A 57,671-nucleotide genomic window follows, 5' to 3' on the forward strand; every position below is an offset into this window, starting at 1 on the left:
CTCAAATATGATTGAGCATCATCACTGATGTTATAACCCTTCATGTATGGTAACAAGAAGTCTAAGGTCTGCGCGATGTCTCCAATCAATTCCGTCTCTGGTTGGAAGTTATGATCAAGTTCCGCGCGCATGGCGTCAATCACCACGATGCGGGCCTTACCTTCTGCATTCCAGTTACGTGGTTCATATTCGATTGGGTCATAACCCACCGCAATGACCAAGTCAGACTTCTTCAATAACATGTCCCCTGGTTGGTTCCGGAATAACCCGACCCGACCAAAGAAATGGTTGGCTTCCAAATCACGTGAAATCACACCGGCTGCTTGGAACGTTTCGACAACTGGTAAGTTTGCGGCCGTCACGAGGTTGCGAATCGCTTTAGTGACTTCTGGTGAGGAAGCACGCATCCCAACTAATAAGACGGGTAACTTGGCTGCTTTGATCTTTTGTGCCAGTAACGTGGCTTCAACTGGACTAGCAGGTCCTAATTTTGGTGCTTGAATCGGTGTGATGACTGGCGTCCGAACGATTGAGTCCGTCACGTCTTGTGGCACACTGACGAAGCTAGCACCCTGCTTAGCCGCCGTGGCTTCCTGATAGGCATTTGCTAACACTTCAGAAATGTTTTCAGGTTCTTGGACTTCAGCACTGTACTTAGTGATTGGCTTGAACAGCGCCGCGTTATTCATACTCTGGTGAGTCAAACGTAACAAGTCGGCCCGTTGAACTTGCCCAGAAATCGCGAGGACCGGGTCCCCTTCAGCGGTGGCAGTCACTAAGCCGGTTGCTAAATTACTAGCACCAGGACCAGAAGTGGTCATAACGACCCCGGGTTTACCCGTGATTCGGCCAATTCCAGCCGCAATAAAAGCAGCGTTTTGTTCGTGGCGTGTTACGATCAACCGCGGACTCTTAGGGTTAACGGGATGTTCTAAGCGTTCAAACACCCGGTCGATCTTGGCACCGGGAATCCCAAATACATACTTAACATCGTGGTTTACAAGGCTATCGACGATTGCGTCGGCCCCATAGTACTTTTTATCAGCCATGTTGATCTCCTCTATCTTGTGAAATTCATTGTTAGAATACCATAATTAATGCCTTAATAACAGTAATTTCCGCCTTGTGAAATAAAGTATATCTGATCGAAAATCAAATCCAAATACTAAAAGCGCGTCAACATTGATTTACCGAGGGAAACCGCTCTCAAAATTTCTTAAGTTTGTAGGATGGCTCACTTGTTCGTTCGCATCCGCGCTAACAATCCGTTTAATTGCGCCATTTTGTCATCAGAATAGTTGGTCCAATCTAGGACCGGTATCTGCTGGACGGCTAACAATTCCTTGATGAGCGTTGCCAATTTTTGTTGGGCCAAAAAGTTCAGCCATAACTGGTCAGCTTGCGAAAAGATTTGATTAACGACCTTAGTCCCTTCATGGGCGACTGGTTCCACGTCCTTGAAAACTTGGTCAAAATAGCCGTAGTTCGGAAAGGTCTGCAGCGTCCCCTCGATGGCCGCGACCACGTCAGTAATTGAAATCTCTTCAGCTGGTCGTGCCAGGTGGACACCCCCGTTGTTACCACTAGTTGAGGTAACTAGTCCAGCAACGACCAATTTGCGAATGATTTTGCGAATATACGACGCAGAACCGCCGATTCGTTCGTGAAGCACGTCCGCTGTTAACGGAATCTCCGGCTGCTGTGTCGCTAGTAGTACGAGCACACAAGCCGCCTGTTCAAATGATTTTGCGAGTTGCATCTACCCATCTCCTAAACGTTTAATGCGACACAGTCATAAAATAATTCAGTCTGTCCAGGGCCAAACGGGGCGTACTCCGGATGTCGAACCGAATCATACTGGCGAAAATTAGCATGCAACAGAATTTGTTTGGATGCCGGATTATTGGCTAAACAACTGGCGGTAATGCGCCGCAACTGTAACGTTTCAAATCCGTATTTCAAGATGCGTGCTACCGCGGCGGTCATGATGCCCCGCTGCCAATACTGCGCGTTTAGCATGTACCCTAAATCCATTTCCTTAGCGGCTGGCTCACCAGTATTGGTCATCCGTTCATATAGCCCAACACTTCCAATGACGTGCTGGGTCGCCTCTAGTTCAATTGCAAAGATCTGTGGGAGCTTTGCTTGTTGCTTTAACAAAAATTCGGCCTCCGTTAGACTGTGCGCCGGTGCAAAGCCCGCCGACGCCGCAATCCGCGGGTCACGAACCAATTCATAGTAATCCGCGGTATCTGCTAACGTAAATGGTCGTAGCGTGAGTGCTTCGCCTCGTGCCGTAACCGTAACCATGCCCATATCTGTTCCACCTGACTTGCGTTATAATAGTTATGTTAACCATATCAAATTGAGGTGATTGCATGCAAGTTATAACACAAAAATTAACCGCATCGAGCGCGCAATTGACCGGTTATTTGCATCAACCGGATGCTAACGCGCACCAAACGACCTTACCAGCAATCATTATTGTTCCGGGTGGGTCTTACACGCATATTCCAACAGCCCAGGCCGAAAGTCTCGCGATGGCGTTTGCGGGTCACGGCTATCAGGCCTTTTACTTAGAATACACCCTCCTCGGTGATCAACAACCGTTGGAATTGGCTCCCGTTCTCGACTTAGGACGCGCGATGGCCTTACTGCGCGCACACGCGGACGAATGGCACATCGATCCTGACCAGATCACACCGGCCGGCTTTAGTGTCGGCGGCCACATCGTCGCGCTCTACAACGATTATTGGCGGACCAAGGTGGCAACGGCCCTCGATATTGAGTCTGCAATGCTCAAACCCAAGTCCGTTATTTTAGGCTATCCTGTGATTAGTCCGAAACTCGGTTTTCCTAAAGATGACGCCACGATTGCAACATGGACGGCTACTCCAGATGACTTAGCAGCGGAACAACACGTCACGGCTGACAACCAGCCGACCTTCATTTGGGTGACGGCCGATGATCCAATCGTGCCCGCCGCAAATGCCTTGGCCTACACGACAGCCTTAGCCACTGCCGAAATTCCATACGAATTGCACGTCTTTAAGCATGGCCCCCACGGTTTGGCACTCGCAAATGCGCAAACTGCTTGGAAACCAGATGCAGACCAGCCGCACGTCGCCCACTGGTTGACGTTAGCTCTCGAGTGGTTGGCGGATAATCGTTGCTGATCAGGCAGTCGGTCGCATTCTTATTTTAACGACAATCTAGAGATAAAAAAACGTTTGTCAAGATTTCAACTCGATTTCACAGTTGAAACGGACAAACGTTTTTTAGTTGATTAACGTAACGATTTCGATTGGCGACTACTAACAAATCAAAAAATTAAATTCGTTAACACACCTTATAAATAGGAGCGATAAAATAACGGCCACTTGAGTAAGCCCGGCGCCCAAAAGACGTAAAACCACTGCATTACCTGGCTCCAGCTCCATGCCAACAAGACCGCACCGATCGTATCAGTCGGGTAATGGGCGTTGAGATAGATCCGCGAGAAAATGACCAGTAACAGCCACACCACGCTACCCCATTTGACAATCATCGCGGCCCGATAACTTGGTAATTCCGGCACAACGAGCATGATAATGACGCTTACGAGAACAAACGTCCCCAGCACGTGGCCACTCGGAAAACTATAACCGGTATCTTGTGCCAGATGGCTGATGGGCCGGTCACGACCAACGAGGTGCTTAACGATAAACCCCAGAATCATCGCCCCCGCCATGTACGCCAGCGCCCAAAATGCTTGAATTTTGTACTTAAACCCATACATCAGGAAGGCCAGAATCAATATCCACAGCACATCCATTCCCGGTGACGCCAGCCAAGCAATGAGCTTGTAAAATACAGTCCAGATCCCACTATTACTGATTTGAACAAGCGACGTCAGGGCCACATCTAATAAATCAATTCCAATCGCGCCGTCACTAATAAAATAGCTCAGATAGGCAAATAGAATTACCCCAATGACAAACTTGACCGGCCGACTACGCGACTTATCGATCATCAAAACAAGAACCCCCATTTAATATATAAATTACCAAAATTATACCATAGTCTATTAATCGACTGAACGAATCCTTAATATCCACGGCTGAGCCTTAAAAAAAAAGAAAGAAGTCGCAATTTCATCACGTTTTGTTAACAAAAAGGTTATGATTAATTTGATAATTCATCGGATTGCATCCTAATTCTTATGTGGATTCGGTATCCGACCGGTGAAAAAAATGCTAAACTATGAATAACTATTACCATTGGAGGAAGAGTTCATGGAAGACATGCCAAGTCGCTCAGAAATGCATCGTGACAAATCGCAGGGAAACAATTCACAGGGAAACGGCAAGGGACCGAAGAAAAAGCATCCTGTTCGTAATACGATTTTAATTATTATTGCCGTCCTATTAGTCGGAACCGGCGCGTTTGCTGCGCGGACCTACTTTAATGCTAAAAACGCGGCTAACACCGTATTCAAAAGCAGTGGGATCAAGAAATCTCGTAATACCAGTGCCGTTTTGAATGGTAAAAAACCCGTTTCGATTCTGTTACTCGGTACGGATACCGGGGCGCTTGGCCGGAACTATAAAGGTCGGACCGATACGATCATCCTAGCAACCATCAATCCGAAGACCAAGACGACGACCTTAATGAGTTTGCCGCGTGACTCCGAAGTTGCTGTTTCAGGATTTGAACAGGACTTCCCTACTAAGTTGAACGCTGCTTACGCATATGGTAGTGCTGGGACCACTATCAAGACGATTCAAAAATGGTTGAACGTGCCGATTGACTACTATGCCCTGATCAACATGGGTGGGATGAAGAAAGTCATCAATGAAATCGGTGGCGTGGACATCACCCCAATTCGGACATTCACTTACGAAGGCTACACCTTCACGAAAGGTCAAAAGGAACACATGAACGGGGCCAAAGCTTTAGCCTACTCACGGATGCGGTATGACGATCCGCTTGGTGACTACGGTCGTCAACAACGGCAACGGCAATTGATCACCGCTATTCTCGGTGAAAGTACCAGTGCTTCCAACTTGTTGAAACAAGACTTCCTCGATTCATTAGCTAAACAAACTCGGACTGACTTAACCTTCAGTAACCTGACCAGCATTGTTACCAACTACCGGAGCGCCACCAAGAACATCGTTTCCGACCACGCTCAAGGAACTGGTAAGATGATCGACGGCCAATCCTTCGAAGTTGTCTCACAATCTGAAAAGCAACGGGTCACCAACGTCCTGCGGAAATCACTTAACTTGAAAGCCGCTAAAACTGGTGAAAAGTTCGCCAACCAAAACTAATCACATCAACACTGATTATCGATTCAAAAAGCGCTACTCACATTTCTTTATAGAGATGTGAGTAGCGCTTTTTATTGTCTGGGTGATGATGTTTAAAGCCCAACCCGTTGATGATCTAACAAGATCGTATACAGATTGGGCTTTAATCATGATAAAAACGTGCCAGTTGGTTGGTTTGCTATTGGTCAGCCGGTGATCGTCTTAGTCCGACTTCCGGGGCCGGCTGACAATTGCTGGAACGTAAGCCGACATCGATTTGAACTCACGCAGAAAATCACTGCGCAATTTCAAATACGAGTCTTATTCTAAGCCGGAAGCAGCCCACTTCCGACTAAGAATAATTTGGCTACTGAGCATTGTCAGCCGGCCCCTCCAGTCGGGAAGCCGCTCGAATGGCGGATGAACGGCCACCTATCTTGGTATAATTGGCCATCGAATACTAGGAGACTGTCCCTTCATGTAAACTTAAAAATCAGCATCGATAATGATTTACTGAACTCAAAGACTTGTCCGATTTAAATACAGATACGACGGCCTCAAGATTATGCACTAATTACAGAGACATTATCCTTGAAATTGGTGCATCGAATTGGGCCTCGTTTGGTATCTCAGACTTTGTTATTTTAGGCAAATCGAGAAAATTGTGAAATTCAGTAATGCAGCTGACTCGTGTGATTAGAACGTGAGTATGATAGCTTTTACCCGAAACTAATCTTACAGTTCATTATCAAAATGACTGTTTACTAAGAAACAACGACTATTTCATTTAAAGTTAGGTCCGCACATGTCTGCCTTTTGAATACCAGCCCGGCTGGAAGGTATTCTGGGCAAGGCCCAGTGGTGAAATTTCACTTGGCAAGCGTCTTTTGCTTGGTTAGTGAAAGACCAGTATTTAAGACGTGGTTTGTCGGCTTAAATCTGTGTCCACCACGTTTCCGGCCATTGCACAGAATGCCTGGAAGCCGGCATAGGAAAACGCCACCACTGCAAATTTACGCTTACTCGCACTGTTTCCAGCGGGTCTCAGCTGGCCGCTTTTGAACTTAGAAACCAGCACGTTTTTATCATCTTTAATGCAGAATCGGATAACGGCCGCAAATACGCTGACAGTCTTATGATTCCAAATGCTGTAAGCGCCACTGCCGAATGCAAAACGCAATTAACCGGTTCAATAATTCTGCTAATAAGAAGCCTAATGCGATGGCACCCGTAATCATGATGACTTGTAGCGTAAAGGCAACGGCTTCACGGTAATTGCCCAACGCAAAGTTACGGACCATCTGATAGGCTTGGCTTCCGGGCACGAACGAGACCAGACTCGGAATGTTGAAAATAATGGCTGGCATCTTTTTGTAGCGAGCCGCTAAACTACTCAAGACGCCGATGCCAACGGAACCAATCAAGCTTCCAAGCACAACGCCACCATCAAATGCCTGCACGATCAGATAACTTCCCCACGTCAGGGTACCGATCCAACCAGCAACATTTAAGGCTTGATACGGAATATTAATAATTAGGCCAAAGCCTAGTACTGCAATGTATGCCAGCACTAATTGTCCAATTGTTCCCATCACTTACGACCTCCTACACGCAATCAAAATAACGTAATGACCACGGCAATGCCGAAGCCCAGGGCCGCCGCACTCAACATGGCTTCCACTCCACGGGCTGGGCCACTGACAAAGTTGCCAGCCAAGGTATCACGGACCGCGTTGGTCAATGGTACACCGGGCACTAATGGCATCAGTGAACCGATGATGATATCATTCACGTTGGTCCCCCACCCGAGTTGGCAGACCCATTCTGCGCCTAATCCAATCAGCAGTGCGGCCGTCAATTCGCTCAAAAATTTGATTTTCAGATAGCGATTTAATAAGTAAAAGACCAAGTAACCGACCGTTCCAATCAAAACGGTCGGCCACGTATTGATGGTTTCTTGTCGAAACATGATCATCAGTGGCCCACTAACTAGCGCGGCCCCAACGAGCTGCAGCCATAATGGAAACGAACGAGAGGCGGCATCTAACTGATTCAATCGGCGATACAGCGTTGGCAAATCAATCGTCGTAGCCGCAAATTCCCGCGATAATTGATTAACTTGTGCCACTTTCTCCAGGTCGATCGTCCGCTGGTTGACGGCTGCAATCTGCGTCGCATTGCGGCCTTGAATCGACATCATGACGCCGGTAATCGTCACGTACGTATTCGCCGCGACGACACCCGCATTTTGTGCGATTCGCATCATCGTATCATCGACCCGCGAGATTTCCGAACCATTTTCGACCATGATTTTACCGGCTTTGAGGCAAGTCGCAATAATCATTTCATCCGTTGTCATTTGAACACCCCCACACACCACATTTCAGATTTAGTAACTTAACTGTAGCCAAAGTCGCGCCGTTAGTAAAGGCTTATTTCGCAACGAATCTGTTTGCCATCCTGGTCGCTGATTGCACCGCCCTGGCGATGACTGGCAACGCTCAAATGAGTGCAAAAAAACCGGCGATGAGCATTTAATCTCATCACCGGCTTAAGCCATTTAAGCGTTAATTAGTCTTTAGTAACGTTAACTGCTTGTGGGCCACGATCGCTTTCTTCAACGTCGAAAGTTACGGCTTGGCCTTCTTCAAGGCTCTTGAAGCCGTCTTCTTGGATAGCTGAGAAATGTACGAATACATCGCTACCGTTTTCGCGAGTAATAAAACCAAAACCCTTATCGGCGTTGAACCATTTAACTGTTCCGTGTTCCATAATAAAAAATCCTCCTAGTGCATTTTGCACGTATAAATTAATGTAAATCATGATTCGGTACAAATGGGGATAGTTTATTGAAACGATCTGACCACAATTACCTAACCAAGCTACATGAGTAATTGTAGCATATTGTTTCTAAAAAAGGTAGTTAAACACTAGTTTTTCCACGAAATGTTTATGTGATGATAAATGGAACAGAATAACTAACTAATAATTAGTAATTTTGTTCGGAATATGACCACAAGTCTTATTTAACAAACACGTTGTGGGCCGCTTTGAAGCTAACCGGGATCTCTTCACCGGTGGCCTTAATGGAAACGGTCACAGGGCCTTCAAACGGATCATGCTTCAAAACCGTCACGTCCTGCCCAATTTTCAGTGGCGTATCATGTAAGTAAACTAACAAATCATGGTTATCGATAAAGCGTTCAATGGTTACGGATTCACCATCCGCCGTATCCGCCAAACTCGTATGACTATCTTCTTGATAGTGGCCGTCCTTATCGGGAATGGCGCCACCGTGTGGGCAGTGCGTTGGGTGCCCTAAAAAGGCTTCCAAAGAATCGACTAGGCGCTCACTGGTAACATGTTCCAGTACTTCGGCTTCAGTATGCACATCAGGTAAGTCATAATCGAGCTTATCGACTAAGAAATCTTCCCAAATTCGATGTTTGCGCACCAAAGTCTCGGCGTACCGAATGCCCTTTTTCGTCAGTGAAATTCCCGCGTACGGGGTATGTTTGGCGAGGCCTTCCTGCACTAATTTGCCGACCATTTCCGTTACGGAACCAGCCGCGATGTCCAAACTTAACGCAATCTGCTTGTTAGACACCTTTTTCTTCGTACCACCAAGCTCGAAAATAATTTTTAAGTAATCTTCCTTCATGGGGGTCATGAATATTCTTCACCTCAACTAAATAGTTACTGCTTTTGATTAATCTATCGTATGACAAATCTCTTTTAAGATAATTCTACCATCTTACTACAATTAAGACACCAGTTCTAGCCCTAATCAACGACAAAGCTTTGAAATAATGGCCTAATCGTGACATAATTAATTGTAGCGCAAAATAACCCATTTGGTTACTAATTTAGAAACGTGCTTGTTCAACTAAGGAGGAACCGCATCGTGAATGATGATGCTCAATTATCAATTACGCAATTGGATGACGCTTTGCAACATAAAGCTGTCGAAGATTTTGCTAAATTCTACGTCCCGCTGTTTGACGCTAACAACCTTGAAGTGATGTCAAATTTTGACGTTGCTGCGTACATGACGGATATCAATGAACACCTTACTTATGGTCGCTATATGACCAAAGCACAGCGTTTGAGTGATACGGTCAGCTTTTCGTTTACCGCTTACCTTAACCTGATCGACCGTCTCGACCAGAAATACTACACTAGCGGCAACCCGGCCCAACCATGGGACGAATGGCTCGCCACCCAATTTGCTCAAATCGCAAATTCATAGGGCACCCGCAGTTTTATCTCACACTAGAGGATTGAGTTGACCCCAATCCTCTTTTTTGATGTCCATTTTTTGACCGCCCAACACTGTCACAGCAACTCACTGGCAAGATTGCCACCGCTGCGGCCCCTCGTCGAGGCTAAGTATCAAAAAAGCCCCAAGCTTTCCCGCAGCACTTGGGACCTCTGGCAAGTATCATCACCGGGCGATTGAAGACTACTACTAGTTTCAATTACACGTTGTTTTATGCACGATTACTACCTAGCCGAGCTAGGCATCTCTCAGCGCTTATTCGCGCTCCGTTGTAAATCCCTTTGCAAAGTTAAACTTCAAAACACGACCAACATGACAACGGTCAACCCAGCCATAAGATCGGTTGACGAACGGGAAACTTAAATGCCCAAATGACTTACCGATACTTGCCAACTTAAATTTAACATTAATTAACCGGTTACACAAGCTGAAGGTCGCTAACCTTCCGATTTTGCCGGATACAGTCGATAATGTGGCTTACCATCTAAAATATAGCAGTACAATTGTTGGGTCTGGTCCTCATCAAAGTAACCGAGCTTGACCATGTGATGCCCATCGCGTTCCTCAATCCCTTGAAGGGCCGTCATCATGAAGACGCGCATCATCTCCATCTGATTGCCATAGCCATTGGCCCGTTCGACCGCGGCCGCCAGCGTGAACCCTTCATCTAACATCATCTTCACAAAATGCACGCGCATTAACGTGCCATACGAATAGCGGTGGGTCGTGTTCTTCTCACCTGTCTGCAAACTATGAATATAATTTTTCTGTTCCCAGTAGCGTAATTGGGTCTGGGAGACCCCCGTCATTTTCGCTAAATCAGTGATGCCAATCGTAAACTGGTGTTTATGCAACTGTTCTTTGAATTTTTTGAAAAATACGCCATCTTCTTGATTATCCACGGGTCAACCTCTTTTCTAACATTTTCAATACTCAGTATATGGTTTTTAATATTAATGTCAAGTTTGTTGACAAAAGCAATAAATCCGATTATATTAGACAACGTACTTTTTTAGAGAGAAGGGATTTACTTGTCAACTCCTGTTGATACGCATGGGAAGCCGTATAATCGTGGCTTGCTCATTGCAGTTTTGTTAGTCGGTACCTTTTGTACCGTCCTTAATCAAACGATTTTAACCACTGCCTTCCCAACGTTGATGAAAGATTTTGATATTACAACGTCGACCGTTCAATGGTTAACAACCGGGTTTATGTTAGTCAACGGGATTATGATTCCCGTTAGTGCTTGGTTGAGTTCACGTATTTCTACCAAGTGGCTCTACCTGTCAGCGATGGGGATTTTCGAAATCGGAACCATCATTTGCTGGACCGCACCTAACTTCGGGACTTTACTTGCCGGACGTCTCATTCAAGCCGTCGGTGTTGGGGTCACGATGCCGTTACTTCAAACCATCATGTTATCGATCTTCCCCGCTAGCAAGCGTGGTGCTGCCATGGGGACTGCCGGAATCGTTGTCGGCTTAGCCCCAGCGATCGGCCCAACGTTGTCTGGGTGGGTCATTGATAACTTATCATGGCGTGATTTATTCGGTTTGATCGTCCCAATCGTGGCAATCGTCTTGATTGCCGGCCTGTTCTTCATGGCGAACGTGCTTGAAACGTCCAAACCAAAATTAGACTTTGCCTCACTTGTTTTATCGACGATTGGGTTTGGGAGCCTGCTCTATGGTTTTTCATCCGTTGGTGACAACGGTTGGACTTCCACAGTCGTCCTCTCAACCTTGATCATCGGGGTTATCTTTATTATTGGATTCATCTGGCGTCAATTAACGATGGAAAATCCATTCCTACAATTACGCGTCTTCAAACACGCTGAATTTACGATTGCCGCTGTTTTAAGTTCCGTTGCCAACATGGCGATGGTTGGGGCCGAAATGGTTATTCCGCTTTACTTGCAAATCATTCACGGCTTCTCAGCATTTGAATCCGGGCTGTCACTCTTAGCTGGTGCCCTAATGATGGGGATTATGAGCCCAATTACTGGCCGGGCCTTTGACCGTTTTGGTGCCAAACGTTTGGCCATCTTAGGGATGTTCCTATTAACCATCGGGACGTTACCATTCGCCTTCATTACGCGGAACACGGCCACCGTTTATATCGTGGTCTTGTACGCCGTGCGGATGTTCGGGATCGCCATGGTCATGATGCCATCAACCACTGCCGGGATGAACGCCCTACCTGTCGAATTGATGGGTCATGGGACTGCCGTTAACAACACGACCCGTCAAATTGCTAGTTCAATTGGGACCGCCATTTTGACTTCTGTGTTGTCTAACGTGACGGATGCCACCAAACCAACGCACAGCCTGATCAAGAGTAACCCACTCGGCTACCAAGATAGCTATTACAACGCTACGTTGAATGGTTACCACGCCGCATTCTGGGTTGCCGTGGGCTTCTCAGTCGTTGGTTTGATCGTTGCCTTCTTCATGAAGAACAAGCAACACTCCGTTAAACCAGTCATGAACAACACTAAGGAGGTGAACGACTAATGATTCTCGTCTTACTCGTTGCCAGCGCAGTTGCGCTCTTCCTATCATTTATCTACGTTCACCGAACCAGTTTGCGAATTAGTTTATCGGTCGTTTTCGGAATTTTGCTCGTAGGCTCGATCTTCTTCATTTCATTGAATGACGGTCAGCACTACGGGATGGTCAAAACGACCACGACGACCACTAAGCCCTTGAAATCAGCTGGTAGTAGTAAGCAATTAGACTTACTGCTCTACCAAAGCGTCGGGACTGCCGATAAGCACCGGGTCTACATTTACAAGAACACCACGAACCAGAAAAAAGTGAGTCATACGACTGCGAGCGTCAAAACTGCTAACCAAGTCAAAACGACGACCGCAACACCAAAACTGGTCACTAAGACCACGCGGTGGACGTATCAAAGTAACGCGATGAAGTTCTGGTTCGGCTTAGCCAACAATGATAAACAGTTGATCAAGCGCACCAATTACTTCTACATCAACAAGAGCTGGGTCGTCTTAAGCACCACTCAAGCCAAGCAATTCAGCAAGTTGATGAAGCAACAACAAGCGACCTTAAAAGCACGTGCGAAAGTCTACGTCGCTAACCAAGTCAAAGCCGCAATGGCTAAGAACCCGTCAATGACTAAGGCCCAATTGGCCAAAGTTCAAAAGGCCGCTGCTGCCCAGTACCGAGCCAACGCAATCCAAAGCATGGTTAAAACGGTCAAGGCTAGCAAATAAGGTTCATTAATAGTTGCATATCGACACAAAAGCCCCGGTAAGTCCGGGGCTTTTGTTGTCTCTCGAATGATTTGGGAGTGTGAGCTCCAGACGGGTTGGGACTGAGGATTAGCCTAGCTAGAGCGTTAAGCGGTGAATTTCCGCTTGGCGTTCTGGCGTAGCTAACCGGAAGTCCCAGTCTGGCCCGAACACGTTTCATCCATACTGCAGCTAACGTGGAAGACCAGTATTTAAGACGTGGGCTTTCGGCTTAAATCTGTGTCCATCGCGTTCCAGCGTTGTCAGAAATGCCTGGAAGCCGGTGTAGGACGAACAACACGACAGCTTTACGCAAACTCGCTTTGTTTCCAGCGGTTCTCAGCTGGTAGCACTTGAACCTAAAAAATGGCACGCTTTAATCATGATTCATGACAAATCAACTAACACCATGCGTGCCATGACGAGCATTTACAAAACCTTCATACTTATTTTCCAAAACAATACACAATGTTTACCGAAAACCCGTTTTTGTTGGAATCCGCAAATGATAAGATGATGACACATCAAGTGGCTGGACCTAAGCAGTTACTGCACCACACTATCAAAATGACATGGTGCTTAATCTAGCTGGCATTTATACAATGCGCGTGCCTGCTAAGACTAATCGCCTCAAAGGAATGATTATGTGCCCAACTCAACGCCAGTGTGGCTTTGGCTTCTGATGACCACCATATTCTATGTCACACTTTATATCGCAGGTAAAAAATACGCTGATCGTTTTATCTTTAGACAGCTACGCCGCTTTGGTTGGCTAATAGGCTTGGGTCTCCTAGCCTATTTTATTCTCAGACAAGTCCAATACCCGGCCGGCCTATTAGGAAACATGGTCATCATCTTGATGGGCATTCTGACAATTTGTCTGTTTCGACTCCGTACAAAGGGTAGCTGATAATCGCTAATCAGTACCAAATAAACACTGATTCAGTGAACGATTACAATTCTACTAACAAAACGAGCGCCAACGTTGGTCACTTCAGGCCAGCGTAGGTGCTCGTTTTTAGATTGGCTATGATTGTTTGGTCTCAAACTCACTACTATAATTAAACGATTTACGCAAACGATTGGTCCGTTATTGCTGGTTCAGCTGGTACTGGATTAATGAGGCCCTGGACGTCGTCGTAATCTTCGTCGTCATCACCATCGTCATCGTCTTCATAATCAGTGTCATCATCAGACTCAGTGTCGGAATCGTAATCGTCATCGTCTGACGCAGCGCCATCATTAGCGTAATCATCGTCAGTTTCAGATTCTTCATCACTATCATCCTCGTACTCGGAATCACTAGTGTCGTCTCCGTAATCATCATTTGAATCTTCATCGCTGTCTGACGCATCATCATCGGTATCACTGTAAGTATCCGAGTCACTGTCGTAATCCTCATTTGAATCAGTATCGTCATCGTCAGTGTCCGCAGTATCTTCATCAGAATCATCCGTGTCGTCATCGGAATCGTTCGTTTGCGTCTCAGGATCCGAATCGGCATCACTGTCGTCGTACTCGTCATCCAACCAGTCGACCGCATCATCGACATCACTATCGTCTGCAAAGAGTGCCAAAATGAACCAGTCTGGCACGTCGGCTAACGAATCCATGTCCCACTTATTTTTGGCAGCGGCAATCTTTTGGCGCAATGCCGCCGCTCGCTTCGCTTCAGCCGCACTAACTTTCAAGTTTGTCTTGGCCTTCTTGGCGGCAGCTAATAACTGCTTGACCTTAGGCTTCAGCGCTTTCAAATAGGGCTTTTTATGCCAGTTGATGGCTGCACAGCGTTTGAGCACGTCCGCTGAATACTTGCCGTTTTTGACCTTTAACTGAGCCTGAATATCATCCGATAATTGTTGATATTCCTGATAATCACTGGTGACGGTCGTTTTCAACCGTTTCAACTTGGTCTTCAAACTAGTGGCCCCGTTTGCGATGTTGACCCCCTTATCAACCGTCGTTAACGCTGCCTTGAGCTCCCCCGACTTCAACTTAGCTTTGGTCGTCAAATAGGCCTGGGTTTGATCGCGGTAGGCCTGCGCCTGAGCGTCTTTGGGCTTCTGCGTTAAAGCGTTATCAAAATACGTCAGCGCTTTTTGGTACTTATTCTCAGCGACCGCGTTTAGCCCATTCTCAATGGACCGTGAATAATCCTTATTACGGCAGCCAGCCAACCCGACCACCATCAAACATAACAGCATTAATAATGCGACTTTGTGCTTCCCCGTTTTCATCCCTGCTTCACTATCCTTTTGATTGATGATTATGCTCAAATAAGTATACCGTTAGTCACTGGATCCTGCTAGCTATTATTAATTTATTTGTATTCGATTTGAACCGCATTTTATCAACCAGTAACATTGCTGCGGATGAGACCTGCAGCTAAAACAACGGCGGACCCGTCAATTGCTGATGCGTCCGCCGTTTCTAGCTATTTCAATTTCCATAAAAAAACAATCACACCGATTCAAGCAAGCCTCGACGTGATTGTCATGAGTTCATTATTGTGCTGCACACTGTTCACAAAGTGGCATTAAATCTTTCAAATCCTCAACGGATGAGCCATTTTCTAAGAAGCAATTGACCATATCTAGCCAATATTCATCATCGGCACTAAAATGCGCGTTGACATCTTTGCAAGGTAATAACCCGGCCTTGGTGTAGGCGATGATTTTATCAGCAGCGACCCCACTATGGGCTGCTAATTGTTCCAGAGTCATTTCTCCCACCATTTGTCCTTTCAAAAAATCAATGTGATTATGTTACGCCCGCCACTATATAAATGCAAGCAAAAGTTTTATGGGCAATTAATTAAATTTTAGTGATAATTTTCTTCATTATTTTCACCAACTATAGTACACTGAAATTTAACCGTCCCTGCATCTGATGACATGGCCTGGTGAGGACTCGTGACCACCAGCAACTGGGTAATTACCAGACCCCACTGGCTATTCGCTAAACATGCTACATCATAGTGCCCAACTTATCAGGCTGTTTAACAACCGACGCGCACGCTAATCTAATTAACGTTACTCGGACAGTCTAATTGAATGATCGACTAGCCGCTTTCCCGAAAATCAGCGTCGAATGCCACTAGCCACATGGTGATACATAGGATTGCAGCCGACCGCGCGCAAATCAATAGCAAATTAATCATTAAAATTGGAGGTCAACGTGTATGGATTCTAGTTTATCTTTTCGTTCCGGCGTCAAGGACGTCATCCCCACCGTCTTTGGTTATATCGGCGTCGGCCTTGCGATGGGAATCGTCGCCAATACCAGCCACCTATCCGTGTGGGCGGTTTTGTTGATGTCGCTGATTGTCTACGCCGGTTCAGCGCAATTTATTATTGTCAGCATGCTCCTCGCTGGCAGCCCTATCTCAGCCATTGTCCTGTCGACTTTTTTAATCAACTCGCGAATGATTCTGATGAGTATGTCGGTCGCCCAGTATTTCAAAAAAGATTCCTTATTGCAAAACGTCGGCCTTGGATCACTCCTGACTGACGAGACGTTTGCACTCAGTATGAACAAACTCAACCAGACGGATCAACAGCTTAAGCCGCACTGGTTGCACGCCGCCAATCTAGTCGCTTATTTGGTCTGGGCTGCCGCCACCGTGGTCGGGTGTTTGCTGGGCAACCTGATCAGCGACCCCGACCAATTTGGGCTGGACTTCGCCGTTGTCGGCATGTTCATTGGCTTACTTTACTTACAAATCATTACCGACCGCAGCAAATCACTGCCGACGCAGCTGTGGGTCGTGTTATTCGTGGCACTTGCGATGTATTTTTTGATGCGCTGGATGCCTGGTAATCTGGCCCTGATTTTTGCGACCCTCCTCGGTTGCGGCTTTGGAATGGTGGTGAGTCAAGATGAGTAGCTACATTTTAATCATGATTTTACTTTGTGGCCTCGTCACCTGGCTCTCACGGATCGTCCCGTTTGCCATCATTAAAAATCTGACGGTGCCCCACTGGTTGATCAACTTTCTATCCTTTGTTCCGGTCGCCATTATGACCGCCATTTTTGTGGAAAGCCTACTCGTTTATCACGCTGGACACTGGCCAGGCTTCAACTTACCTAATATTTACGCATCGATTCCGGCCGTGCTGGCGGGCGTGCTGACAAAAAGCTTGCTGGCAGTCGTCATTACCGGCATCGTCGCTATGGCCGCCCTACGCTTCGTCGGTTGGGGTTAATCAACATAATTAATGCCATCACAGCCTTTGGGGGTGTGGTGGCATTTTTAGGTTAACCGGGTCTTAATCTGGATAAACACTAAGATTTTAGTGAATGAAAGCGTTCACTGCATCGTCATCGCTTTAACTTATGAATTAAAGCAAGTATAATGGTGAAAGTGTACTTTGCGATTGTCAAGTTTTGCCGACCTTAGCATTGGTAAGAATCCGTTACAATTGGCCAGATTGCTTTACTTTCGCCATTAAAACGGGTAAATTAACAACGAATCATCTGTACACAAGTTGAAGAGAACTGTCTAAATTTTAAAGAATGAGAGATGAACAGACATGTGCGGTTTTGCTGGTTGCTTAACAGATCGGACCAAAGCGGATAACGCTGCATACGATCAAACCATCCACGAAATGACTAAAATGATTGTCCATCGGGGACCCGATGATGACGGTTATTTTGCTGACGACAACATTACCATGGGGTTTCGGCGCCTGAGTATCATTGACTTAGCCGGTGGTCACCAACCTTTATCTTATGATAATGAACGTTACTGGATGACATTTAACGGTGAAATTTATAACTACGTTGAATTACGTGAACAACTCAAACAAGAAGGCTACGAATTCAAGACGAGTTCTGACTCCGAAGTTATTCTTGCGATGTACGCTAAATATCATGCCGACGCTACCAAGTACTTACGGGGAATGTTTGCATTCGTTATCTGGGATAAGCAAGAAAAAACGTTATTTGCTGCCCGCGACCAGTTCGGTATCAAACCGTTCTACTACGCCATCAGTGGCGATGACTTCTACTATGCTTCTGAAAGTAAAGCCATCTACAAAATCTTGAAGGACAAGACGTTTGACGAGAATGCCTTGCAAGATTACATGACGTTCCAGTTCGTTCCAGAACCTGAAACTTTAACCAAAGAAATTAAAATGTTGGCTCCTGGCTGCTCGTTAACGAAGCAACTCGGTTCAGCACCTCGAATCGAACGTTACTACCACCGGGAATTCCACCCAGTCCAACGTTCTGAAGAAGATTATGCTCAAAAAATCAAGGACGCCTTGATCGACTCAGTCAAGATTCACATGCGCTCCGATGTGCCCGTCGGCTCCTTCCTCTCTGGTGGGATCGACTCGTCAATCATCGTGGCGATTGCGAAGAACTTTAACCCGCATCTCGAAACGATTTCTGTCGGTTTCGAACGTGAAGGTTATAGCGAATTAGACGTCGCCCAAGAAACGGCTGAAAAACTAGACGTGAAGAACTACAGCATGACGATCACACCAGAAGCCTTTATGAAGGCCTTCCCTCACTTTGTTTGGAGCATGGATGATCCGTTGGCTGACCCGGCCGCTGTGCCGCAGTACTTCTTAGCCAAAGAAGCGGTCAAACACGTCAAAGTTTGCTTGACCGGTGAAGGCGCGGACGAACTCTTCGGTGGTTACACGATCTATCACGAACCTGAATCATTGAAGCCATTCCGTTATACGAAACCGATCAACGGCGCTCTCAAGCAGATCGCATTGATGATGCCTGAAGGGATGCGCGGTCGTTCGTTCTTAATGCGTGGGACCACACCACTTGAAAACCGTTACGTTGGGAATGCCTTTATTTTTGGCGAACAAGAAAAACAAAAGTTCTTCAAGAATTACAATCAGAACCATCCGTTCCAGTCCATCACCCAACCATTCTATGATGAATCGGTCGACTATGATCCAATCAGTCGGATGCAATTCATCGATATGCACACTTGGTTGAACGGTGACTTGTTACACAATGCGGACCGGACCACGATGGCGCACAGTTTGGAACTCCGGACCCCATTTGTTGACCGTGAAGTCTACAACCTGGCTGCGGAAATTCCTGCTGATTTGCGTATCAGTCACGGTACGACCAAGTATATCTTGCGTAAAGCCGTTGAAGACATCGTGCCAGCCCACGTTTTGCACCGTAAGAAGCTTGGGTTCCCAGTGCCAATTCGGTTCTGGCTCAAAGATGAAATGTACGATTGGGCTAAGCAAATCATCACCGACTCGCAGACGGACCAATACTTCAACAAGGACTACTTCTTGAAGCTCTTGGATGACCATCGTGCCGGTGTTCGCGATAACTCACGGAAACTTTGGACCGTCTTGACCTTCATGATGTGGCACAAGTTATACGTGGAATCCGACCATTTGATGGATAGTCCTGAAGCCAATGCAGTGGCCGAAAAAGTCGAGGAGTTTTAGTCCAATGGAAATTATTGTTCAAAAATTTGGTGGCACTTCCGTCAAGGATGAGGCCGCTCGTCTGCAAGCCCTCAAGCACGTTCAATACGCGGTCGACCAAGGCGATAAAGTCATCGTCGTCGTCTCCGCGATTGGCCGTAAAGGCGCGCCATACGCAACCGATTCACTCTTAGGATTAGTTGGGGCTGAACATTCCCGCCTGACGAATCGGGAGTTGGATATGTTAGTCTCCGTTGGTGAAACGATCTCAACGGCCGTTTTCACGGAACTCGCCCGCAAACAAGGCTTGAACGTGACGGCGATGACGGGTCAAGATGCCGGCATTGTCACCAATGATGATTTTCAAAATGCCAAAATCTTGCGCGTTGATCCAAAACCAATCACCGATGCGTTTATTGACGCTGACGTGGTGGTCGTCACTGGTTTTCAAGGTGCGACTGAATCTGGTCACATTACGACAATTGGTCGCGGGGGTTCTGATACGTCCGCAGCCATCTTAGGGGCAGCCCTCAAGGCCAAACGCGTCGACATTTTTACCGACGTCAATGGGATGATGACCGCTGATCCACGGCTCGTGACACATGCGCGGTTCATCAAGGCGATCAGCTACGAAGAACTCGCCAACATGGCTCACGAAGGCGCCAAGGTCATTCATCCGCGGGCCGTTGAAATTGCCGAACAGGCTCACGTGCCAATGCGGATTCGCTCGACGTACCAGGAACCTGATGAATTAGGTACCCTGGTCACTGACCGGACGACGACGCAAATCGAGCACTATCGGACCGTCACTGGCATTGCGCATCAGACCAATCTGACTCAATTCACAGTGCCAACTGACACGTTGAGTTCTAGTGAAATCTTTCAATTGATGGCCCAGCATGGCCTCAGTGTTGACTTCATCAACATCACGACCCACCAAGTCGTCTTTAACCTGGTGAACGGTGATGCGGATGTCGCGAAAAAGCTGTTGACGGATGCCCACGTGAACTGCCAGGCGATCGCCGATTGTGCGAAAGTCTCAGTTGTCGGTGCCGGAATCACTGGGACTCCCGGTGTGACCGCACGCATCGTCACGGCACTGGCTGCTCAGCATATTGATATTTTGCAGTCAACGGATAGTTACACCACGATTTGGGTGCTGGTCAAGCAAGCCGATTTAAAAGCTGCGATGAACGCACTCCATGATGAATTCTTAGGGATTGAATAACTAAGTTTCGAATAAACAGGCGTCGCCACAAGGATTAATATTAATTCTTGTGGCGACGTTTTTGTTTACTGTCAATCCAAGCTGACCTTCTGCAGTCGGCAATCTGTTGCGCTAGTTTCAGTTGTGTATTCAGTGGGACTGTTCAGCGTTTAAGTTTAATTTCATTTACACCAGTTTGGACTTCATTCTCTGAAACCGCTGTTTAAATCGACATTTCACGAAACTGCTGTTTGAACTCTCATTTCCGGAAACCAGCCGTCAAACCCGATTAATGTTGCGTTCAGTTATCACCAGTTACGAGTCATTCGGATGGATTTCTGCCCTCATTTAGGGTGACAATTGCTGCATTTGCATGTATTCTAGAAACAGTAACTTTATTGAAAAGGACGCTAATACTATGCAAGCAAGTCAATTAATTAATAGTTTAAAATTTAAGCAGGTTCGCCCCGCCCTAACCACGGATTTTGACGTGACCATGCTGACACAGGATACGCGCGAAGTTCAGCCAGGTGCAATGTTCATCGCCGTTGTCGGCTACCACGTTGACGGCCACGATTTGGTCGGCCAAGCCATCGAAAAGGGGGCCAAAATCATTGTCGCCTCTAAGCCACTCGATGTCGACGTGCCCGTGATCTACGTCGAAAACACTGAACGGGCGATGGCGATTTTAGCTGACGTCTTCTACGGCGCACCTAGTCAAAAGATGCGGATGATTGGTGTGACCGGGACTAACGGGAAGACCACCGTCACCCATTTGATTGAACAGATTTACCGCGACCAACAACAAGCTACCGGCCTGATTGGAACGATGTATCGAAAGATCAAAGATGAAAAGCTCCCGACTGCCAACACGACTCCCGATTCGATTACGACGCAACGAACCCTGGCCGCCATGCGCGATGCCGGCGTTGAAACGGTCGCCATGGAAGTTTCCTCAATCGCGCTGGTCCTCGGTCGGGTCTGGGGCATCGATTACGACATCGCCGTCTTCACTAATTTGACCCAGGACCATTTGGATTTCCACAAGACGATGGCGAAATACACGGAAGCCAAAGCCATGTTATTCGCCCAACTTGGCAACAAGTACAACGCGGATGGCACCAACAAGGTCGCCGTATTAAATACCGATGACCCTGTTGGTCGGGAGTTTGAACAGTATACCGCTGCCCACGTTTTGACGTTCGGGCTCAAACCCGACGCCATGATCAACGCCCAAAACGTCGAAATCAAGAGCCACGGCACTGAATTCGACCTTTCCGTGTTCGGTCATGTGACCCACGTCACCATGCAGTTGATTGGCCAGTTCAACGTTTACAACATGCTGGCTGCCTTTGCCGCAGCCTATGCGAGTGGTATTCCGGAAGACCAAATCATCAAGTCACTGGAAAAGGTTACTGGTGTGAAAGGTCGTTTCCAATCCGTTCCTTCACACACCGGCGTCAGCGTGATCGTGGATTACTCACACACGCCGGATGGTTTATTAAACGCTCTTGAAACGATTCAAGACTTTGCGACTAAGGATATCTACTGTGTTGTCGGTTGTGGTGGTGACCGTGATAAGACCAAACGACCGAAGATGGCCAAAATTGCCGTGGAACACAGCACGAAGCCAATCTTCACTTCAGATAATCCGCGAACGGAAGACCCAACCATGATTCTCAACGACATGGTCGCAGGCGTTCCAGATGCAAACGTGCCCGTCTACGAAGACCGCCACGAAGCGATTGCCAAGGCGATTGACGCTGCACAACCTGGCGACGTCGTTTTAATCGCTGGTAAGGGCCACGAAGATTACCAAATCATCGGTCGGACCAAGCACCACTTTGATGACAGTGAAGAAGCGGCTAAAGCCCTCGCATTGAAACCAACGATTGACTAAAACTATGATTATTTAAAAGAGACACCATCAGAATTGTTAGTTCTGATGGTGTCTCTTTTTGCATGTCGTTCGTCATCAACTGCGCGTGTTCGTCCGACTTTTAGGGCTGGCTGGCAACGTGGCCGGCTCCTAGTTAAGACGCGGATTGGTGTTCCCATCGTCTTCCAGCATTGTCATCGATGCCTGAGCCAGCTCACCACTGCTGACTGACGCTAACTCATCTGCTTTAAGCGAACACCTCTACTGGCTGCTTTTGTCCCGAACCCAAGCCTCCCTCCCCCTAAAAAACGGTCCAGAATCCGCATTGCACTCGCTTCGGTTATTGACTGGTCAAACCATCACCTTTCTTTGACAATTAACCTAATTGGGAAATATAATTGTGATGATAAAAGGGGTTAATTATCATTACAAATGTGTGTTATCATTTCAATGCACAAGCTTCTTTGTCGGTTTAGGTTTAATTTGTTTGTTGGGGTTTAAAACAGTTTGGGGGGATTATTATGTCGATTTTTCAAACTTGGAAACGGCGAATTGCATACGGTTCCACAGATATGGCCGGAAATATTATCTGGCAAATGGTCAGCACTTACTTACTATTCTACTATACGACGGTTGCGGGCATTTCTGCGGCGTTTGCGGGGACGTTGTTCTTCGTAGTTCGTTTCATTGACGCCTTTGATGCCTTGATTTATGGCTACTTGATCGACCATACGCATACTAAATATGGGCAGTCACGGCCATACTTTGTTTGGTTCGGGATTCCATTAGGCTTACTGGCGATGTCGCTATTCATGATTCCATCGTTTGGTGGCAGTACCACGATGCGGCTCGTCTACATTTCAATCACTTACACCTTCTTTAGCTTGATTTACTCAGGGGCTAACACCCCGATTACGTCGATTCTGCCTAGTTTGACGGATGACAGTGTTGAACGGACGAAACTTGCGAGTGCCCGGATGGTCATGACGACGATTGGGACCAGCGCGGTTGCGGCAATTACCTTACCAATGGTTAAAATGCTTGGTAACGGCAACCAGTCCAAAGGGTTCACCTTATGGGCCGTTATTTTAGGATTAGTGATCATGGGCCTCTTCGTCTTCGCTTTCTTCAACCTTAAGGAAACTAACGGTGCCGAGAATCCGAACAACACGGGTGAAAAGCCGGAATCACTGTCCATCTGGCAAAGTTTGAAAGGTGCCGCGCGCAACAAACCATGGCTCCTACTGGCATGTTCATTTATTTTACTACAAACTTTCTGGATGCTCCGGGGGAACTCCGCCATCTTCTTCATCAAGTATGTCTATGGCAAACCAGAACTGGCACCCATCTTCCTCGGAATTGGGTTCGTCTCCGTTATCGGGAACCTCTCCGTGCCATTTCTCTCACAACACTTTAAGAACCGCAACGTTTTGCAGTTCTCGCTGATTTTGGGCGTAGTCGGGCAACTCTTTTTACCGGTTGCCGAAAAGATGCAGAGTGTCAGCTTGTTGATTGCCGGCTCTGTTATCTTCTTGATCGCGATGGGGATTACCTTTACGATCGTCTTCGCGATGCTGTCCGATACGGTTGACTATTCGACAAAGGTGCTGGGCTTAAATGAAACCGGATTCTTGTCCGCCGTACCAATGATTGGGGCCAAACTCGGGATGGGGATCGGTGGCTTCCTCGCCGGTCAATTCCTGGCATGGGGCCAATTCAACGCCAAAGCAGCCGTTCAATCTGGCCGCACGATCACTTTTATCAACCTGGCCTTCATTTGGATGCCAATCATCTTACTAGCCGCCATGATCTTCATGATGCAATTCTACCGGCTGGATGAAAAGCAGCTACAAGCTAATGATGAATCCGCGACGGTGACGACTGAAAAGGAGGAAGTTGAATATGATGCCAACAATTAATTCAGTCAAAACCACGGTCAATGGCGTGACTAAAATCGTCAAACCATTCAATAATGAAGTTAGTGGCGAACAATTCGATCCACTAGTGCTCAAAACCCTGACCGCGTTTGAAAAACCAGCGATATTGGAAAACAACCTGGACGACTTGCGCACTGGGAGCTTAACACCCGCAATCGCTGATCCAGTTGGACAGGCGGTCACCGTTAAAAATCGGAACATCACCGCGTTAAATCGGACGGTTAGCGTGGAATGGCTCACCCCACAAAATGTGTTGAGTCATCACGTGCTCGTTTATTTCCACGGTGGTGCCTTCTACGGCGGCGTCCCAGGCAATAATACCGTGTTGCTCAAAATGGTCGCGGCGCAAAGTCACTGCGAGGTATTAAACGTCGATTACAGTCTCGCACCCGAAGCGCCCGCACCCGCCGGAATTCTGGATGGCCTCGCCGTCTTCCAGTACTTGGAACAGCGCGATGCGGAAACGATGATCACCGTGGCTGGTGATTCGGCTGGCGCTAATGTCATCATGGCGGCAACCAATCTGAATCAGCAGCTGGGCAGCAATCGAATCAATCAGCAACTGCTGCTGTATCCGGTCACTGCGCCCAATGCTGACCACGCTGGACCGTTATGGGACCTCGCCGCATTTCCAATTATCGACTCACAGCGGACGATTTTAGCCAACTATCACGACCTCTTCCGACAACTTGATAGCATCATGACGGCTTATTACGTCCCAGACAACTTTGACTCGCATTCACCATTGATTTCACCACTACGTCAAGATAACTTTACGCTCACGCCACCAACCACGATTATAGTCGGTGAATTCGACCCCTTCCGGCCGCAAGCATGGGCGTACGCGCAACGGCTGGCCGCGGCAGACACCGCGACGACCTTCATTCAATATCAAGGTTTGAACCATGCCTTTGCGCCACTCGTTGATCAATACTGGCAGAGCTGCGATGTGGCGGATGTGATGGCCAAAGCGCTCGTTTAAATTTTTCAGGAACTTTTAGCAGATTTCACTCCGCATGACCAATTAAAACTAGTGACTGGCAGGTACGATGCCGGCGCTAGTTTTTTTGTCACGCAATAATTTGAAACACTTGTGAGGTTGTCCAGCCTGGCAGACGCCGAACCCGCAATACTGTGCTATACTGCTCGCAGAGGGAGGCGTCACACATGAACAACCATGAAAAAGCACAACGGCTGATGGCGCAAATCGACACGGCCTACAATGATCCTGAAGTAAAACAAGATGAACAGGTGCGCGCGGAACTGCTACGCTATGCTATCGAGCTGGATAAGAACGGCAACTATTTATTAATCGCCACCAAGGTCAACGGTATGGCTGCCCGTGTGATTCGTGAGCACATGCAACAGCCACTCGCTGCGATCAGTACGCTCTACCAACAGACGGCTCGGACTTCCGAATATTATTGGGGTGTCGCCGCTGCTAGTATCCTTAGTGGCTTGTGGTAAGTTGCGTCATCCGTTACGGTATTAATTTATTGCAGATTAAAAAGGACGTTGTCAATTGTGGCAACGTCCTTTTTGTGGCGCCAGCTGGATGGGGCTGGAATCTAATTCAGTGGCTCGGTGGCTAATTGAATGTTCCGAACAATTGAGAAAAAGTCGCTTCATCTGCCAATACTAAAATATTCAAGTATTTTAGTACCCGATACTATCTCCTTTATACTTGCCACCCTATTCCAAATACGTCGTCTCATTCCAACGGGTCAATTCAAACTGGCGGTTATCAGGGGTTGATAATACCGTCAGACTGTCATTATCGACGATACCATGGCCGACCGTTTTCATCTCCTGACCATTGATGATAAACGGTGCTCGTAATTTGGCCAACGGCACGCCCATCAACGCCTTGACTGTCATCGTGGTGACCAGTCCGTGTGAAACGACCAATAGTGGCTTGGCGTTAGACACACCGACCTGATCGACTAGTCGATGGATTGTGCCTGTGATTCGGGACACAAATGTCGCATAGTCCTCACCACCACCTGCTAATTCGGGCTGATACTCGGCGGGATTCGTGAAAATCATTGGTGCGTAAGATTGTGGCTGAACCTCGTCTTCTTTCAAGCCATCCCAATCACCAAAATCGAACTCACGAAGACCGTCGTCGACCTGGATCTCAGGTTGCCAATGATTGGCCGCGACGATGTATTTGGCCGTATCCAACGCCCGTTGTTGCGGACTGCTATACACGGCTGAAAATTCAACGTTTTGTAGATAAGTCCCCGCTGCTTTAGCGCCGGCAATACCACTTTCGACCAGTGGCGAGTCCGCCCGGCCGCCTTGAAACCGGTGTTCCAAGTTATACTGCGTTCGGCCGTGACGAATAAAATAAATCTGCATGACACGTTCACCTTCCTAATTTGCTCATAATCTAAGTTTAACCGTCTGACCTCAAATATTCAAAGAATGCTGGGCCTAATCAGGTCAAAAAAATACCGTGGTCGATAACTAACAACCACGGTTTTAGTCATTTTTATAGTGATTTTACTAGGTGCTGATACGGATGAGTGCCAATCATGAGCTGCCCATCCGCCGTAAACCCGTAGCGGTGGTATAACTTTGCCGCCCGCGGATTACCATCATCAACATTCAGACTCAGCTTGTGCGCCCCCAGCTCACCCACTAATTGTGGGAGTGCGTCCAACAATGCACTGCCAACGCCGTGTCCCTGAGCTTTAGGGTCAACCGCTAACATGCTCAGGTACCATTCGCCCGGTCGCGTCTCCCCGCCTAGTTCCAAGGGCGCTTCAAAACCAGCGTGCTGACCAGATGTCTGCCGCAACAAGTCATTAACGGCCACTTCATTTTGTGCGAGATGCCCAAAGGCCACGCCCACGACTTGATCATCAATCACAGCCACAAACGTCTGTGCTAACCCGTCCAAGTTGGCAGACTGCTGGTACAACGTCGTCAACATCGCATTTAAATCAGCATCACTGACCCGTTTGAGCACTGGCATCTCCATATCTCGATAAATCATCGCAATCAACGGTGCAATCTGCCCCGCGTCTTGCGGTGTCGCAATTCGAATTTCCATAAGAACAACGCTCCCACTTGTTTTCTTAACCCTAGCAAATCTACTGGCAAGCGTCAATCGTTATGTTTAGCCTGCTGCCGATGCTGAACCGTCATCACCCACGTCGTAACGGGCACAACCAGGATGACGCCAATCAGTGAAAATAAAACCATCAGGACTTCGGCGACAAATATTTTATTATTGATGACACTGCCAAATGAGTAGTGTAACCCCGAGAACCAAATAAACAGGGCTAGAAAGCCACCAAAGAAGCCAAAGAAAAGCGTATTAAACGTCGTCCCGATAATCTGCTTACCAATACTGATACCATCAATGTAGAGCCGTTTGGTCGGTAGCTGTGGATGCTGTGCTAAAATTTCACTCAGCCCCGCCGCAATCGCAATAGCCGCCTCCGCAATCGCACCCAACGTACTCAAAATCGCTTCGGTGACTGCGACGCCAATAAACGAGACCCCGATTGCCAACGACATACCTTCCAGGTCCTCACTGTCTTCCAGACTAAATCCTTGGGCCATAATCCAATTTTCGACCGGAAAAATAATCAGGACTAAAATCACCATGACGATCAACGCCGCCATATAAGCCGGTTTGGCCGCAACCTCATTTGCCTCACCGAAGAAAATCGTGAAGGCTAAAATAATCGTCCCAATCACGAGTGAGACCCCCATCGCGGGAAAGCCCCACGAGATCAATACGACGGCCAAAAATAGTAAGCCAAAGTTAAATAGTAAGCTTAGAAAGGCGGTCGCACCAGTCTTGCCGCCAATCAACGTCATCAGTCCGAATAGAATCAACCCAAGCACGGTAATCGTGTTCATGCGACCACCTCCTTAGGCATCAACCGACTCGCCAACCAACTGGCGACCGGAATCGCGAGGACGATCCCAATTCCTGAAATCAGGCTTTGAACCATCCCGAGCGACATGTTCATCGTGAAGGTGTAACCCCAGCTATTGCCGTTGCGCAAGTACAATAAGGTCATCGCAAACGTATCGGCCATAAAAATCAGAAAGAGCACATTAATCAGTGGTCCCATAATTGAGCGGCCAATCTGAATGCCCGACTTAAAGACTTGTCGTGGGGCAATATCTGGTCGTTCCGTCTTCAGCTGAAAGAGTGACGCCACAATATCCGTGGATTCGTCCATGACGGCTCCCAGCGAGCCCAGAACCGTTTCCACCAAAAAGAGCGGCCGCGGGACCTGGGTCACATATTGCATCGATTCGTAGGTCACCCCACGTTCATGGGTCACCGCAAAGACAATCAGACTGATAATCACAGCTAACCCGGTCCCGGCCATGGTCGCCCCCAACGTCACGACCATCTGGCGGCTGAACCCCAAGACCAGCCACAGTGTCAGAACGGCAAACAGCACCGCTAACACCCCGAATAGCAAGTAAATGTGACCCCCGTTAGTTGCGAGGTCGATTTGAATCGCCGCATAAAATAAAACGGCGTTTAGTGCCACGCTTAAAAACGCCATCAGCCCACTGAAACGCATGATCAATAACAGTAACGCAAGCGCTAACCACGCCACGAATGCGAGCGCGGTATCACGTTTGAGCCCCTGAATCGTGACTGCATTGTGCTGACTACTAGGAATACGCAAGAAGACTTGGTCGCCGACACGGTAGGGTTGATCCATCGCGCCAGACCGCGTGTAAGTATTCTTGATGCGATAAGTCCGACCCCGGTGCGCTTTGTTGAGGACGCGAACTGTTACCATTTGGACCAGCGTCTTATCCTTATTCTCAAACTCATCTGTCGTCGTACTGCGGTCGGTGGTCTGAACATGAGTGACCTGCGCGATCGTCTGATGATAAAGTCCGGCGTTGACGCGGGTCAGCCCCACTCCAATCAATCCGAGGACAATCACCACGAGCGTCAACCACCAACCCCATCGCTGTTTGATTCGCTGTTTCACATTTTCACCTTTTTTCACTTCAATGGTTCTCAGTATAGCACGCGCCTAGTTGACGGACCGCTTTGAATCGCAATCTTTACCAGAACCTAAGCTTCTACCTGGTAAAGTCAACCGACAACTGGGACTGCCTGGAGTTCATCCCAAATCTGGCTTTAGCAAGCGTCATCACCGTTAAAATCGGCTTTCAGTCTGCTTGCGCCTCGACTTGGACTCGGAGCGCTTTGAGCAACGCCACTTCGTCTTCATCGTGCAGACGTTGCGCTAGTTTGAGACCCTTTTCAATCAGTGTCAACGCCGCTGCTGGCTGTTGGTGGACGCGCCATTCGTACACGGCAGTTAATTTATAGTGTGCTAACGGCTGATGACGACGTAAAATCTGTTGGACGCCATCGTCCTGATACCAGGCAATAATTTGTGGTTCACGATGATTCGTGAGTAAATTCCAATACAACGTCGCATCTAAGTACCGCGCTAAATCAGCCGGTGGCAACGTGTTAAAACTCGGCTCCAGCCGCGCCAATCCTGCCAATAATTCAGGGGTGTCGAGACCATGTTGAACGCCCCATGCCAAAATCAGCCAAGCTTGACGGACGACCAAATAGTTACGATTGCCGCCGTCTCTGGGCATCACGATCATACTGGCATCCAAATCACGCACACTCCCCGTCTGCACTTTGATGGCTGCTGCGACCGCAGTCACATAGGCCGCCGTCATCGCAGCGGTTGACGCACGCGCCTGCCGAAACTCCTGACCTGCCGTCGGATAGCCGTGCAAGTTCATTGGCAGTAGTTGAGCGGCCTTCAACGTATTGACCCAGATCCAGATGATAAAGGCAAACAACCATAAGTCGAAGCTAAACTTGAATTGGTTCAGGGTAATCAAGCTCAACATGACCGTTAATAAGTTCAATAAGCCACCGCTAAAACAGTAAATCGCGTGATTGAAGCGTTTGGCATCCGCTGGCGGCATCGCCACTAGGTGCGGATGGCGCGTTAAGGGGCGTTCCAGCTTCCAATGGCCTTGAAAATGACTGAGTTGCAGTCGAAAGCCCGCGATACGTACGATTCGCGCCCCAATCAGGCGAAACCCAATCCACTGGCCGAGCCAATAAATCAAGGTAGCACCAAACTCACTGGCGATCAACGCCAGTCCGAGCCATCCGACCGTTTCAATAAATTGTCCCACTGCTTGCATAGGTTACCTCCTCGTAAATATTTCTAAATTTATATGTGGCGTACTCGTTTGATTCAGCAATCATTAGCTGGCCATGATGCCTGCCGCAACGTCATCGTGTCGGCGGCTGACCATTGATTGCTGGCGAGTCTGCTCCTAATTTGACCATAATACCAATTTCAATTATACGCGTTGTTCCGCAATTGAGATACTAGCTTTCCAGGCGCCAAATCAGACGATAAGTGTTCTCATTATAGCAAAACAAGCGACTGCCAGACGATGATAACGCCCGGAGTCGCTTGTTCAGTGAAGCTATGATAATTTTATTTATGTCGATAAATAATGACAGTGAATCGTGAACTGCACCAGTCCAAGTAACAATCTGACTTTTGTCTAACGCCGCCGATGTTTAACGACCGTAAAGAAGTGCAGAATCATCGCTAATAAAACGTAGAAGACGACGACAAAGACGCCGTAGTACGCCCAGAAGTTATTCAACGGAATAAATTGCTGAATCCCAGCCTCAATCCCCATTGTCAGTAATGCCATGACGGCAATCATAAAGAATAATTGAATATAACGTTTCACTGTACTGTCATCCCTTTCCTTCTTATGCGCAGCGCGTGCGCCCACTCGTTCACATTCGGCTTGCTTAGCGGCACTAATCGTCTGCATGCCCCAAGTATTCGTCACCACAATTTCGCGTAGTTTAATTAAGCCACCCATTGTTAAAAACTTATCGAGCGTCTTAAACGCCGCATCGGTAACACCGGTGAGATAATTTTCAATGCCACCCGCGTAGCAGTCCGTAATCGTCACATAGTGCTTGTTCTTAAACCGGTCTGGCACGGCATCACCAACCGAGTTAAACCGCGCGATTCGTCCCCGAAAGCAGTCACAAAAATTCTTCATGACCCCGGATAAGCTGCCCAGATAAGTTGGTGCTGCCAGGACCCAGACGTCTGCGGCTAGCAGTTTAGCTTCCAATTTGTCCAAACTTGGATTTGATTGGTTATCATAATCTGGGCGTAATTGGTAGTCATTGAGGTCGACAAGTTCGGTCTCAGCACTGGCCGATGCCCCCTTTAACACCGCTTTCAATAATTGAGCAGTCACCCCATCTGATCGATGAGCGCCCAATATTCCAATAACTTTCACCACAACCACTCCTTTTTGAATATCAAATATACTTATATTTTAACGCATTTCAACATAAAAATATGGTTATCAAACGAACAATAATCATTAAACCCGCTAATCGTATTCACTTTTAACAAAAAGGTTTGACAATCGATTAATGACTTGCTTTAATTATACATAAGTACGAACGTGCAAATAATACCTAGTCTACCTGACAACTTGTAGGCTTTCAATGTCTTGTATTTTCCAAGGCCGGGCAAATCGCCCACGATTAAAGTTGTCACACCAACACTTAACACCTATTTTAGCGTACTGCCGATGGGGGAAATTGGCTCTTAAGTGTAAATTGAATTTGAAAGGACGCAGTCACCATGGCTAATTTTCAACAATCCGAAACGGCACTCACTGAAAGTGCCACATTAATCAATATTTTTGCCGAAAAGATTCGGCGTCAAATTATCATTGCATTGGGGAACAGTGATAACGGACTCAACGTGACGGATATTACTGCCCTGGTCAATATTTCGCGGCCAGCCGTGTCACACCACTTGCGTTTGATGCGTGAAGCCGGCGTGATCGATATGCGGAGTAACGGGGTCGAACACATCTATTTTCTGACCTTAACTGCGCCATTGCAGCAGTTGCAGTCGACCATTGCCACGTTAACAGCGGACAATGCCACACTGGGAAATGCTTAAAGGCGCCATCTACTAAAAAAGACCTGCACACTAGGAATTTACCTAGGTGTGCAGGCCTTTTTTAGTCCGGGTCAGTCAGCTTAGCTTGACCGAACCCGATTTTTATATTCATTAAGTCGTTACCACACTTACTGCAGTCGCCATCGACCGTGATTAAACACAGCTCATTATTTGTTCAACGCTTGCAAGTCTGCCGGTAATGGTGCCTCGAACCGCCGGGTCTGTTCGGCAAACGGGTCATAAAATTGCAAACTGGCCGCATGCAGCGCCTGGCGCTTGATCCAGGTCTGATTACCGTCATACAGAGCGTCGCCGAGCAAGGGATGTCCGAGCGCCGACAAGTGTACGCGAATCTGATGCGTCCGCCCCGTCACCAACTGGAGTCGAACCCGGCTAACGGCGTGCGCTAACGTCGCAGTCTCAACTTGATAGGTCGTGATGGCCCGCTGTCCACTCGCCGTGACGCCACGTCTCGGACTATCATCTAGTCGGCCAATCGGTTGGTCGATCGTCCCACTGGCTGGCGTTAAAGTGCCTTCAATCCAGGCCAAATAAGTTTTGACTAATTGGTCAGCCAACTTGGGGTCAGTTAAAATCCCCTGTGCCACGTGATGCTTGGCCACCAAAACTAACCCACTCGTGTCGCGGTCCAAGCGCGTGATCAGATGGGGGCGTTGATTAGGTGCCTGGGTCGCAACCAAATAACCCTTGATGCGATTGACCAAGGTATCCTCCCGATTGCTGGGGCCCGGCACACTCGTTAGTCCAGCAGGTTTGTCGACCACCAACCAATTGGCGTCCTCATATTGGACTTGGAGCGGTTGATGGCTGACAGCGACCGTTTCATCCGCGGCCTCATCCGGTAACCGGATACCAGCGACATCGCCGGTATTAATGGTGATAACACCCGTTTTGGCCTGGTCGTTGACCAAAAAATCGCCTGCGCCGTGTTTGATGGCTTTAATGGTCCGCATACTGATGCCATGCTGCGTCAAAAAACGCTTCATCGCTAGTGGTTCCCCGTGGTGGGTCCAAGTAAATTGCATCGTTATGTCACCCTTCTCTTCAAATTACACGCCAACCGTTAGTCCGTCGCAGGTGCTTCAGCTTTCGTTTCTGTTGCCGCTTCAGCGTGCGCTGCTGCACGAATCGTCGCCATAAAGGTCTCACCATATTTTTCAAGCTTGCTAGCACCGACCCCTTTGACGGTGAGAAAGGCCTGATCATCTTCTGGCATGACTTCACACATCGAATGCAGCGTTTTGTCAGAGAAAATCACGAACGGTGGAACGCCCTGTTCTTCTGCCAATTGTCGCCGCAATGTCCGCAACTGTTCGAACAACGCACTGTTTTCAGGAACCGTCTGTTGAACGGTTTGCGCCGTTTTCCGGTGGACCGTCGTGTTACCTTTTAGCACGTCGACGCCACTCGCCGTCACCGTTAACGTCAAATATTGCCCGCCAACCGCTTGTAAATACCCGCTAGCAGTCAAAAAGTCGATCAGTTCAACGACGGCTTTTTGGCGCTGACCGGACATTAAACCGTACGTTGACAGGCCTTCAAGATGCGATTCGCGGATACGCTGATTATTGGCACCCGTCAAGACTTGCGCCACGACGCCTTTACCGAATCGCGAGTGCAGTCGCACGACACACGACAGGACTTGTTGGGCTGCCGTCGTGATGTCTTTAGCTTCCCGTTTATCCGTACAATTGCTACAACGCCCGCACGGTTCCGAGTCTTCACCGAAATATTTCAAAATAAACTGCTGCAGACAGCCCTGCGTATTCGCATAACGCGTCATCACTTGGAGCTTGCGATAGGCCAAATGGCGGTGTTCCGTGTCCATTTCTGATTCGTCGATAAAGTAATGTTGCAGCTGAATGTCGTTGGGCCGAAACAATAAAATTGCCTCACTCGGCAGGCCATCCCGTCCAGCACGCCCAGCCTCTTGATAGTAAGCCTCCAGCGTTCCAGGCACCTGCGCGTGAATCACGAACCGAACGTTACTTTTGTCGATGCCCATCCCAAATGCGTTGGTCGCAACCATCACGTCGACACGGTCATATAAGAAATCTTCCTGATTATGCCGCCGGACTTCAGGGTCCAACCCAGCATGATAAGGGGTCGCATTGATGCGGTGTTTTTGGAGCAGGCTCGTGAGTCGCATGACTTCCTTGCGGGTGCTGGCGTAGATGATGCCGGCTTCCCCATGGTTCACCTTTAAATAATCCAGGATATAGCGGTCCGTATCCTGATCCTTGACCACGGTCAAATCGAGATTATCACGCGCAAACCCGGTATTGACCTCATGTTGCGGATCAATGGCTAACCGACCGCAGATGTCAGCCGCAACTTGTTCGGTCGCAGTTGCGGTCAGTGCGAGCACTTGCGGATGAGTCGGCAACTGCTCGATCGCCGTACTCAACGCTAAGTAACTCGGCCGAAAATCGTGTCCCCATTGGGAAATACAGTGGGCTTCGTCGATTGCCAATAGTTGAATCGGTAGCCGCCCGAGCGCCTGAATGAAGTATTCCGAGTCCAACCGTTCTGGTGCGACGTAAAGCAAAGTATAGTCACCAGCGCGCAGTTCTTGTAGCCGCTCATTGATGGCTTGAAAATCAAGTGAGCTATTGATAAACGTCGCGGCAATGCCGTTGTCATTTAACGCGTCAACTTGGTCCTTCATCAAGGAAATCAAAGGTGACACGACGACCGTGATGCCTTGAAATAGTAAGGCCGGAATCTGATAACAGAGTGATTTACCCCCACCAGTCGGCATGATGGCCAGCGTGTTTTCACCAGCTAACACTTGTTCAATGACCGCTTTTTGCCCGGGACGAAATTCATCATACCCAAACGTTGTCTTCAATACTTGCTGTGCCGCCGCTAAGTCAATCATCGCAGGTACTCCTCCCTTTTGGAATTAATACTTTCATTCTACCGAGAATGGGATGCCATGACAAGAAGCGGCCCCGTTACCAACTAAATACGTCAAAACCATCCAGATCCACGAAAAGAAATAAAAAAACCTCTCCCACCACTGGAAAAGGTTCGGATAGGCTTAACGTTCCGCATGGCGTTAAGCCTCGTGACAGCCGTCGCTTCTATGTACAACGCTGTGTTTAGTCTCGTTTTGGTCGGCCGCGGTGATCAACCAATCCTTCCATCCCCCGTTGCCGGTATTTCCGTACCCAGGTATACACTTGGGGGTATGAAACGTTGAAATGCTTGGCGGCTTCCTGATAGTCGTTGGCATGGTCCAACGTATACTTGACGATTGCAATTCGCTCTTCTAACGTGACGCGTCGTCCTCGATCCATGGCGCACGGCCTCCTCTCATTCACTAACTTTTATCATACCAAGACTTGCGAATTTTTTGTAGCATTTTTCCAACGAGTTTATCGATTCATTATTTTTTCAAGCAAACTTCACGACTGCTCAGGGGTCGATAGTGGTCATCTTAAAATAATTTTGCAATCGGATCAATTTTACTTGCATTTTAGAACATGTGTTCGTATACTCAATAAGTGAGGTGATGATAATGACGATTCAATCAGAAAACTTAACGGTTAAATATTTGAATAAGAGTAAAATTCTCAAACTAGATCCATTTATGCTGTATTTACAAGTGATACCCATGGGCGATACATCCGCAAAGCCGATTAATTGTATCGTCGTTCACCACGCACTAACACTATTTTATCAACTAAAACCGGATGCTAAGCTCGCCCTATACGGCCACTATAATTCCCGTCATCAATTTGTTATTACTAAATTTATGGTCCAATCTGCAGTGCAAACACTGGCAAGCTAGTACGTCAAACAGCTAGAATGAAGATACTTAGATCAGAGGAGCTGTGTATATGATGCCAACTAATCTAACCCTACTTGAACGCAAAATTTCCAACAATCTGAACTGTCTCTATTTCGTTGACCATCCAGTCTATCGTATCCAAAAGAACCATCAGCTGGTTCTCGCACCTGAATATGCGAGCGCTGGTCGCGTGACTGCAATCAATTGCGACGACCAGCAACGCTACCATATTGATTTTGAAGCCACTAAGGAGCTCGTCTTGACCGAAAAAAAAGTGGTCAAAGTGACCAATAACATGCTTGAACAAAGCACGAGCCAGTTTTTGGCGACGCTTGGCTACCAGTTCGTGCCTAACGAACCAGTCGGTAGTGCTGAGGCTGCAGCCTCGATTCCCCCAATGTTACCCGCTGCTTCACCGTTGAATGCAGCACCCACCAGCTATATCGTCATTGACTGCGAATTCGGCACACTCTTTCGCAAAAGTGGTTCGTCTAAGGCCATCAGCTGGCGGGTTCAGGATACTGCCGGGACTCATGCCAGTATTTTCCAACTTAGTGCCATCGGTTTCAGTCAGCACCACCAGACTGCGCCCTTTTTCAACCGCTATTTTGACAACCCCAATTTTTTACCTGACAAAAAATTAGCGGGTTTAACCGAGACTGGGCTAACGATGGCCGCCTACGAAGCCCAAGGCGCCCCACTCACGGTACTCAAAGCATTTATTCAACAAGTCATTCAACCACAACTACCATTAGTCTTCTGGGATCAAACCCAAGACATCAAGCATATTCGCTTGTTATTAAGCGAGTATTATGCACAACTGACCATGTCTGAGCAGGAACTGGTCCAACAACCCGTCGTCATTTTCGATGCCCAAGCCTATACCAACATGCTCATCAATCGCGGCAATCACAAGAGTGGCAACCACGACTTACCATCGAACGGCTTGGCGGCCCTGTTCAGCATCACCAATCCCCATCAACACAATGCAATTTGGGATGTTCAGACAACTGAACTAATGCTAGTTAAGCTCGCCGAACTCAGTCATCAACCCGTTCAAATTACCGCGACACCGAAATCACTCTCGACCATTGTGCCACTGCAAGCCTCGCATCCTGAATCAACAACTGAACCAGCCTCGCAGGATGACACCAATGAGCACCGCGCCAGTTACGCGCAGGTCCATCAATTACGTGCTCGAGGCAAGACCTATCGTGAAATTGCAGCCGTCACTGGTTTTAGTATCAGTGGCATCAATTACATTCTCAAAAAAGCCCGTCCTATCCGGACTAGTTCAGAAAGCGTATAATGATATTAATAGCTTAAAAGGAGTGTTTTTAATATCATGGAAAAACGTATTAAAGGTTCATGTACCACGATTTTAGTTGGTAAAGACGCCTCAATCGATGGCTCAACCATTATTTCACGGAATGATGATGGTCACGAAGCGCTTGACCCAGAACGATTAGTCGTGGTTAACCCCGAAGACCAACCACGTCACTATCAATCAGTCATTAGTAAGGTCGAAGTTGACTTGCCAGACAACCCAATGCGCTACACGTCGATTCCAAACTCGATTTTGACCAATGGGACTTGGCCCGCTGCCGGAATCAACAGCGAGAACATCGCAATGTCCGCGACTGAAACCATCACCACCAATTCACGTGTGCTCGGAATCGATCCATTCGTTGCAGGTGGAATCGGGGAAGAAGACCTATGCACCCTCGTCTTGCCTTACATTCACAGCGCTAAGGAAGGGGTTACCCGCCTCGGCAGCCTGCTTGAACAATACGGGACATACGAACCAAACGGTATCGCCTTTTCTGACAAGGACGAAATCTGGTGGCTTGAAACCATTGGTGGCCATCACTGGGCTGCCAAGCGGATTCCTGATGACGCCTATGTGGTTGCGCCTAACCGCATGAACATTGATGACTTTGACTTCAATGCGGATGATACGATGGCTTCAGCTGACCTTGAACAACTGATTGCCGACTATCACTTGAACCCAGATTTTGACCGCGTCAACTTACGGCACATTTTCGGTAGCGCCTCAATCAAAGACACGGTTTATAACAACCCGCGGGCTTGGTTTGGTCAAAAATACTTCACGCCAGATGTTGAACAAGATCCAATGGAACAAGACTTACCATTCATCTGTCATGCGAACCGGAAGATTTCTATCGAAGACGTTAAATTCGTGCTCAGCTCTCACTTTGAAAACACGAAATACGACGTTTATGGCAGTGGCTCTGAAGCCGACAAGACCCTCTTCCGGCCAATCGGGATCAACCGGAACCACGATGTTCACATTTTGCAAATTCGTAACAACGTCCCAGCAGCGGTTGCAGGAATTCACTGGCTCGCATTCGGTGCCAACACCTTCAATACGGTGGTCCCATTCTACGCCAACGTCAATGACACCCCAGCCAGTTATAAAGACGCAGATGGCACTTTCAACCTTAACCACATGTACTGGTTAAGTTGTACGACTGCCCTCCTCGGCGATACTGATTACGACTTCTACGTGGATATGCGTAACAGTTATGAATTGGAAGCCATGAGTGCCTACCGTAAGATTGAAAATGACACCGACGCCGACTTGACGAATCATCAAGACGTCACGGCCTACTTGGAAGCTGCTAACCAACAGCTTGCTGACACAGCCATGAAGCTGCAAACCAAATTATTGGGTGACATGGTCATCGCCGGTTCTGAAAAAATGAAATTACGGTATAATTTGAATGATTAATTAAGCCCGGTGTTATCCCGTTTCAACTGAGATTCGCATGGTGTTTTTATGAGACCTAACTAATTTATTTTTAATTTAGTGGTTTACAAATGAAAAAATCGTGCTAATATAAATGTCACAAGATAAAAAACGGAGGAAAGAGGAGTACGATTAGTCAACCTGCCAGTGAATCGGGAGTGAGTGGAAACCCGACCAGAACTTGACTAGTCCGAAAAACACTTTCTTAGTTGCTAACTGAAATAACCTCGTTAAAGTAGGATTAGCCGTTAACCGGTACGTTACCATCGGTGGTGTATGTTTGTACACTATTTTAGAGCTGGTTTACAATTAGGTAAACAACTTGGGTGGTACCGCGAAAAAGTCTTTCGTCCCTTGATAATTCAAGGGATGGAAGGCTTTTTTCTTTTATCCTGTAACCAAAATTAGAACTTATTTTAAAGGAGACCACGCACATGCATTTAATTATTCCAAAGGATTACGATCCTAAATTATCCGTTAAAGAAACGCAACAGGCCATTCGTTACATCCGTGAAACTTTCCAAGATGAATTTGGGAAGCAACTCAACTTATCCCGGCTTTCAGCGCCAATGTTCGTTGAAAAGAAAACTGGTCTGAACGATAACTTGAACGGGGTCGAAAAACCGGTCTCCTTCACCATGCAGGACATGGGCGACGAACAAATCGAAATCGTGCACTCCCTTGCCAAATGGAAGCGGGTCGCCCTCAAGCGGTACGGCTTTGACATGCATGAAGGCTTATACACGAACATGAACGCTATTCGTAAAGACGAAGATTTAGACAACTACCATTCAGCTTACGTTGACCAATGGGACTGGGAAAAGGTCATCGGCAAAGAAGAACGAACCGTTGAAACCCTTAAGGCCACTGTTCGCCAAATCTTCAAAGTCATCAAGCATATGGAACATGAAGTTTGGTACAAGTTCCCACAAGCAGTGCACCACTTACCAGATGAAATCCACTTCATGACGACTCAAGAACTCGAAGATATGTACCCAGACATGACGCCACGCGAACGCGAAAACGCCATCTGCAAGAAGCTCGGTTGCGTCTTCTTGATGCAAATCGGTTGGAAGCTTGACTCTGGCGAACGTCATGACGGCCGCGCCCCTGACTACGATGACTGGAAATTAAACGGCGATATCCTCTTCTGGTACGAACCATTAGACCAAGCCATTGAAATCTCAAGTATGGGTATTCGGGTCGACGCCGAATCCATGAAGAAACAATTGAAAGACGCTGACGCCGAAGACCGTTTGAGCTTACCTTATCACCAAATGATCTTGAACGAAGAAGTCCCTTACACGATCGGTGGCGGGATTGGTCAATCACGGCTCTGCATGTTATTACTCGGTAAAGCCCATGTCGGTGAAGTTCAAGCTGCCCTTTGGCCACAAGAAATGATCGACCAATGTGCTGCACATAACATTCACTTGCTTTAAGATTGGCTTGATGACACCTAACCTGGCGGTTGAAGTGCTTTAGGCGTGACGATTGCTTAGACGTTACTGAACTTGGACTCGAAGTGCGCTAGATGTATCACGTGCTTTGCTGACTGAACTTGTGATTCGAACTGTTTTAGATAAGTGGATTGCTTCGTTTACTGAAGGTGTGACTCGAACGGCTTTAGATACATCGATTGCTTCGCTTACCGAAGTTGTGACTCGAACGGCTTTAGATAAATCGATTGCTTTGTTTACCGAAGTTGTGACTCGAACGATTTTAGACCTAGCAGCTGCCACACTTACCAGTCAGCATTTCAACTCAAGTGCCTTACTGAGTAGTCTTGCGTTGACAGTAGAAATTCACGATGCCGTAGAACGTCGCTTTCGATTGCCGCTTCAAGATGGTTGCTTGGATTGTTGCGTAGATTCGCCATAACGCAACAGAACACACCGACTTAATCCGGCACTAACAGATACCGCAATTCGTTCGCTTCCTACAGTCAAACAGCTAACCAACGGTGTTTTCATTTTCAAAATTTAAAGTTCCCTATCCGACGTTATGTGGGTGGGGAACTTTTTTTGCCTATTTTTGTTGACAAGCAACAATCGCCAGAATATAATGTTGCTTGTCAACAAAATTAAGGAGCTGTTTAAAAATGACAAAATTATTAATGATCAATGCTCATCCTCATACCATGGTACCGAGTGCCTCGCTTACCGTCGCGGCTAGTTTCAAAACCGCCTACCAACAGGCCCATCCTACCGACGAAATCATCACACGTGACCTTTACCAAGACGGTGTTCCAGCCTTGAATGATACGACCTTCGAGGCTTGGCGGAAACAAAAATATGGCGAAGACTTAACTGCTGCTGAAGCAGACTTACTGAGTAGCCACGCCGCATGGCTAGATGAGTTTTTAGCCGCGGACAAATTGGTCTTCGTTAACCCGATGTATAACCACTTTCTACCGGCTGAACTCAAACAATACCTTGATTTGACGGCAGTTGCCCGCAAAACGTTTAAATACACCGCAACCGGCCCAGTTGGTCTGCTCACTGACAAGCGTGCGCTCCACATTCAGGCCGCCGGTGGCTATTACCACCAAGCGGATAGCCACAATCAAGTCGAAGCTGGCGACCCGTACCTGCGTGACATGCTGGCTTTATATGGCATTCAGGATTACCGCACGATTTTTATTGAAGGCTTAGACCAATTTCCAGAACAACGCGACCAAACGATTGCGAATGCCAAAGCAACCGCGGAAAAACTCGCCGCTGACTTCTAAAACCAGTATAATAATAGTAATATTAATTCTCGTGTTAACACGATGACAATCCGTCAGCCATTGATATCGTCAACCTGACGCAAGACCATAAGGGGGAACCAACGATGGCAACATCCGCAGAACAAGCGATTTTAGCACAACTCAAAATCATTCGAACCAAGCGTGCTTCAACGACTGGTGAGCAAAAATGGCTCAAACAACACATCAATGAAGCCAATTTGCGTCGCTTGTTGCCGGATATTTCAATCGTTGGTCTCCACTTATTATCCGCGTTAGAGGCTGGGCCGCAAACCGGGATTGATTTGGCAACTACGCTGGGCGTCACTCGTGGTGGCATCACCCGCGCAGCCAAGCGTCTGACGAGTCAAGGCCTGATTGGGTCGTTCCAACAACCTGACGACCACAAGAAGATCTTTTATCGGCTCACCCCCAGCGGTCGCAAGCTAGCGCACTATCACGACCAGATGCACGCGGCTCGTAATCACGAGGCAGTCTCGATGTTACGCGAGCATTACTCTTTGGAAGAGTTAGCTGTGATTCAACGGTTCTTGCTGGATTTGACAGGCTATGAAGATTAAAGTGACGAAACCCACGTTGTCCAACCAAATTCGGTTAGGACGACGTGGGTTTCGTTTTCGTGTTGCTGACGATTCCTGTGAATGTTAATTATCAGCGATATTTAGGCCGCACCAGCTTTGATGGCTGCAGCTTATTTTTCTGCGATATTGTTCTGCTGTTACAATCGACACCCCTCGTTAACCGGGCCGATTTGAATCAGTAGGCGTAACTGATTGTTTACTCCACTTGTTGATTGCTCACAACCGCCACAACGCTTTTTAGCAGCGAGCTAAGATTGCGCTTCAGCATGAAAATGTTGATACAGCGATTGTCCTTCGACTAGCAGTGCCACAATTTGTTGCGGGTCAGCTACTGTCACGCCTTGTCGCTGCAGGAAGCTGACGAATTGCGGTAAGTAGTCGCTGGCCTTGACTGCGCATTCCAATGGGTAAGTCTGTGTGGCGGTCTTAAGAATCAGTTGAAAATAATCCGGATTGAAGTCAAACGGTGACACCCGTTTGCGACACCGATAACTAATCGTCACGCGTTGTAAATCCGCATAAGGTATCCGTATGCGCTTGGGACGGTTGAACACAATCTGGCAAAATTTTTTCCAGGTCGCTGTCGAATACAGATTCAACTCAATGGTGGCTGATTGAATCACCCAATAATTATCAATTGCCACGGGAACCACGACGATCATCCCAGCGATATACAGGAGCGCGAAGACCCACCAAGGTTGATAACCGAAACCCGTAAATAATAATGAAACGAATAACCAAAATAATGCGAGACCCGCTAAACGGCCAAAGCTCAATCGTCGGCCAACCGTATACGGCTTTGGAAAAAACGCACTTCCGCGGACCAGTTCATCCAGAGACAGATTGTACAAATCAGACAGTGCCAGCAGGTTATCAATCGATGGAATCGCCTTGCCTCGTTCCCACTTAGAAACTGCCTGAGTGGTGACAAATAACTTGGCCGCCAATTGTCCCTGTGTCAATCCATGCTGACAACGACGCGTCTTCAATAATGCTGCGAGTAACATTGGATCGCCCCCTCTTTAACTTTAGCTTAGTCCTCGGGCCAGATTGATCCAATCAACTCGTGGTTGTTTCGTCGAAAACACGGCCTATTGCCATCTTTGTGCATGACGGTGGTTCAATCTACTGGTCTATCAATTGAGATTTGCTAGCTCGGCTTCAATTAGTCAAATGAAACTGATGACATTATTTCCCGGGTAATCATGGCATGTGGCATAACCCGTAAACTTTTACTGTCGCCACTGGAGCGGTTCTCGTGTCACCAGCTTTCGACTTATTCATCTCAATCATACTGCATAGATAGTCAAAAATCTTAAGTAGTTAGTTAACGCTAGTTGTTTGTTAACCTTATCAGTACTATGTTGGCGTGATAAAGCTGCACTGACAATAGCGAAAACCACGTTGTCTGACGACCAAAATTAGTCACGAGACAACGTGGTTTTTATTTTGAACTAAGCTTCGTGTTGTTGCGAACGATACCTGCGAATGGCAATTATCAGCGAAAACGTGTTGATAATCAGTCCCACCGCGCTCAGCATCAAACTGATTTTTTTAATGCGCATGATGGCCTCCCTGTTAAGCTAGATTGATTAAGCCTAGTTTAACGAGATTATCCCCTTAATGAAACTAAAAGCGCTTATTGGTTCTGCGGACAAAATTACGTCCTGAATTAGTCGTTAGCAACGGTTTGTTGGGCGTGAGCTAAGGCGTCCTTGACCGCTAATTTGATGGCTTGGCTGGAAACGGATGCACCAGAGATTGCGTCAACGTCGTACGTATCAGCAGCAACCATCTTTGCGGGCAACTCAGCAACCGCGCGACCTCCAACTTCACCAGTTTCATGTTGCTCAACTACTTCCACATTAGTCAGCTGCTCGTCTGCATAGGTAATTCGGACAACCACCTGACCACCGATACCATCATCTGAACGCCCTAAATACTGATTCTCGCCAACTGGAATTTCTGGGGCCGATTCAGCAACCAAATCATTCGCACTTGTTTGCTGTGCTGAAGCACCTGTATTGGCATCTGGCTGATTGTCTGCGTCTTCATCGGCGGATTGCTGCTGTTCATACTTAGGCTTAGCCGCATTTTCACCAGCAATTTTACCAAAAATCAAGCATTCAGCTAAATTACCGCCGCCTTGATATTGATTGGCACAGATGCCACCAAGTTCACCGGCACCATACAAGTGGGGAATCGGCTGCGCATTTGTGTCCAAAATTTCGGCACGTTGATTGCGTCGAGGACCGCCCTGAGTATTGAGAACATTATTGGTTAGTTTGAGCGCATAATACGGACCATCATCAAATGCTCGCATCGTGTCAATCTTCCGGTTAAACGCATAGTCCGTGCCGCTCTCAACAAAATAATTAAAATCATGAATCGTCTTAGACAAAATTTCGCTATCAGCTTCCATAATCCGTGCTAAATCCTTTAGATTGGCCGCTTTTACGACTAAGTCAGACAGATTGTCAATTGGATTGTGCTGGCTGGCTGTCATCTGCTGATACTGAGTTTCATCAAAGACTAGGTATGGATGGACATTTGTCCGAGGAACTCGCCACATACCGTGATCATAAATGTGACCATGGCGGTTTGGTTCACTCTCATCGAAGTAACGGCTGCCGTCATCCGCAACTGTGATCACGCTACCATGGTTCACTTCAGGCCATCCTAAGATCAACCGGCCCCGTTCACCTTTAGGCACAGCGACTGATAACCCATGCAAGAAGCCAAGTGATTCGTAGTTTTGCATGTGCCATAAGTCAGCACCGACTTCTTGGGCCATTTTGACACCGGCACCCTTGTTAAACATCGTTCCAAGCGGGGCTAAATGTTCCGCACCCAGATAATCCTGAACGGCTTGCGGATCATTTTCAAACCCACCACAGGCGAGGACCACCCCATTTAGTGCGCGAACATTAACTAAACCATGATGGCGCTCGATTTGAACACCGATAATTGTTTTGGTCGTCGGGTCTTGAATCAAATGCTGAGCTGGCGAGCTCAACCATACGTCGATCTGCTGTTGGCGACCAATGACTTTTTGCCGTAAAATTTTCCACAACGCCGCATCAAAGATGCCATGATGAACAGTTGTGAAGTCATAAGATTCCACACCCGCATACTCTGGAAATTCGTGGACAGCGCTGTCTAATGAAATGGGCGTATCAGCTGGCGTAAAATCATTCTTAACACTGACTGGGTCAACATCAAGATATTTTTGAACATAATCACGCATATTCGACATACCCTCAACGAAAGTGTCGACCATTTCTTCATCAAGTTGCATCGGTGCTGTCAAATTCTGATAATATTTCTTACCTTCATCAAAACTATCAACCGTCCCTAGCAGTTGTGCGGAGTAACGCGTATTCCCACCTTCATGTCCATTCGGGGCGGCATCGGCTAATAAGACCTTCGCTTTTGCGTCCGCGGCAAACCGGGCAGCAGTTGCACCAGCACCACCAAACCCAATAACCACCGTGTCATACTGATAATCCCAGTTAACTTGATCTACTTTTTTGAGCACATTGACCATCCTTTCTGAATCCAATGATGATTAATCTAACCTGTTATTTAAATCACAAGTAGTAGTCTTTTTTGTTTACACCCGTATTATATAACCGCTTTCATTTTGAGAAAAATAACAATCTGATTTTTTATCATTACAAATCAGTTATGGGTTATACTTTAATTTAACAGTAATACTTATAAAAGGCGGCGATTTTTTGGATAACAAGTTATTAACTTTTTTAGAAGCCATTCAGCAACACGCTAGTATGACGAAAGCTGCACAAAGTTTATTTGTTAGTCAGCCTTATATTAGTCGGACCATCAAAAGCGCTGAGCTACATTTTGGCACGAACCTCATCGATCGTGAACACCGTCCACTGGAACTAACTTACGCGGGCGAACGATTACTATCCTATTTACAAAGCGACGCCCGCCTACATCAGATGATGAACACCGAACTCAGAGAAATCAGTCAAAACAAATATCAGAGTATGACCATCGGGATTACGCCACCAATGGCTGACACCTGGTTTAGCCAGACGCTACCTGATTTTTATCGCCATTTTCCAAATATCCGAACTAAGATTTTAGAAATCACGACCTCAAAGGCTGAAGCGCTACTAGCCAGTCATCAACTAGACTTCTTCATTGGCAAAACGATTCACCAGGAACATATCAAAACGGTTCCACTACAAACTATCTCACTTTCGTTGGTTATTCCTCAAACGGCTCGGTTATATCAGCCCAATCAATTTTGGCGTCCCTTTACGTCCACGACATTAACCAGTATGAATGGTGAACCGGTCATTCGAACGGTCGGCGAAGCTCGTTTTCAAGAACTCGTCGATCATTATTTCGCAGATAAAGGTGTACAGACCATTCCACTGATTGAAGTCAACGATTCGCGTTTTGCACTTAGCTTAACCCTCCAGGGGCTTGGCAGCATCGTCCTTGCAACTGAAATGCTGGCGAAAATGGCAGCTGAACCTACTCAGTATCCCATCAATGCTTTCAAACTGCCGACCAGTGAGCTGAGTCTTGATTTCAGCGTCGCTTACTTACCAAGCCACGTTCTGGCAAAACCAATCGCCTATTTGGTTGACCAAGCCTGTCAGAACTTTAGCCCGGCGATTGATTTTTAGTGTTAGGAAGGAGTGCAGATGATCAGATTGGAAAGTGAAACATATATCGCTCTATGTGATCTTAAAGCATATAATTATAAGGAAAATCACTTGTAATGTACGATTATGTACCAAATAAACATATATTTTGACCTAATTTTCGACATTATATCACGATTTTGTGAGGCGTCAATATTCGATAACGGCCATGGATGTGAGATATGATTTAGCTAAGAAGCGGTCCCGGCACTTTCCGTTTTGGAAAATTGCTGAGACCGCTTTTTTTGATGAAATATTTGACCTTAAGATAACAGTCATCGGAACCACAATCGCTTGTTTAGCATTTAATTCAGCGCGCTTGTCGTTTTATCGCTCAATCCGATATTATCCCACCAAGATGATGTAGTTCCGATAAAACTTGTTGAACTTCAGCCGCCAAGTCCTGATGTAAAGTCATTGGCTTTTTCACTTTAAGTTGCAATTAAAAATACAAAACGGATAATTCATCTGTTTTGTATTGTCTGCTCTATCGTTATTCAAATTGTATGAAAAGCCGCCGTACTGGAACGACCATCGTATATATGAGCCATTAATCAATTAATTTCAATTATTTTCTGTGTCCCAATGTCGTGATTGATTAATATTCATTTTTTTTGCGACGATTTCAAGTGGGTCAATTTTCAGCTTTTCGCACATATAGAATACATAAATCAGTGTGTCCGCTAGTTCTTCTTGTAAATGTTGATTTTCTTCCTCGCTTAGTGGCTGCACTGCGCTACGCCATTGAAATATTTCCAATACTTCACTAGCTTCTAAATTTAATGAGATAGCTAAATCCTTTAAATTGTGATATTTTTGCCAACCCTTTTTATCACGAAACTCAATTAATGCATGTTCCACTTCAGAATAGTTCACTTTAATCACCTCAAAATATGTTGATTGCCTGCAGCACTCAGCAAAGCTTGTTGCAATTGTTCATCTACAGCATAGATATACAAGCCATGTACACCACGTGTCAACAGCACATTTAGTTCATTGCGTAAAAGTTCTTCAGAAACATCAATTTTCTTATTGTTCCACGTTCTTTGATTTGTTGCTTTTTTGTTCTTACTAGCCTTCTTATCAAAAATCAGTTTTCCTTCTCGATACTTAACTGAAGGACCAATAATCACGCCAGCATAATTCAAATCAAACCCCTGAATCGTGAAAGTTGAACCAACTTCATTAATCGTCTGAAATTGCTCCGCCCACGCTAACCCCTTATTTTTCCGTTTTTCTTTCCGCGAAAGTGGAATTTGAAGATTCCAAGGTAAACTCCAAGAACCGATTTTTACACGCCAACAATCATCATCTTTTGGTTTGCGCTTCTCCACATATGGCCAATCAAATGTCGCTAACACTCTTGCCAAACTAGCACCATCACTTTTTTTAAAGCCGTCTAAAGCCTTGATTTTGGCATGTAGTTGCTCTGGGGATGTGGCAATTTGTAGTTTATATTGTGAATCATCGGGGATTGGGCTAATTTTCCCATCAATTGCAAAGCTTCGTAGCCAATCGATCGTACTTTGGTCTGCAACCATTCTTTCCTGATGTGTCAGCTCAATACGATTTCCTTGTTGTTCTGCAGCATCTTCTAATTTTCGAACAGCCGCATCATCCATATACCCTTCTGTGGTCAGAATTTGATACTTGTCGAATACGATAACCACAACCTTGGCTAATTTTAGTAGATCTTCTAATTGATTTTTACCCTGGTAGGCCATTTTCCCTTGGGTCAACAACAAATGCGCCTCGTCGACTAGTACTACATCAACCTTCTCTTTACCGGTATGTTCTGTTATAAAATGAGTCGGTTTGGACACAATATCCGTATAGTCATGATCCAATCCTAATTTATGCGCAATCGTTTCATACACCGTTTTCTGTTGCTCATGATTAACTAGTAGATAGACGGAATTTTTACGAACCAAATCACTACTTGTCAAATCATAAAACAGATTACTTAACAGAACTGTCTTGCCAGTTCCAGCTTGACCGGCGATAAAAATTGTTGTGCCGGATTCCGTTGCGATGTCAGATTGTTTTCGTAATGCTGCTTTAATCTTCTCAAATATTTCTGACTTGCTCTCACGCTGCTCTTTGTTTAAAGAATGAAACGGCGAAGCTTTAAAAACTGCGGAATTTTCAATTTCTTTTTTATCAGGAAAAATATCTGGCTTTTTCGCCCTTAAAGTCTGCCACACCCGTCCAAATATATTTTCAAATTGGTCTGACATAAAATATGCGCGTTGAGGATTAGTCCGACGATTATTCAATTGACTAACACTATCAGCACTTAGCAGATACATCATTAATTTATTTTCAATATCCAACGTTAGGGATTTGTTAAAGAAACGATCCCCAATCACAATCATTTCTGCACCAGAGCTAGATCTTAATGCTTTCCAGTCTGTCCGTGTTTTTGTGTCAGCTTTCAAGTGTTGCCGCGTTCTTTTTTGAATATCATTAGTCTCGCCAACATACACTTTGAACTTGGATAAACTGCCGCTACGATTAGATGCGAGCTTATCATATATTAGGTAGACTGTTGGATATTCAAATATTAGCTTTTTATTTGTTTTATCGTTATGTAATTCAGTATTGTAGCTAGTATCATACGGCACAACATCCACAACTGGATCAACTTCGCCTATATTCTCTTCAAGTAATTTATATAGTATGTCTTTCCGCATATTCTTAACCCCAGGTTCTAAATTCAATTTAACTTTATTATACATGAAATCTGAGTTCAAAAAAGAGCTTACAACTATACTAAAAATGAGACGGATTCATCATACCATTCACACGAGGCACTGAAAAAGTTACGGGCTATCAAATTACTTTAGCGATATCCCACAAAATTACTACTCAAAATGGAGATAAGTTTCAACTTAGATAATATATTTTACTAGGATTGGCATATTAAAGTTCAGTAATTTAGCTTCTCAGCAATCCCCAGGAACTCTCAATATTTTTGTTTGGAATTGTCAGCCTTGTAAAAATAGTTAACTAATGGTCCCCCGTTGTTCTGTACAATGGCCCTTTCCAGATATTATATCAGTAGCATAAAAGAGTGGATATTTAATAGTATTCGTACATTTACCTCCCAACGCTATCACAGACCGCTGTTGCTGTGGAGCAATTGGTAAACCCACAATGGAATGTGAATTCGATTCCGACAGGTGACATTCAGTATGTACGATTGCGATGAACAGCTCATCTTCATACCGTACGTTCCGATATGGTGCAATCGCTCAAAAATACTATTAGTTAAGAATGATAGTTCGTTGAACTATTATTCTTTTTTGTTACTTTATTACTAAGATAATAATAATTTTGGAGATGTAGTAATTATGCCTGAAGATGCTAAGACTGACTTGAAGAATGTTAAATTTGATTATTTTCAAGTGCAAATTTCTAACAGAAAATCTGTAAAAGCGACAAAAGCGAGGACACGAATGTTTGACTTAACCCAGTGGATGGATATCATAAGACCTAAATACGAAAATGAGCCGGCAAGTGTAACACTGAACTTTTTTGGCGAGCAGATACGCTGTGACCATTCTGGTATGGTGGGTGTGGGCACAAAAAAGCCACTGGCAAGATTGCATTTCACCAAGCTTCGTGAAAAAAATTCTCCAGCGGTTGGAAGCATTCATGATGTTAAGTTAGATCCTGTTAACTTGAAGCCTGATGAATACATTGCTGAAGATGTAACAGCTCTGTTTGATCCCGAAGACAGCGTATTAATGCTTCAAAAAAATATTTATAGCCTGTCCAGAGGCGTTTTGGAAGCATATATTACTGAATTATGGAATTCTGATAAAGAGAAGAAAGACTTTGAATACGTACATCTTGTGCCTATCTTCCAAAAGAATAATTTTAGCAAGGGGAAACGTGCAAATAAAATTGAATCAATTGCGTTTAAAACTGCAAATAGGACTTCCAAAGCATCATTCGTAAACCCATTTAAAGGTCAAATTGGAGCCATGTTTGATACCATGAAACCGTTGGATGGAGTAAACATTGAAGTAAGAATTACCGCTTCAAGAACTCATGATTCTTTTTTAAAGCAGGATGGTGTAGTAGAAATGATTGATGAAATTCAAGAGCGTAAGAATCTGTTTAAGAAAGCAGAAATTTCTTTCAGAGATGGAACCCGAATCAATGAGGGCGCGACTGAAGCAACAGGTGGAGATAACGCGGAACTTACTTATATTGATTTAATGCATGGAAAAGTTCAAAGTGTACTTCCGTTTAATATCCCTAAAAAGCGTCCATTAAATCAGGATGCTGTTTGGACTTCCATGATGGCTGAATATCGTGAAGATGGTGGTAATATGGTTAATGAAGTAAAAGCTTGTTTAACTAAAGTACCAGCGAACTAGAAAGATTGACCCAAGGGACACGTGACACTAGCTCGTAATTGGAAGATTCACGGAACCACTACACACGATATTGTTGGTACAAAAATCACCAAAATGGTATAACATATTGAAATTGGACTTGTAATTGATGAAGCTTTTGTTAAATGTCGCTTTATTGCGAACTGGTGTCACAAGTACGAATAGGAGTGATTAGAGATGGATGAAAGTTCGCATAAGTTTGGTACTTTTCTCAATTTAATCTATCCCTTACTATTTTCGGCACTGTTTATAAGTGCTAAATTTTTCTGGAAGTTAGACTACACGGTTTTGGGATTTGATAAGATACTTGATTCAACCATAACTTTTTCTTCAATAATCATTGGCTTTTATACTGCTATGTATGGAGTGTTAATCACTTTGAAAGATTCAGACATAATGCGCGCATTTAGAAGAAATAAGCTAACTGGGATTTTAAAATTCCAATTATATGATTCATTAACTATTTCTTTTGGCGTATTACTCACGAGTGTATTAATGCAAAGCTTAATTAATTATCCCGGTGTTTTTACTGGATGTGTCACGAATATTTGGACACTCTTTATTGGTTACTTTATCGCTACTTCTTTCCGCGCTATTACCTTGTTACTAAATATTATGTTTCATTCAGATGATGAGAGTCAAGATGAAAACACACGCTGTGAAAGTGTAAAAAGTGCGAATGAACGTTACAAACGATTAGATGACGAAAAAGATAAAAATTAGGGACTGTCTGAAGACTAAAATTTTAATCTGAGGAAAAACAAATCGAGACATTCCAATGACATAAATAAACGGTACAAACTAGAAGGTGTACAGCGGTACTGAATCAAAGGATACTTCCCGCCATACTGAACTGGCCGCCCATCAAGCTCAAAAAACTGTACCGCCTTAAATACTATCCTCTGGCTCATGCGCAGTGGTACCATGTCATAATCCACCTGAACGCTATGGCCCCTGGAAAATTGTGTATAGCCGCTTCCAAACTTGGGTGCGCTCAGGATTATTCGAACAAAGCTTTGATGAATTGATCGATAATCCTGACATGGGAAACTTGAGTCTAGATTCAACAATCGTTCGAGCACATCAGAAGGCCACTGGCACAGAAAACACCGAATGTGTGGTTATAAAATCCAGCTATCGTACTAAGTCGCTTCAATTTGCATCTTGCTTAAGTAGTTTTTCAGACAGGCCCAGTTCTCACCTTTAAAGTTGTCTTCTAGACGAATGTTCTTGATAAGTATTATTTGAATGGATAACTGCATTCAAATAGTGCTTTTAATGATATAAAATACTAATAGACCTGGAATCAATTGATTCCAGGTCTATTAGTATTCCCTCAAGAATTGTCCCTTAATTAGCGACTCATTTACATCCAACTCATTTTTGCATTAATTTAGCCGAATTTTATTTTACAACTTCCGCAACCGCCGCATTAACCGCGTCACGTTCATCTTCAACTAAGGCAACGCGACTGGCGATGACCTTAGTATCCATCTTGATTTCACGGGTCAAACCAGGCGTATTGATCTTTGGTTCAAAGAACGCCTTGAATTCGGCTAACCGTTCTGCTGTATGGAAGATTCGTGAAATGACAGTAATGTAGGTCGTGAATTCCATGTCACCACCGACCGTGGCTTCCAACCATGACCATTCATCGCGAATCCAGTCCCATGCGGCTTGTTCACCAGCTGGGTTAGCTAAGACGCCCCGGAACCAAGCACGCAAATCTTGTGGTTTGATGGTATCAGCATCTTCAAACTTACCAACTAATCGCTTGATTAAGTCTGCATCTGGTGTAGCTGTCAACGCTTCACAGATATCTGCCTTATAGCTGGCATCCGCGGTCTGCCGTGATGCCGCTAATAAGCTGTCGAACAATTCAGCGCTACCGAAGTTCTTGACTTCGTTGCGCAAAATGAAGACTCGGATATCGGCAGGTAACGTTGCGAGCTTGTCGCGGTTACCTTCGAATAATTCATGTGCTGCCAAGACGGCTGCACTGTTTTTCGCGTACAATGCCGCATTCAGTACAAATGGCCGTGTCAACTGGTCATCGTTAGATTCACCCGCTTGTGGCAACCAGCCTAAGCGTTTAACTTGGTCGGCACTTAACTGGTCGAATAAGGCTTGTAAATGCTTTTCTTCGTCAGAATCTGGCGTTACGAACTTCCGTAAGTTACCAGCAACTTGGTACAAAGCAGCGTTAACGACAGTTGAATGACTAGCCGCAAACCGACTTAATAACGGCACAACTGCGGCGTATGAAATCTGACGACCTTCAGCTAATAAGCGTAGATCCTGTAATAACTGTAATTGGTCAATGGCAGTCAAGTCATCAACATTGGCCAAAATGTCATCCATCAACGTTTGGTCATACTTAACGATAAAGTGTGAGTTATTGCCGACATTCAAACGGAATGGTTTGCCACTGACATCACGCAACTTATCATAATCGCCAAGCGTGACTGTTTTGTCCTTCATGATGGCAGGTGCGGCATCGTAGTTCGCGTTCAGCGGAATCTGCCATTGACGGCCGACGTCTTCACCTTCACCGATGAAGAATTGTTGTTGTGACAAGGTCAATTGACCATCAACGACCGCGGCTGTGACAACGGGATAGCCAGGTTGTTCCAGCCATGAATGCATGATGTCACCCACTTGCATGCCGGAAGCATCAGCTAATGCGCCCCATAAGTCATCACCCTTAGCATTACGATATTTATGATCGATGAAGTATTGCTTTAAGCCAGCGCGTAAAGCGTCATCGCCGACTAACGCCCGGGCCATGACTAACATCCGAGCACCCTTAGCATAGACGATTGCACCATCAAAAATCGAATCGATTTCAGCGGGGTCTTCCACTTGAACGTGAACGGATTGAACACCGTCTGTTGCGTCCCGTTGGAGTGCCATTGAAGCTTCGGAAGTTTGGAAAGTTTCCCAAATATGCCAATCTGGTTCTAAGGCATCCGTAGCCACGTATTCCATCATGTTGGCGAAACTTTCATTTAACCAGAGGTCGTCCCACCACTTCATTGTGACTAAATCACCGAACCATTGGTGTGCAAGTTCGTGCGCAATCACCGTAGCGACGAGTTGCTTGGTTGCTAAGGCCGTGTTATCAGGGTCAAGCAATAAGTAAGCTTCCCGATAAGTTACTAAGCCCCAGTTTTCCATCGCGCCGGCTGAAAAGTCTGGCAAGGCCAACTGCCATGAATGTGGTAATGGATATGGTGTTTGATAGAAGTCTTCATAGAATTCAATCGACCGTTTGGCAATATCTAAGGCAAAATCCAATTCATTGGCTTTGTGAGCTTTCGTACCAAACACACCAATCGTGACACCGCTCTTAGTCTTGGTCTGCTTGCCTTGTAATTCGCCAAAGGCAAACGCAATCAAGTAAGTCGACATCCGCACGGTAGTTTCAAAGTAGTGCACACCATCTGCTTCATGGTCTTCTGGCATGTTACTCAAAATCGTTTCACCATCGTGTTCGTCGTACTTGATGGCCAAATCAAAAGTGGCTTTGGCTTCTGGTTCATCAACACATGGGAAGGCTTGCCGAGCTGCAGTGGTTTCAAACTGAGTCCCAATCAATTCCTTCTTCACACCGTCAACTTCGTAATATGATGGATAAATCCCCATCATCGTATCAGTCAACTTAGTGCTATAAGTAATTGCAAGGGTCACCTGACCAGTCTTCGCAAGTTCGATGCGAATCCCTTGAATGTCATTATCAACAGTAAATGGGACATCCGCACCATCTGCTTGGACACTGGCAATCGTCAGTCCATTTTGGTGAATGAGCACTTCTTGTGCCTGTGCGTCCCCGGTAATAGTTGATTTCCCCGAAATCAGCTTATCCGCCCGGTTGATGTTGATATAAAGATCATAATGTTCTGGTTGAAATGTTTCGTAAAAATGCGTTGTGGCTGCCATATTATTCTCCTCGTTTTTTAAGAATATATTCATTATACGACAATTGCAGATGGAATGCGTTATCGACAGCTCACGTTTTTATAATTCCTGTCCGGCCCAAGTCTGGCGGGCAGTTACTCCTGTAAAATCAGAACCGATTCACTGGTGTTACCCAAGTACAGCAACTATTCGGACGCCTTAAGACCAAGGCCCCAAAACACTCATGCCACCATCGCGTCTTCGTCATTAGGGTCGTTCAGTACCGGCACCACTAAACTAATCGGCCGCACCGCCTCCTTCAACACCACACTAGTCGCCCGAAATTCCGCATCCGCCAGCACGGGTTGCCACTTAAGCGACTGGCCCACTGGCTCCAGCATGATATACCGGCAGCTATAACGGCGCTCAAATTCGACGGTTGCTGGCAAAACTTCCACGTGCCGAGTGTCGCCTTGAATCCAGGATAACGGTAGCCAACTTTCAACCTGACTGGCGTCCACCCCAAGTTCTTGTAGGCGTTCAGCAAAGTGCGTCCGCATTAACAGTGGCGCATCCATCGGCGAACCCGCCACGTCGAGCGCAATCTGAAAATGGCCGACATATACAGCGCCTAAATCTAAAATCAACCGTTCATTTTTGTTTAGCTTGATTGGCCCGGTCACCGGTTGCCAACGCGCTGCTACTAAGGCAGCATAAGTCAGCTTAGACGTGACCAGGTAGTGCCGTGGTGTAATCGTTCGCGTTGTTAATGGGATTGAAAAGTTCGCTTTCGTTAGTAGTTTTGGATTGGCAGTAAAAGATTGGTCCGTAATCTGATAGAACTGGTTATCGTTAAAAGTCACTGTCATCTGTGTCCCTCGCTTTATCTTGTCTGCATGTTTCCATGGTCAACATTCCATGCTCATTGCGGTTAGTCCATCCCAATGTGCCACTAGGCTTGGACTTAATGCGACTATCGCTCACTGCTCCGGTTCCCAGTGTTCAAAGGTGCTGACCAAGTTCTGCGTCATATGGAATTCGCTCATGACTTTGACCAAGGTGGCTTGCGCGTTCATGAATAACGTGGAATGGACAAAACGGTGCGCCTCGGCATTCTCGACTAACCGCCGAGCCTGTAGCTGTTGCGCCGTCAATAGCTCGGCCTCCGCACGTCGCATTTTTTCACGAGCCACTTGGTAGCGATACCCAGCGACATCAGCTAATGCCGCAGCAATTAGTGAGCGGGCATTCCCGATGTTTAAAATCATGGCCATTGTGACATTGAGCGTATGTTCAGTATTTATCTGTTGCATATGATCCCCCTTCAATGTGAAGCGGAGTAACATCCCCCACCAGTTCTCGTTCCAACTCCTTGACCAGTATCATCGCACACGTCCTGAATTTGCGCCGGTCCCCATGCTGTCGGCACGATGTTCGATGATCAAATTAACGATTGCCAGGGCTCACTATTATCGCACGTGTGTCTTGACACCATTAACTTATCTCACAGTATAGCATTCGTTTGCAGAAAAGAATCGTCCTTTTTTCAACATATACATAAACTTTACAAAACGAAAACCGGGCCTTTTTACGTATATACGCGGTCCGGTTCTAAAATCAGTTAATATTTTTTTATTTGTTTTTCAAGCTATCTGGACACCCTAAATTCGCCACAAAAATGGTGGTTAAAAATTATTATGGTCCTTAGTTTCATCACCATATTGCCAGCGTTGCATTTGTTGCGCAGTCGCCGCACTCTGATAAGCGTTCCCGTCAAACCAGGCTTCAGCGCCACTACCCATCATCATGACAGGAATCTGGCGCCCATCAAAGTAGTGATAGCGCAAATAAACATAATTGCCGGCCCCAGCACCTTGGTGTGCGCCTTTGATATTGATCCACTTGCGACCGTCAAATGGTTCATAATCCAGCTTCAAATCATCCGTGCTGTTTTGCGTAAACGACTGCACCTTATGGCTATACTCATCATAGTAATACCACGTGCCCTGGTAGGTCTGCGGCCACTGGTTGGCGTCGACGGCACTGGCCGTTCCCGCGGTGAGGCTCGTATCGGACAGGATTGCCGGTTTCGTCCCGGTGATAATTTTGGCAAACCCAGCTTGAAGCGCGCTATTTTGCGTATCGTGGAGGATCAACTGGTCGCCGTTAGTCGTTTCAGTGACCAATACCACTGGCCGTTGGTTGTGCAGGCAGAAGAAGTAGGTGATTGGATAGATTGCCTCCGCCTTACCGCCCGTTGCGACCGCGACAACTTGCAGCGGACTACTGTCTTCACCATCCGTCGACCATTTCAAACTGACCGCCTGGCTCCCCCATTTGACGTGGCCATCCAATTGTCCATTTTTGAACACTTCTGGAAAATGATAGCCCAAATGGTCAGGTGCCTTGTCATCATACGTGCCGACATAGGTCTGTCCCATCTCGCTCTGCCAGGACGCCATAAACGTCGATAAGGCGGCCTTCTTCCCCGTATTCCACAAGGTAGCCTGCGTACT

General features: G+C 46.4%; 51 protein-coding genes and 1 pseudogene (2 of these 52 cut by a window edge). 24 read left to right on the plus strand and 28 right to left on the minus strand.

What is annotated here, in order from left to right; genetic code table 11:
- The 3 genes from alsS to KGF65_RS05445 form a co-directional block, all read right to left on the minus strand.
- A protein-coding gene (gene alsS, locus KGF65_RS05435) for an acetolactate synthase AlsS (RefSeq protein WP_056952228.1) crosses the window boundary here: on the minus strand, positions 1 to 1,049 show its 5' portion. 634 nt of this gene lie to the left of the window's left edge; the window shows 1,049 of its 1,683 coding nt (coding positions 1-1,049); its start codon is at positions 1,047 to 1,049; the stop codon falls past the left edge of the window.
- 185 nt (positions 1,050 to 1,234) lie between these two features.
- Entirely contained in the window at positions 1,235 to 1,759 is a 525-nt protein-coding gene (locus KGF65_RS05440) for an Rrf2 family transcriptional regulator (RefSeq protein WP_050338987.1), read from the minus strand.
- Positions 1,760 to 1,770: 11 nt separating this feature from the next.
- Positions 1,771 to 2,316 carry a GNAT family N-acetyltransferase gene (locus tag KGF65_RS05445; RefSeq protein WP_050338988.1) on the minus strand — a complete coding sequence of 182 codons (546 nt, stop codon included), beginning with the start codon at positions 2,314 to 2,316 and terminating at the stop codon, positions 1,771 to 1,773.
- 62 nt (positions 2,317 to 2,378) lie between these two features.
- On the opposite strand from KGF65_RS05445, the gene KGF65_RS05450 reads away from it, so the two are divergent.
- The gene (locus tag KGF65_RS05450) at positions 2,379 to 3,176 is read left to right on the plus strand and encodes an alpha/beta hydrolase (RefSeq protein WP_101873897.1); all 798 of its coding nucleotides are present in this window, start codon (positions 2,379 to 2,381) and stop codon (positions 3,174 to 3,176) included.
- Between the two features lie 173 nt (positions 3,177 to 3,349).
- Here KGF65_RS05450 and KGF65_RS05455 read toward each other — a convergent pair whose 3' ends face one another.
- Positions 3,350 to 4,012, minus strand: coding sequence for a phosphatase PAP2 family protein (locus KGF65_RS05455; RefSeq protein ID WP_050338990.1), 663 nt, complete (start codon positions 4,010 to 4,012; stop codon positions 3,350 to 3,352).
- Positions 4,013 to 4,274: 262 nt separating this feature from the next.
- On the opposite strand from KGF65_RS05455, the gene KGF65_RS05460 reads away from it, so the two are divergent.
- The gene (locus KGF65_RS05460) at positions 4,275 to 5,312 is read left to right on the plus strand and encodes an LCP family protein (RefSeq protein ID WP_021337929.1); all 1,038 of its coding nucleotides are present in this window, start codon (positions 4,275 to 4,277) and stop codon (positions 5,310 to 5,312) included.
- A gap of 1,112 nt (positions 5,313 to 6,424) precedes the next feature.
- On the opposite strand, the gene KGF65_RS05465 is transcribed toward KGF65_RS05460, so the two are convergent.
- From KGF65_RS05465 to KGF65_RS05480, 4 genes are all read right to left on the minus strand, one after another.
- Positions 6,425 to 6,883 (minus strand): threonine/serine exporter family protein, encoded by a 459-nt coding sequence (locus KGF65_RS05465; protein WP_216748198.1) that lies wholly within the window; start codon positions 6,881 to 6,883, stop codon positions 6,425 to 6,427.
- 23 nt (positions 6,884 to 6,906) lie between these two features.
- Positions 6,907 to 7,650, minus strand: a complete 744-nt coding sequence (locus KGF65_RS05470; RefSeq protein ID WP_088769888.1) for a threonine/serine exporter family protein — start codon at positions 7,648 to 7,650, stop codon at positions 6,907 to 6,909.
- A gap of 212 nt (positions 7,651 to 7,862) precedes the next feature.
- Positions 7,863 to 8,063: a cold-shock protein gene (locus tag KGF65_RS05475; RefSeq protein WP_003638037.1), complete on the minus strand. Its 201-nt coding sequence runs from the start codon at positions 8,061 to 8,063 to the stop codon at positions 7,863 to 7,865.
- Positions 8,064 to 8,313: 250 nt separating this feature from the next.
- The gene (locus KGF65_RS05480; RefSeq protein ID WP_050338992.1) at positions 8,314 to 8,961 is read right to left on the minus strand and encodes a metal-dependent transcriptional regulator; all 648 of its coding nucleotides are present in this window, start codon (positions 8,959 to 8,961) and stop codon (positions 8,314 to 8,316) included.
- A gap of 234 nt (positions 8,962 to 9,195) precedes the next feature.
- Between KGF65_RS05480 and KGF65_RS05485 the strand changes: the two genes are divergently transcribed.
- Complete coding sequence (locus KGF65_RS05485; RefSeq protein ID WP_003638035.1) at positions 9,196 to 9,540, plus strand: hypothetical protein; 345 nt, start codon at positions 9,196 to 9,198, stop codon at positions 9,538 to 9,540.
- A 467-nt stretch (positions 9,541 to 10,007) separates the two neighbouring features.
- Here KGF65_RS05485 and KGF65_RS05490 read toward each other — a convergent pair whose 3' ends face one another.
- Positions 10,008 to 10,472 (minus strand): MerR family transcriptional regulator, encoded by a 465-nt coding sequence (locus tag KGF65_RS05490; protein ID WP_216748197.1) that lies wholly within the window; start codon positions 10,470 to 10,472, stop codon positions 10,008 to 10,010.
- Positions 10,473 to 10,601: 129 nt separating this feature from the next.
- Between KGF65_RS05490 and KGF65_RS05495 the strand changes: the two genes are divergently transcribed.
- Positions 10,602 to 12,083 (plus strand): MDR family MFS transporter, encoded by a 1,482-nt coding sequence (locus tag KGF65_RS05495; RefSeq protein WP_216748196.1) that lies wholly within the window; start codon positions 10,602 to 10,604, stop codon positions 12,081 to 12,083.
- On the plus strand, positions 12,083 to 12,805 hold the full coding sequence (locus tag KGF65_RS05500; RefSeq protein WP_216748195.1) for a DUF4811 domain-containing protein: 723 nt from the start codon (positions 12,083 to 12,085) through the stop codon (positions 12,803 to 12,805). Before KGF65_RS05495 ends, KGF65_RS05500 begins: the two co-directional genes overlap by 1 nt.
- Before the next feature lie 1,088 nt (positions 12,806 to 13,893).
- On the opposite strand, the gene KGF65_RS05505 is transcribed toward KGF65_RS05500, so the two are convergent.
- Both KGF65_RS05505 and KGF65_RS05510 read right to left on the minus strand, forming a co-directional pair.
- A complete protein-coding gene (locus KGF65_RS05505) occupies positions 13,894 to 15,060 on the minus strand; it encodes a hypothetical protein (RefSeq protein WP_213472060.1) in 1,167 nt (388 codons plus the stop codon).
- A 267-nt stretch (positions 15,061 to 15,327) separates the two neighbouring features.
- Positions 15,328 to 15,546 (minus strand): helix-turn-helix domain-containing protein, encoded by a 219-nt coding sequence (locus KGF65_RS05510; protein ID WP_021337934.1) that lies wholly within the window; start codon positions 15,544 to 15,546, stop codon positions 15,328 to 15,330.
- Positions 15,547 to 16,004: 458 nt separating this feature from the next.
- Between KGF65_RS05510 and KGF65_RS05515 the strand changes: the two genes are divergently transcribed.
- From KGF65_RS05515 to KGF65_RS05550, 8 genes are all read left to right on the plus strand, one after another.
- A complete protein-coding gene (locus KGF65_RS05515) occupies positions 16,005 to 16,709 on the plus strand; it encodes an AzlC family ABC transporter permease (RefSeq protein ID WP_050338997.1) in 705 nt (234 codons plus the stop codon).
- On the plus strand, positions 16,702 to 17,028 hold the full coding sequence (locus KGF65_RS05520) for an AzlD domain-containing protein (protein WP_216748194.1): 327 nt from the start codon (positions 16,702 to 16,704) through the stop codon (positions 17,026 to 17,028). The genes KGF65_RS05515 and KGF65_RS05520 overlap by 8 nt, the downstream gene beginning before the upstream one ends.
- Before the next feature lie 327 nt (positions 17,029 to 17,355).
- Positions 17,356 to 19,257 (plus strand): asparagine synthase (glutamine-hydrolyzing), encoded by a 1,902-nt coding sequence (gene asnB, locus KGF65_RS05525; protein ID WP_050338999.1) that lies wholly within the window; start codon positions 17,356 to 17,358, stop codon positions 19,255 to 19,257.
- A gap of 4 nt (positions 19,258 to 19,261) precedes the next feature.
- The gene (gene dapG / locus KGF65_RS05530) at positions 19,262 to 20,464 is read left to right on the plus strand and encodes an aspartate kinase (RefSeq protein ID WP_101873901.1); all 1,203 of its coding nucleotides are present in this window, start codon (positions 19,262 to 19,264) and stop codon (positions 20,462 to 20,464) included.
- A gap of 397 nt (positions 20,465 to 20,861) precedes the next feature.
- On the plus strand, positions 20,862 to 22,343 hold the full coding sequence (locus KGF65_RS05535; protein ID WP_101873902.1) for a UDP-N-acetylmuramoyl-L-alanyl-D-glutamate--2,6-diaminopimelate ligase: 1,482 nt from the start codon (positions 20,862 to 20,864) through the stop codon (positions 22,341 to 22,343).
- 500 nt (positions 22,344 to 22,843) lie between these two features.
- Complete coding sequence (locus KGF65_RS05540; protein WP_050339002.1) at positions 22,844 to 24,241, plus strand: MFS transporter; 1,398 nt, start codon at positions 22,844 to 22,846, stop codon at positions 24,239 to 24,241.
- Positions 24,225 to 25,241: an alpha/beta hydrolase gene (locus KGF65_RS05545; protein WP_216748193.1), complete on the plus strand. Its 1,017-nt coding sequence runs from the start codon at positions 24,225 to 24,227 to the stop codon at positions 25,239 to 25,241. Before KGF65_RS05540 ends, KGF65_RS05545 begins: the two co-directional genes overlap by 17 nt.
- Positions 25,242 to 25,426: 185 nt before the next feature.
- Positions 25,427 to 25,726 carry a bacteriocin immunity protein gene (locus tag KGF65_RS05550; RefSeq protein WP_101873904.1) on the plus strand — a complete coding sequence of 100 codons (300 nt, stop codon included), beginning with the start codon at positions 25,427 to 25,429 and terminating at the stop codon, positions 25,724 to 25,726.
- A 225-nt stretch (positions 25,727 to 25,951) separates the two neighbouring features.
- On the opposite strand, the gene KGF65_RS05555 is transcribed toward KGF65_RS05550, so the two are convergent.
- The 6 genes from KGF65_RS05555 to KGF65_RS05580 all read right to left on the minus strand — a co-directional run bounded on the left by KGF65_RS05555 (position 25,952) and on the right by KGF65_RS05580 (position 31,573).
- The gene (locus KGF65_RS05555; RefSeq protein ID WP_216748192.1) at positions 25,952 to 26,620 is read right to left on the minus strand and encodes a histidine phosphatase family protein; all 669 of its coding nucleotides are present in this window, start codon (positions 26,618 to 26,620) and stop codon (positions 25,952 to 25,954) included.
- A 133-nt stretch (positions 26,621 to 26,753) separates the two neighbouring features.
- Positions 26,754 to 27,317 (minus strand): GNAT family N-acetyltransferase, encoded by a 564-nt coding sequence (locus KGF65_RS05560; RefSeq protein ID WP_101873905.1) that lies wholly within the window; start codon positions 27,315 to 27,317, stop codon positions 26,754 to 26,756.
- A 53-nt stretch (positions 27,318 to 27,370) separates the two neighbouring features.
- Positions 27,371 to 28,135 carry a YibE/F family protein gene (locus KGF65_RS05565; RefSeq protein ID WP_050339013.1) on the minus strand — a complete coding sequence of 255 codons (765 nt, stop codon included), beginning with the start codon at positions 28,133 to 28,135 and terminating at the stop codon, positions 27,371 to 27,373.
- Positions 28,132 to 29,274 carry a YibE/F family protein gene (locus KGF65_RS05570; protein ID WP_101873906.1) on the minus strand — a complete coding sequence of 381 codons (1,143 nt, stop codon included), beginning with the start codon at positions 29,272 to 29,274 and terminating at the stop codon, positions 28,132 to 28,134. The genes KGF65_RS05565 and KGF65_RS05570 overlap by 4 nt, the downstream gene beginning before the upstream one ends.
- 151 nt (positions 29,275 to 29,425) lie before the next feature.
- Complete coding sequence (locus KGF65_RS05575; protein WP_088769896.1) at positions 29,426 to 30,436, minus strand: hypothetical protein; 1,011 nt, start codon at positions 30,434 to 30,436, stop codon at positions 29,426 to 29,428.
- 372 nt (positions 30,437 to 30,808) lie between these two features.
- A complete protein-coding gene (locus KGF65_RS05580; RefSeq protein WP_101873907.1) occupies positions 30,809 to 31,573 on the minus strand; it encodes a flavodoxin family protein in 765 nt (254 codons plus the stop codon).
- Between the two features lie 353 nt (positions 31,574 to 31,926).
- On the opposite strand from KGF65_RS05580, the gene KGF65_RS05585 reads away from it, so the two are divergent.
- Positions 31,927 to 32,253, plus strand: coding sequence for a metalloregulator ArsR/SmtB family transcription factor (locus KGF65_RS05585; protein ID WP_050339017.1), 327 nt, complete (start codon positions 31,927 to 31,929; stop codon positions 32,251 to 32,253).
- 167 nt (positions 32,254 to 32,420) lie between these two features.
- Here KGF65_RS05585 and KGF65_RS05590 read toward each other — a convergent pair whose 3' ends face one another.
- The 3 genes from KGF65_RS05590 to KGF65_RS05600 form a co-directional block, all read right to left on the minus strand.
- Positions 32,421 to 33,299: an RluA family pseudouridine synthase gene (locus KGF65_RS05590; protein ID WP_101873908.1), complete on the minus strand. Its 879-nt coding sequence runs from the start codon at positions 33,297 to 33,299 to the stop codon at positions 32,421 to 32,423.
- Between the two features lie 38 nt (positions 33,300 to 33,337).
- The gene (gene recQ / locus KGF65_RS05595) at positions 33,338 to 35,155 is read right to left on the minus strand and encodes a DNA helicase RecQ (RefSeq protein WP_216748191.1); all 1,818 of its coding nucleotides are present in this window, start codon (positions 35,153 to 35,155) and stop codon (positions 33,338 to 33,340) included.
- Positions 35,156 to 35,378: 223 nt separating this feature from the next.
- Complete coding sequence (locus tag KGF65_RS05600; RefSeq protein WP_050339020.1) at positions 35,379 to 35,576, minus strand: helix-turn-helix domain-containing protein; 198 nt, start codon at positions 35,574 to 35,576, stop codon at positions 35,379 to 35,381.
- 221 nt (positions 35,577 to 35,797) lie between these two features.
- Here KGF65_RS05600 and KGF65_RS05605 point away from each other — a divergent pair, with 221 nt between their 5' ends.
- The 6 genes from KGF65_RS05605 to KGF65_RS05630 all read left to right on the plus strand — a co-directional run bounded on the left by KGF65_RS05605 (position 35,798) and on the right by KGF65_RS05630 (position 42,149).
- Complete coding sequence (locus KGF65_RS05605; RefSeq protein ID WP_152705725.1) at positions 35,798 to 36,070, plus strand: hypothetical protein; 273 nt, start codon at positions 35,798 to 35,800, stop codon at positions 36,068 to 36,070.
- Positions 36,071 to 36,119: 49 nt separating this feature from the next.
- A complete protein-coding gene (locus tag KGF65_RS05610; protein WP_216748190.1) occupies positions 36,120 to 37,379 on the plus strand; it encodes a hypothetical protein in 1,260 nt (419 codons plus the stop codon).
- Between the two features lie 36 nt (positions 37,380 to 37,415).
- The gene (locus tag KGF65_RS05615; RefSeq protein ID WP_021337553.1) at positions 37,416 to 38,822 is read left to right on the plus strand and encodes a C69 family dipeptidase; all 1,407 of its coding nucleotides are present in this window, start codon (positions 37,416 to 37,418) and stop codon (positions 38,820 to 38,822) included.
- A 452-nt stretch (positions 38,823 to 39,274) separates the two neighbouring features.
- Positions 39,275 to 40,282, plus strand: a complete 1,008-nt coding sequence (asnA, locus tag KGF65_RS05620) for an aspartate--ammonia ligase (RefSeq protein ID WP_021337552.1) — start codon at positions 39,275 to 39,277, stop codon at positions 40,280 to 40,282.
- Positions 40,283 to 40,941: 659 nt separating this feature from the next.
- Entirely contained in the window at positions 40,942 to 41,571 is a 630-nt protein-coding gene (locus tag KGF65_RS05625; RefSeq protein ID WP_216748189.1) for an NAD(P)H-dependent oxidoreductase, read from the plus strand.
- A gap of 104 nt (positions 41,572 to 41,675) precedes the next feature.
- Positions 41,676 to 42,149, plus strand: a complete 474-nt coding sequence (locus KGF65_RS05630; protein ID WP_216748188.1) for a MarR family winged helix-turn-helix transcriptional regulator — start codon at positions 41,676 to 41,678, stop codon at positions 42,147 to 42,149.
- Positions 42,150 to 42,418: 269 nt separating this feature from the next.
- Here the strand turns inward: KGF65_RS05630 and KGF65_RS05635 are convergent, their stop codons facing one another.
- Together KGF65_RS05635 and KGF65_RS05640 are read right to left on the minus strand one after the other, a co-directional pair.
- Positions 42,419 to 43,177, minus strand: coding sequence for a helix-turn-helix domain-containing protein (locus KGF65_RS05635; protein ID WP_216748187.1), 759 nt, complete (start codon positions 43,175 to 43,177; stop codon positions 42,419 to 42,421).
- A 665-nt stretch (positions 43,178 to 43,842) separates the two neighbouring features.
- Complete coding sequence (locus KGF65_RS05640) at positions 43,843 to 45,732, minus strand: FAD-binding protein (RefSeq protein WP_216748186.1); 1,890 nt, start codon at positions 45,730 to 45,732, stop codon at positions 43,843 to 43,845.
- A 175-nt stretch (positions 45,733 to 45,907) separates the two neighbouring features.
- On the opposite strand from KGF65_RS05640, the gene KGF65_RS05645 reads away from it, so the two are divergent.
- Entirely contained in the window at positions 45,908 to 46,834 is a 927-nt protein-coding gene (locus KGF65_RS05645) for a LysR family transcriptional regulator (protein ID WP_050339028.1), read from the plus strand.
- A 582-nt stretch (positions 46,835 to 47,416) separates the two neighbouring features.
- On the opposite strand, the gene KGF65_RS16975 is transcribed toward KGF65_RS05645, so the two are convergent.
- Complete coding sequence (locus tag KGF65_RS16975; protein ID WP_101873915.1) at positions 47,417 to 47,728, minus strand: nucleotide pyrophosphohydrolase; 312 nt, start codon at positions 47,726 to 47,728, stop codon at positions 47,417 to 47,419.
- Positions 47,729 to 47,733: 5 nt separating this feature from the next.
- Complete coding sequence (locus KGF65_RS05655) at positions 47,734 to 49,545, minus strand: DUF2075 domain-containing protein (RefSeq protein ID WP_162937086.1); 1,812 nt, start codon at positions 49,543 to 49,545, stop codon at positions 47,734 to 47,736.
- 660 nt (positions 49,546 to 50,205) lie between these two features.
- On the opposite strand from KGF65_RS05655, the gene KGF65_RS05660 reads away from it, so the two are divergent.
- The 3 genes and pseudogenes from KGF65_RS05660 to KGF65_RS05670 all read left to right on the plus strand — a co-directional run.
- Complete coding sequence (locus KGF65_RS05660) at positions 50,206 to 51,240, plus strand: DUF6731 family protein (protein WP_105923570.1); 1,035 nt, start codon at positions 50,206 to 50,208, stop codon at positions 51,238 to 51,240.
- A 195-nt stretch (positions 51,241 to 51,435) separates the two neighbouring features.
- Complete coding sequence (locus tag KGF65_RS05665; protein ID WP_216748185.1) at positions 51,436 to 51,981, plus strand: hypothetical protein; 546 nt, start codon at positions 51,436 to 51,438, stop codon at positions 51,979 to 51,981.
- Positions 51,982 to 52,083: 102 nt separating this feature from the next.
- Positions 52,084 to 52,381, plus strand: a pseudogene (locus KGF65_RS05670) (transposase); the annotation flags it as partial.
- Between the two features lie 281 nt (positions 52,382 to 52,662).
- Here the strand turns inward: KGF65_RS05670 and KGF65_RS05675 are convergent.
- The 4 genes from KGF65_RS05675 to KGF65_RS05690 form a co-directional block, all read right to left on the minus strand.
- Positions 52,663 to 55,197 carry a M1 family metallopeptidase gene (locus KGF65_RS05675; protein ID WP_216748184.1) on the minus strand — a complete coding sequence of 845 codons (2,535 nt, stop codon included), beginning with the start codon at positions 55,195 to 55,197 and terminating at the stop codon, positions 52,663 to 52,665.
- A gap of 200 nt (positions 55,198 to 55,397) precedes the next feature.
- Positions 55,398 to 56,024 carry an alpha-L-rhamnosidase gene (locus KGF65_RS05680; RefSeq protein ID WP_216748183.1) on the minus strand — a complete coding sequence of 209 codons (627 nt, stop codon included), beginning with the start codon at positions 56,022 to 56,024 and terminating at the stop codon, positions 55,398 to 55,400.
- Between the two features lie 111 nt (positions 56,025 to 56,135).
- Entirely contained in the window at positions 56,136 to 56,468 is a 333-nt protein-coding gene (locus KGF65_RS05685; RefSeq protein WP_216748182.1) for a PTS lactose/cellobiose transporter subunit IIA, read from the minus strand.
- Positions 56,469 to 56,840: 372 nt separating this feature from the next.
- Positions 56,841 to 57,671 carry the 3' portion of a DUF4767 domain-containing protein gene (locus tag KGF65_RS05690; protein WP_105923572.1) on the minus strand. 180 nt of this gene lie beyond the right edge of the window, so only the last 831 of its 1,011 coding nucleotides appear in the window; its start codon lies beyond the right edge, outside the window; it ends in the stop codon at positions 56,841 to 56,843.

Source organism: Lactiplantibacillus sp. 30.2.29, from assembly GCF_018991255.1.
GTDB lineage: Bacteria > Bacillota > Bacilli > Lactobacillales > Lactobacillaceae > Lactiplantibacillus > Lactiplantibacillus pentosus.

Coding starts and splice junctions, on each gene's coding strand:
- KGF65_RS05605 (WP_152705725.1), top strand. CDS start 35,798: ATGACGATTCAATCAGAAAACTTAACGGTTAAATATTTGAATAAGAGT.
- KGF65_RS05685 (WP_216748182.1), bottom strand. CDS start 56,468: ATGCAACAGATAAATACTGAACATACGCTCAATGTCACAATGGCCATG.
- KGF65_RS05585 (WP_050339017.1), top strand. CDS start 31,927: ATGGCTAATTTTCAACAATCCGAAACGGCACTCACTGAAAGTGCCACA.
- recQ (WP_216748191.1), bottom strand. CDS start 35,155: ATGATTGACTTAGCGGCGGCACAGCAAGTATTGAAGACAACGTTTGGG.
- KGF65_RS05520 (WP_216748194.1), top strand. CDS start 16,702: ATGAGTAGCTACATTTTAATCATGATTTTACTTTGTGGCCTCGTCACC.
- KGF65_RS05550 (WP_101873904.1), top strand. CDS start 25,427: ATGAACAACCATGAAAAAGCACAACGGCTGATGGCGCAAATCGACACG.
- KGF65_RS05675 (WP_216748184.1), bottom strand. CDS start 55,197: ATGGCAGCCACAACGCATTTTTACGAAACATTTCAACCAGAACATTAT.
- KGF65_RS05500 (WP_216748195.1), top strand. CDS start 12,083: ATGATTCTCGTCTTACTCGTTGCCAGCGCAGTTGCGCTCTTCCTATCA.
- KGF65_RS05450 (WP_101873897.1), top strand. CDS start 2,379: ATGCAAGTTATAACACAAAAATTAACCGCATCGAGCGCGCAATTGACC.
- KGF65_RS05545 (WP_216748193.1), top strand. CDS start 24,225: ATGATGCCAACAATTAATTCAGTCAAAACCACGGTCAATGGCGTGACT.
- KGF65_RS05630 (WP_216748188.1), top strand. CDS start 41,676: ATGGCAACATCCGCAGAACAAGCGATTTTAGCACAACTCAAAATCATT.
- KGF65_RS05590 (WP_101873908.1), bottom strand. CDS start 33,299: ATGCAATTTACTTGGACCCACCACGGGGAACCACTAGCGATGAAGCGT.
- KGF65_RS05660 (WP_105923570.1), top strand. CDS start 50,206: ATGCCTGAAGATGCTAAGACTGACTTGAAGAATGTTAAATTTGATTAT.
- KGF65_RS05680 (WP_216748183.1), bottom strand. CDS start 56,024: ATGACAGTGACTTTTAACGATAACCAGTTCTATCAGATTACGGACCAA.
- asnB (WP_050338999.1), top strand. CDS start 17,356: ATGTGCGGTTTTGCTGGTTGCTTAACAGATCGGACCAAAGCGGATAAC.
- KGF65_RS05575 (WP_088769896.1), bottom strand. CDS start 30,436: ATGCAAGCAGTGGGACAATTTATTGAAACGGTCGGATGGCTCGGACTG.
- KGF65_RS05655 (WP_162937086.1), bottom strand. CDS start 49,545: ATGCGGAAAGACATACTATATAAATTACTTGAAGAGAATATAGGCGAA.
- KGF65_RS05465 (WP_216748198.1), bottom strand. CDS start 6,883: ATGGGAACAATTGGACAATTAGTGCTGGCATACATTGCAGTACTAGGC.
- KGF65_RS05475 (WP_003638037.1), bottom strand. CDS start 8,063: ATGGAACACGGAACAGTTAAATGGTTCAACGCCGATAAGGGTTTTGGT.
- KGF65_RS05635 (WP_216748187.1), bottom strand. CDS start 43,177: ATGTTACTCGCAGCATTATTGAAGACGCGTCGTTGTCAGCATGGATTG.
- KGF65_RS05625 (WP_216748189.1), top strand. CDS start 40,942: ATGACAAAATTATTAATGATCAATGCTCATCCTCATACCATGGTACCG.
- KGF65_RS05600 (WP_050339020.1), bottom strand. CDS start 35,576: ATGGATCGAGGACGACGCGTCACGTTAGAAGAGCGAATTGCAATCGTC.
- KGF65_RS05455 (WP_050338990.1), bottom strand. CDS start 4,012: ATGATCGATAAGTCGCGTAGTCGGCCGGTCAAGTTTGTCATTGGGGTA.
- KGF65_RS05505 (WP_213472060.1), bottom strand. CDS start 15,060: ATGAAAACGGGGAAGCACAAAGTCGCATTATTAATGCTGTTATGTTTG.
- KGF65_RS05535 (WP_101873902.1), top strand. CDS start 20,862: ATGCAAGCAAGTCAATTAATTAATAGTTTAAAATTTAAGCAGGTTCGC.
- KGF65_RS05440 (WP_050338987.1), bottom strand. CDS start 1,759: ATGCAACTCGCAAAATCATTTGAACAGGCGGCTTGTGTGCTCGTACTA.
- dapG (WP_101873901.1), top strand. CDS start 19,262: ATGGAAATTATTGTTCAAAAATTTGGTGGCACTTCCGTCAAGGATGAG.
- KGF65_RS05540 (WP_050339002.1), top strand. CDS start 22,844: ATGTCGATTTTTCAAACTTGGAAACGGCGAATTGCATACGGTTCCACA.
- KGF65_RS05460 (WP_021337929.1), top strand. CDS start 4,275: ATGGAAGACATGCCAAGTCGCTCAGAAATGCATCGTGACAAATCGCAG.
- asnA (WP_021337552.1), top strand. CDS start 39,275: ATGCATTTAATTATTCCAAAGGATTACGATCCTAAATTATCCGTTAAA.
- KGF65_RS05445 (WP_050338988.1), bottom strand. CDS start 2,316: ATGGGCATGGTTACGGTTACGGCACGAGGCGAAGCACTCACGCTACGA.
- KGF65_RS05565 (WP_050339013.1), bottom strand. CDS start 28,135: ATGAACACGATTACCGTGCTTGGGTTGATTCTATTCGGACTGATGACG.
- KGF65_RS05560 (WP_101873905.1), bottom strand. CDS start 27,317: ATGGAAATTCGAATTGCGACACCGCAAGACGCGGGGCAGATTGCACCG.
- KGF65_RS05480 (WP_050338992.1), bottom strand. CDS start 8,961: ATGACCCCCATGAAGGAAGATTACTTAAAAATTATTTTCGAGCTTGGT.
- KGF65_RS05665 (WP_216748185.1), top strand. CDS start 51,436: ATGGATGAAAGTTCGCATAAGTTTGGTACTTTTCTCAATTTAATCTAT.
- KGF65_RS05510 (WP_021337934.1), bottom strand. CDS start 15,546: ATGACTCTGGAACAATTAGCAGCCCATAGTGGGGTCGCTGCTGATAAA.
- KGF65_RS05470 (WP_088769888.1), bottom strand. CDS start 7,650: ATGACAACGGATGAAATGATTATTGCGACTTGCCTCAAAGCCGGTAAA.
- KGF65_RS05555 (WP_216748192.1), bottom strand. CDS start 26,620: ATGCAGATTTATTTTATTCGTCACGGCCGAACGCAGTATAACTTGGAA.
- KGF65_RS05615 (WP_021337553.1), top strand. CDS start 37,416: ATGGAAAAACGTATTAAAGGTTCATGTACCACGATTTTAGTTGGTAAA.
- KGF65_RS05515 (WP_050338997.1), top strand. CDS start 16,005: ATGGATTCTAGTTTATCTTTTCGTTCCGGCGTCAAGGACGTCATCCCC.
- KGF65_RS05610 (WP_216748190.1), top strand. CDS start 36,120: ATGATGCCAACTAATCTAACCCTACTTGAACGCAAAATTTCCAACAAT.